The organism is Bacillus sp. I-2 (assembly GCF_001974945.1).
Taxonomy (GTDB): Bacteria; Bacillota; Bacilli; order Bacillales; family Bacillaceae; genus Bacillus; species Bacillus safensis.
This window is the reverse complement of sequence record NZ_LZRW01000011.1, coordinates 173,015-230,685: the sequence shown is the minus strand read 5'-3', so window position 1 is coordinate 230,685 and position 57,671 is coordinate 173,015. Positions and strand designations below refer to the sequence as shown.

64 protein-coding genes (2 of these 64 running past the window's edge) are annotated in these 57,671 nt (G+C 41.8%); 1 reads left to right on the top strand and 63 read right to left on the bottom strand.

Translation table 11 applies throughout. The features are described 5' to 3' along the window. The 58 genes from flhF to BAE31_RS04370 all read right to left on the bottom strand — a co-directional run. Positions 1-664, bottom strand: the 5' portion of a protein-coding gene (gene flhF / locus BAE31_RS04655; protein ID WP_076839572.1) for a flagellar biosynthesis GTPase FlhF. The gene continues 455 nt to the left of window position 1, outside the view; only the first 664 of its 1,119 coding nucleotides appear in the window; the start codon lies at positions 662-664; its stop codon lies off the left edge, out of view. After that, the gene (flhA, locus tag BAE31_RS04650; protein ID WP_041109003.1) at positions 664-2,697 is read right to left on the bottom strand and encodes a flagellar biosynthesis protein FlhA; all 2,034 of its coding nucleotides are present in this window, start codon (positions 2,695-2,697) and stop codon (positions 664-666) included. Before flhA ends, flhF begins: the two co-directional genes overlap by 1 nt. A 29-nt stretch (positions 2,698-2,726) precedes the next feature. After that, a complete protein-coding gene (gene flhB / locus BAE31_RS04645) occupies positions 2,727-3,815 on the bottom strand; it encodes a flagellar biosynthesis protein FlhB (RefSeq protein WP_034623630.1) in 1,089 nt (362 codons plus the stop codon). Next, positions 3,812-4,591 carry a flagellar biosynthetic protein FliR gene (gene fliR, locus BAE31_RS04640; protein WP_024426982.1) on the bottom strand — a complete coding sequence of 260 codons (780 nt, stop codon included), beginning with the start codon at positions 4,589-4,591 and terminating at the stop codon, positions 3,812-3,814. The genes flhB and fliR overlap by 4 nt, the downstream gene beginning before the upstream one ends. Positions 4,592-4,597: 6 nt before the next feature. Then, complete coding sequence (gene fliQ / locus BAE31_RS04635) at positions 4,598-4,867, bottom strand: flagellar biosynthesis protein FliQ (protein WP_003211206.1); 270 nt, start codon at positions 4,865-4,867, stop codon at positions 4,598-4,600. A 16-nt stretch (positions 4,868-4,883) separates the two neighbouring features. Beyond that, positions 4,884-5,549 carry a flagellar type III secretion system pore protein FliP gene (gene fliP / locus BAE31_RS04630; protein WP_008354479.1) on the bottom strand — a complete coding sequence of 222 codons (666 nt, stop codon included), beginning with the start codon at positions 5,547-5,549 and terminating at the stop codon, positions 4,884-4,886. Next, positions 5,542-6,201 carry a flagella biosynthesis regulatory protein FliZ gene (fliZ, locus tag BAE31_RS04625; protein WP_025092584.1) on the bottom strand — a complete coding sequence of 220 codons (660 nt, stop codon included), beginning with the start codon at positions 6,199-6,201 and terminating at the stop codon, positions 5,542-5,544. Before fliZ ends, fliP begins: the two co-directional genes overlap by 8 nt. An 18-nt stretch (positions 6,202-6,219) precedes the next feature. Continuing rightward, on the bottom strand, positions 6,220-6,582 hold the full coding sequence (locus BAE31_RS04620; RefSeq protein ID WP_007499584.1) for a response regulator: 363 nt from the start codon (positions 6,580-6,582) through the stop codon (positions 6,220-6,222). Positions 6,583-6,609: 27 nt separating this feature from the next. Then, the gene (gene fliY, locus BAE31_RS04615; protein ID WP_024424166.1) at positions 6,610-7,731 is read right to left on the bottom strand and encodes a flagellar motor switch phosphatase FliY; all 1,122 of its coding nucleotides are present in this window, start codon (positions 7,729-7,731) and stop codon (positions 6,610-6,612) included. After that, a complete protein-coding gene (fliM, locus tag BAE31_RS04610; protein WP_024424167.1) occupies positions 7,721-8,719 on the bottom strand; it encodes a flagellar motor switch protein FliM in 999 nt (332 codons plus the stop codon). The genes fliY and fliM overlap by 11 nt, the downstream gene beginning before the upstream one ends. Positions 8,720-8,751: 32 nt before the next feature. Beyond that, positions 8,752-9,180, bottom strand: a complete 429-nt coding sequence (gene fliL / locus BAE31_RS04605; RefSeq protein WP_024424168.1) for a flagellar basal body-associated protein FliL — start codon at positions 9,178-9,180, stop codon at positions 8,752-8,754. After that, a complete protein-coding gene (gene swrD / locus BAE31_RS04600) occupies positions 9,177-9,392 on the bottom strand; it encodes a swarming motility protein SwrD (RefSeq protein ID WP_008344794.1) in 216 nt (71 codons plus the stop codon). Before swrD ends, fliL begins: the two co-directional genes overlap by 4 nt. A gap of 37 nt (positions 9,393-9,429) precedes the next feature. Beyond that, positions 9,430-10,224, bottom strand: coding sequence for a flagellar basal body rod protein FlgG (gene flgG, locus BAE31_RS04595; RefSeq protein WP_034281786.1), 795 nt, complete (start codon positions 10,222-10,224; stop codon positions 9,430-9,432). A 17-nt stretch (positions 10,225-10,241) separates the two neighbouring features. Further along, positions 10,242-10,688, bottom strand: a complete 447-nt coding sequence (gene flgD, locus BAE31_RS04590) for a flagellar hook assembly protein FlgD (RefSeq protein WP_041108996.1) — start codon at positions 10,686-10,688, stop codon at positions 10,242-10,244. After that, complete coding sequence (locus BAE31_RS04585) at positions 10,688-12,013, bottom strand: flagellar hook-length control protein FliK (protein WP_076839570.1); 1,326 nt, start codon at positions 12,011-12,013, stop codon at positions 10,688-10,690. Before BAE31_RS04585 ends, flgD begins: the two co-directional genes overlap by 1 nt. Further along, a complete protein-coding gene (locus tag BAE31_RS04580; protein WP_076839568.1) occupies positions 12,014-12,730 on the bottom strand; it encodes a MotE family protein in 717 nt (238 codons plus the stop codon). A 12-nt stretch (positions 12,731-12,742) separates the two neighbouring features. After that, positions 12,743-13,186: a flagellar export protein FliJ gene (fliJ, locus tag BAE31_RS04575; protein WP_024424173.1), complete on the bottom strand. Its 444-nt coding sequence runs from the start codon at positions 13,184-13,186 to the stop codon at positions 12,743-12,745. Between the two features lie 8 nt (positions 13,187-13,194). After that, positions 13,195-14,511 (bottom strand): flagellar protein export ATPase FliI, encoded by a 1,317-nt coding sequence (fliI, locus tag BAE31_RS04570; protein ID WP_041117382.1) that lies wholly within the window; start codon positions 14,509-14,511, stop codon positions 13,195-13,197. Continuing rightward, positions 14,508-15,272 carry a flagellar assembly protein FliH gene (gene fliH / locus BAE31_RS04565; protein ID WP_076839566.1) on the bottom strand — a complete coding sequence of 255 codons (765 nt, stop codon included), beginning with the start codon at positions 15,270-15,272 and terminating at the stop codon, positions 14,508-14,510. Before fliH ends, fliI begins: the two co-directional genes overlap by 4 nt. After that, complete coding sequence (gene fliG / locus BAE31_RS04560; RefSeq protein ID WP_024424176.1) at positions 15,265-16,281, bottom strand: flagellar motor switch protein FliG; 1,017 nt, start codon at positions 16,279-16,281, stop codon at positions 15,265-15,267. Before fliG ends, fliH begins: the two co-directional genes overlap by 8 nt. Positions 16,282-16,292: 11 nt before the next feature. After that, on the bottom strand, positions 16,293-17,885 hold the full coding sequence (gene fliF, locus BAE31_RS04555; RefSeq protein WP_024424177.1) for a flagellar basal-body MS-ring/collar protein FliF: 1,593 nt from the start codon (positions 17,883-17,885) through the stop codon (positions 16,293-16,295). A gap of 49 nt (positions 17,886-17,934) precedes the next feature. Further along, positions 17,935-18,252, bottom strand: a complete 318-nt coding sequence (gene fliE, locus BAE31_RS04550) for a flagellar hook-basal body complex protein FliE (protein WP_076839565.1) — start codon at positions 18,250-18,252, stop codon at positions 17,935-17,937. 11 nt (positions 18,253-18,263) lie between these two features. Further along, the gene (flgC, locus tag BAE31_RS04545) at positions 18,264-18,716 is read right to left on the bottom strand and encodes a flagellar basal body rod protein FlgC (RefSeq protein ID WP_024424179.1); all 453 of its coding nucleotides are present in this window, start codon (positions 18,714-18,716) and stop codon (positions 18,264-18,266) included. Then, entirely contained in the window at positions 18,716-19,105 is a 390-nt protein-coding gene (flgB, locus tag BAE31_RS04540) for a flagellar basal body rod protein FlgB (protein WP_041108983.1), read from the bottom strand. Before flgB ends, flgC begins: the two co-directional genes overlap by 1 nt. Positions 19,106-19,393: 288 nt before the next feature. Further along, positions 19,394-20,173 carry a GTP-sensing pleiotropic transcriptional regulator CodY gene (gene codY, locus BAE31_RS04535; protein ID WP_041108981.1) on the bottom strand — a complete coding sequence of 260 codons (780 nt, stop codon included), beginning with the start codon at positions 20,171-20,173 and terminating at the stop codon, positions 19,394-19,396. A 34-nt stretch (positions 20,174-20,207) separates the two neighbouring features. Further along, positions 20,208-21,608: an HslU--HslV peptidase ATPase subunit gene (hslU, locus tag BAE31_RS04530; RefSeq protein WP_041108980.1), complete on the bottom strand. Its 1,401-nt coding sequence runs from the start codon at positions 21,606-21,608 to the stop codon at positions 20,208-20,210. 16 nt (positions 21,609-21,624) lie between these two features. After that, positions 21,625-22,170, bottom strand: a complete 546-nt coding sequence (gene hslV, locus BAE31_RS04525; RefSeq protein ID WP_024424181.1) for an ATP-dependent protease subunit HslV — start codon at positions 22,168-22,170, stop codon at positions 21,625-21,627. Positions 22,171-22,184: 14 nt separating this feature from the next. Then, positions 22,185-23,102, bottom strand: a complete 918-nt coding sequence (gene xerC, locus BAE31_RS04520; RefSeq protein WP_041108978.1) for a tyrosine recombinase XerC — start codon at positions 23,100-23,102, stop codon at positions 22,185-22,187. Between the two features lie 62 nt (positions 23,103-23,164). Further along, positions 23,165-24,469: an FADH(2)-oxidizing methylenetetrahydrofolate--tRNA-(uracil(54)-C(5))-methyltransferase TrmFO gene (gene trmFO, locus BAE31_RS04515; protein WP_041108976.1), complete on the bottom strand. Its 1,305-nt coding sequence runs from the start codon at positions 24,467-24,469 to the stop codon at positions 23,165-23,167. 70 nt (positions 24,470-24,539) lie between these two features. Next, positions 24,540-26,615 (bottom strand): type I DNA topoisomerase, encoded by a 2,076-nt coding sequence (topA, locus tag BAE31_RS04510; RefSeq protein WP_041108973.1) that lies wholly within the window; start codon positions 26,613-26,615, stop codon positions 24,540-24,542. Between the two features lie 192 nt (positions 26,616-26,807). Continuing rightward, positions 26,808-27,710, bottom strand: coding sequence for a DNA-processing protein DprA (dprA, locus tag BAE31_RS04505; RefSeq protein ID WP_076839563.1), 903 nt, complete (start codon positions 27,708-27,710; stop codon positions 26,808-26,810). A 63-nt stretch (positions 27,711-27,773) separates the two neighbouring features. After that, positions 27,774-28,676, bottom strand: coding sequence for a succinate--CoA ligase subunit alpha (gene sucD / locus BAE31_RS04500; protein WP_007499624.1), 903 nt, complete (start codon positions 28,674-28,676; stop codon positions 27,774-27,776). Positions 28,677-28,698: 22 nt separating this feature from the next. Beyond that, positions 28,699-29,859 (bottom strand): ADP-forming succinate--CoA ligase subunit beta, encoded by a 1,161-nt coding sequence (sucC, locus tag BAE31_RS04495; protein ID WP_024426972.1) that lies wholly within the window; start codon positions 29,857-29,859, stop codon positions 28,699-28,701. A 176-nt stretch (positions 29,860-30,035) separates the two neighbouring features. Further along, positions 30,036-30,311 carry a FlhB-like flagellar biosynthesis protein gene (locus tag BAE31_RS04490; protein ID WP_003211418.1) on the bottom strand — a complete coding sequence of 92 codons (276 nt, stop codon included), beginning with the start codon at positions 30,309-30,311 and terminating at the stop codon, positions 30,036-30,038. Beyond that, positions 30,308-32,044, bottom strand: coding sequence for a glycosyltransferase (locus BAE31_RS04485; RefSeq protein WP_076839561.1), 1,737 nt, complete (start codon positions 32,042-32,044; stop codon positions 30,308-30,310). The genes BAE31_RS04490 and BAE31_RS04485 overlap by 4 nt, the downstream gene beginning before the upstream one ends. A gap of 26 nt (positions 32,045-32,070) precedes the next feature. Beyond that, positions 32,071-32,835, bottom strand: a complete 765-nt coding sequence (locus BAE31_RS04480) for a ribonuclease HII (RefSeq protein WP_076839560.1) — start codon at positions 32,833-32,835, stop codon at positions 32,071-32,073. Positions 32,836-32,911: 76 nt separating this feature from the next. After that, positions 32,912-33,760 carry a ribosome biogenesis GTPase YlqF gene (gene ylqF, locus BAE31_RS04475; RefSeq protein ID WP_076839558.1) on the bottom strand — a complete coding sequence of 283 codons (849 nt, stop codon included), beginning with the start codon at positions 33,758-33,760 and terminating at the stop codon, positions 32,912-32,914. Positions 33,761-33,849: 89 nt separating this feature from the next. Then, the gene (gene rplS, locus BAE31_RS04470; protein ID WP_008354510.1) at positions 33,850-34,197 is read right to left on the bottom strand and encodes a 50S ribosomal protein L19; all 348 of its coding nucleotides are present in this window, start codon (positions 34,195-34,197) and stop codon (positions 33,850-33,852) included. Positions 34,198-34,334: 137 nt separating this feature from the next. Continuing rightward, entirely contained in the window at positions 34,335-35,069 is a 735-nt protein-coding gene (gene trmD, locus BAE31_RS04465; protein ID WP_041108965.1) for a tRNA (guanosine(37)-N1)-methyltransferase TrmD, read from the bottom strand. Continuing rightward, a complete protein-coding gene (gene rimM, locus BAE31_RS04460) occupies positions 35,066-35,590 on the bottom strand; it encodes a ribosome maturation factor RimM (RefSeq protein WP_024424190.1) in 525 nt (174 codons plus the stop codon). Before rimM ends, trmD begins: the two co-directional genes overlap by 4 nt. 8 nt (positions 35,591-35,598) lie before the next feature. Beyond that, positions 35,599-35,985 (bottom strand): YlqD family protein, encoded by a 387-nt coding sequence (locus BAE31_RS04455; RefSeq protein ID WP_024424191.1) that lies wholly within the window; start codon positions 35,983-35,985, stop codon positions 35,599-35,601. A 103-nt stretch (positions 35,986-36,088) separates the two neighbouring features. Continuing rightward, complete coding sequence (locus tag BAE31_RS04450) at positions 36,089-36,334, bottom strand: KH domain-containing protein (protein WP_041108963.1); 246 nt, start codon at positions 36,332-36,334, stop codon at positions 36,089-36,091. Continuing rightward, the gene (gene rpsP / locus BAE31_RS04445) at positions 36,334-36,606 is read right to left on the bottom strand and encodes a 30S ribosomal protein S16 (protein WP_008344841.1); all 273 of its coding nucleotides are present in this window, start codon (positions 36,604-36,606) and stop codon (positions 36,334-36,336) included. The genes BAE31_RS04450 and rpsP overlap by 1 nt, the downstream gene beginning before the upstream one ends. 105 nt (positions 36,607-36,711) lie before the next feature. Further along, positions 36,712-38,052 carry a signal recognition particle protein gene (ffh, locus tag BAE31_RS04440; protein WP_024424193.1) on the bottom strand — a complete coding sequence of 447 codons (1,341 nt, stop codon included), beginning with the start codon at positions 38,050-38,052 and terminating at the stop codon, positions 36,712-36,714. Between the two features lie 13 nt (positions 38,053-38,065). Continuing rightward, on the bottom strand, positions 38,066-38,398 hold the full coding sequence (locus BAE31_RS04435; RefSeq protein WP_012009935.1) for a putative DNA-binding protein: 333 nt from the start codon (positions 38,396-38,398) through the stop codon (positions 38,066-38,068). Positions 38,399-38,541: 143 nt separating this feature from the next. Continuing rightward, entirely contained in the window at positions 38,542-39,528 is a 987-nt protein-coding gene (ftsY, locus tag BAE31_RS04430) for a signal recognition particle-docking protein FtsY (protein ID WP_024424194.1), read from the bottom strand. 20 nt (positions 39,529-39,548) lie between these two features. Next, positions 39,549-43,109: a chromosome segregation protein SMC gene (gene smc / locus BAE31_RS04425; RefSeq protein ID WP_076839557.1), complete on the bottom strand. Its 3,561-nt coding sequence runs from the start codon at positions 43,107-43,109 to the stop codon at positions 39,549-39,551. 105 nt (positions 43,110-43,214) lie between these two features. Continuing rightward, on the bottom strand, positions 43,215-43,958 hold the full coding sequence (gene rnc / locus BAE31_RS04420) for a ribonuclease III (RefSeq protein ID WP_008344850.1): 744 nt from the start codon (positions 43,956-43,958) through the stop codon (positions 43,215-43,217). A 181-nt stretch (positions 43,959-44,139) separates the two neighbouring features. After that, positions 44,140-44,373, bottom strand: a complete 234-nt coding sequence (gene acpP, locus BAE31_RS04415; protein WP_003212028.1) for an acyl carrier protein — start codon at positions 44,371-44,373, stop codon at positions 44,140-44,142. Between the two features lie 81 nt (positions 44,374-44,454). Further along, entirely contained in the window at positions 44,455-45,198 is a 744-nt protein-coding gene (gene fabG / locus BAE31_RS04410) for a 3-oxoacyl-[acyl-carrier-protein] reductase (protein WP_024424196.1), read from the bottom strand. Continuing rightward, positions 45,198-46,142 carry an ACP S-malonyltransferase gene (fabD, locus tag BAE31_RS04405; RefSeq protein ID WP_041108959.1) on the bottom strand — a complete coding sequence of 315 codons (945 nt, stop codon included), beginning with the start codon at positions 46,140-46,142 and terminating at the stop codon, positions 45,198-45,200. Before fabD ends, fabG begins: the two co-directional genes overlap by 1 nt. Positions 46,143-46,157: 15 nt before the next feature. Next, positions 46,158-47,156 carry a phosphate acyltransferase PlsX gene (gene plsX / locus BAE31_RS04400; RefSeq protein ID WP_034281756.1) on the bottom strand — a complete coding sequence of 333 codons (999 nt, stop codon included), beginning with the start codon at positions 47,154-47,156 and terminating at the stop codon, positions 46,158-46,160. A gap of 15 nt (positions 47,157-47,171) precedes the next feature. Then, on the bottom strand, positions 47,172-47,738 hold the full coding sequence (gene fapR, locus BAE31_RS04395; protein WP_024424199.1) for a transcription factor FapR: 567 nt from the start codon (positions 47,736-47,738) through the stop codon (positions 47,172-47,174). Between the two features lie 112 nt (positions 47,739-47,850). Further along, positions 47,851-49,899 carry an ATP-dependent DNA helicase RecG gene (gene recG / locus BAE31_RS04390; protein ID WP_076839555.1) on the bottom strand — a complete coding sequence of 683 codons (2,049 nt, stop codon included), beginning with the start codon at positions 49,897-49,899 and terminating at the stop codon, positions 47,851-47,853. After that, positions 49,877-50,779, bottom strand: a complete 903-nt coding sequence (gene sdaAA / locus BAE31_RS04385; protein ID WP_024424200.1) for an L-serine ammonia-lyase, iron-sulfur-dependent, subunit alpha — start codon at positions 50,777-50,779, stop codon at positions 49,877-49,879. The genes recG and sdaAA overlap by 23 nt, the downstream gene beginning before the upstream one ends. Before the next feature lie 20 nt (positions 50,780-50,799). Continuing rightward, entirely contained in the window at positions 50,800-51,462 is a 663-nt protein-coding gene (gene sdaAB, locus BAE31_RS04380) for an L-serine ammonia-lyase, iron-sulfur-dependent subunit beta (RefSeq protein WP_024424201.1), read from the bottom strand. Positions 51,463-51,610: 148 nt separating this feature from the next. Further along, positions 51,611-53,284 (bottom strand): DAK2 domain-containing protein, encoded by a 1,674-nt coding sequence (locus tag BAE31_RS04375; RefSeq protein WP_076839554.1) that lies wholly within the window; start codon positions 53,282-53,284, stop codon positions 51,611-51,613. A 15-nt stretch (positions 53,285-53,299) separates the two neighbouring features. Then, positions 53,300-53,662 (bottom strand): Asp23/Gls24 family envelope stress response protein, encoded by a 363-nt coding sequence (locus BAE31_RS04370; protein WP_008344871.1) that lies wholly within the window; start codon positions 53,660-53,662, stop codon positions 53,300-53,302. Positions 53,663-53,933: 271 nt separating this feature from the next. Between BAE31_RS04370 and rpmB the strand changes: the two genes are divergently transcribed. Then, entirely contained in the window at positions 53,934-54,122 is a 189-nt protein-coding gene (gene rpmB, locus BAE31_RS04365; RefSeq protein ID WP_003212514.1) for a 50S ribosomal protein L28, read from the top strand. Positions 54,123-54,191: 69 nt separating this feature from the next. On the opposite strand, the gene spoVM is transcribed toward rpmB, so the two are convergent. The 5 genes from spoVM to pknB form a co-directional block, all read right to left on the bottom strand. Continuing rightward, positions 54,192-54,272 carry a stage V sporulation protein SpoVM gene (spoVM, locus tag BAE31_RS04360; RefSeq protein WP_008354550.1) on the bottom strand — a complete coding sequence of 27 codons (81 nt, stop codon included), beginning with the start codon at positions 54,270-54,272 and terminating at the stop codon, positions 54,192-54,194. Positions 54,273-54,343: 71 nt separating this feature from the next. Beyond that, positions 54,344-54,988, bottom strand: coding sequence for a thiamine diphosphokinase (locus BAE31_RS04355; protein WP_076839552.1), 645 nt, complete (start codon positions 54,986-54,988; stop codon positions 54,344-54,346). A 60-nt stretch (positions 54,989-55,048) separates the two neighbouring features. After that, on the bottom strand, positions 55,049-55,699 hold the full coding sequence (gene rpe, locus BAE31_RS04350; protein WP_076839551.1) for a ribulose-phosphate 3-epimerase: 651 nt from the start codon (positions 55,697-55,699) through the stop codon (positions 55,049-55,051). A 3-nt stretch (positions 55,700-55,702) separates the two neighbouring features. Beyond that, on the bottom strand, positions 55,703-56,599 hold the full coding sequence (gene rsgA, locus BAE31_RS04345) for a ribosome small subunit-dependent GTPase A (protein ID WP_076839549.1): 897 nt from the start codon (positions 56,597-56,599) through the stop codon (positions 55,703-55,705). A 12-nt stretch (positions 56,600-56,611) separates the two neighbouring features. Continuing rightward, positions 56,612-57,671, bottom strand: the 3' portion of a protein-coding gene (gene pknB, locus BAE31_RS04340; RefSeq protein ID WP_076839548.1) for a Stk1 family PASTA domain-containing Ser/Thr kinase. It continues 896 nt past the right edge of the window; 1,060 of the gene's 1,956 nt are visible here — the last part of the coding sequence; its start codon lies beyond the right edge, outside the window — the gene reads right to left on this strand; it ends in the stop codon at positions 56,612-56,614.

Here is a 57,671-nt window from a genome sequence, read left to right as displayed (position 1 = left end):
TCCGGTACGTATCGGTTGTAATAAAAGCGATTTTCTTTTGCTGTTGAATGGCCGTTTTAGCAGCCAGCTTTGCAATCGTTGTCGTTTTACCAGCTCCGGTAGAACCGAACAGTACAATGTATTTTGAAGAAATCATCGGCTCATCAGAGGTTTTAGCTGGCAGCATATCTGTCAGCAGTTGTTCAAGTTCTTTTTTTATGTGATCTTCTTTAACCACGCCCTTTGTTAAAAGACCCTTCAGGCATTCGTCTCGAATGGCATCATCAAGCCCTTGATCCTTTAGCTTTTGATCGATTGATATGAGAGGATCAGGCAAAATACCCGCATGCCGTTCATTCCTCACATATTCTAAAGGCTGAGTATGAGAAGGCGCTGGTTTCGCCGCCTTGGGAGCAAATGAAGGCTCTTCGGGCAGCTGTTGAACTTGTTCCTTTTTTGGTAATACTGGAAGAGGCGGCGCAGGGTTTAACCCTTTACCAGCTCTTTCTTCGAAATCTTGATCCAGCACTGCAATCACTTCGACCATTTGCTGTTTCTTCAAACCGAACAGTTTGCGTTTGACAACGGTTTTAGAATTTAAAATAACGGCATCTTTCCCAAGCTGCTGCCTGATTTGAATCGTTGCCTCCTGCATAGAATTTGCTGTGATTTTTTTCATTTTCATTAGATATCCACCACTCCGATGCTCTGTACTTCCACATTCGCTTCTAGTTCGTTATAAGATAGTACCGGTAAATCTGGGAAATATCTTTCTAACAACTGCTTAACGTACATTCTTATAGGAGGTGAGCATAATAGAACCGGCGTTTCCTGACGAAGCGAAAGCTGTTCAATTTCTCTCGCCACTGATTGAATCACACTTTCAGAGGATTCTGGATCTAACGATAAGTAGTTTCCATGCTCTGTCTGCTGAACGCTGTCTGCAATCACCTTTTCTACTCGGCCTGAGCATGTCACGACTTTGAGTGATTCATTTTCTCTTGCATACTGTGCGGTAATCTGTCTTGCGAGCGCCTGTCTCACATACTCTGTTAATAAATCAGTATCAGTCGTTAATTTTCCGTAGTCTGCAAGCGTCTCAAAAATGGTGACAAGGTTTCGGATAGAGACCTTTTCTTTCAGCAGCTTCGCCAGTACTTTTTGAATATCACCGACTGCCAGCGGATTTGGCGTTACCTCATCCACTAAGACAGGATAACTTTCTTTCAGATGATCGATTAATTGCTTCGTTTCTTGGCGTCCGAGCAGCTCGTGTGTGTTTTGTCTAATCTTCTCTGTGATGTGAGTAGACACAACAGAAGCTGGGTCCACAACCGTATAGCCTAGCATCTCAGCCTGATCTTTTTCTGCTTCTGATATCCATTTAGCCGGCAGACCAAAGGATGGTTCGATTGTTTCAATTCCTTCAATCGGATCATCATCAGGCGTTGGGGACATCGCTAAGTAATGATCGAGCAGCAGCTCACCTTTTGCTACTTCGTTCCCTTTAATTTTCAACCGGTATTCATTTGGGTTCAGTGCAATATTGTCCCTGATCCGGACGACTGGAATGACAAGACCAAGTTCGAGGGCAAGCTGCCTTCGGATCATCACAATTCGGTCTAACAGGTCACCGCCCTGATTTGCATCAGCGAGCGGGATCAGGCCGTAGCCAAATTCAAATTCAATGGCATCCATTTGCAGGAGATGAATAACGCTTTCTGGACTTTTCATCTCTTCTACCTCTGCTTGTTCCTCTAGTACCTCTTCGATTTCTTCTTGGTCTTGTTTGTTTTTCGACATCATGTATGCGCCAAGGGCAAGTAAACCTGCGATCGGCCCTGTCAAAAGGATGCCGATTGGAGTAAAGAGCCCAAGAAGGAAGATCGTGCCTGCTGTCACATAAAGCATGGCTGGGAATGCAAAGAGCTGCCCTGTAATATCTGATCCAAGGTTTCCGTTAGAAGCAGCTCTCGTCACGACAATCCCTGTTGCCGTTGAGATGAGGAGTGCCGGAATTTGCGAAACGATTCCGTCCCCTACCGTTAATAGGGTAAAGTGGGAAGCCGATTCTTGAATCGACATTCCTTGCTGAAGCATTCCGATAATGATTCCAAATATAATATTGATGATGACGATGATAATACCTGCGATGGCGTCCCCTTTAACGAACTTACTGGCACCATCCATCGCTCCATAAAAGTCTGCTTCTCTCGCTACTTTTTCACGGCGGTTTCTTGCTTCACTTTCGGTCAGCATTCCTGCATTTAAATCTGCGTCAATACTCATTTGTTTACCTGGCATCGCATCGAGTGTAAATCTTGCCGCAACCTCTGATACACGCTCTGCCCCTTTTGTGATAACAATAAACTGAATGATGATCAGGATAAGGAAAACAACAAGACCAACGAGGACATTTCCTCCAACAACAAATGAACCGAACGTTTCGACAACCTTTCCAGCATCTCCTGTTGAAAGAATAGAACGTGTTGTAGAGATGTTTAGCCCTAAACGAAACAGCGTTAAGAGCAAAAGCAATGATGGAAAAATTGAAAATTGCAGTGGTTCTTGCATGTTCATTGTGGTGAGAAGCACGATAAGCGCAAGAGAAATATTAATAATGATTAAAATACTTAATAAAATGGGCGGAAACGGTATGACCAGCATCGCCACAATTAAAATAACACTGAATAAAACAGATAAATCTCTTGCTGACATGCCTGTTCTCTCCTTTTAAAACCAAAAATTCATAAAATCTTTTGTTTCGTTTTATAGACGTAAGCTAAAATTTCTGCGATGGCCTTAAAGTATTCTTCCGGCACCGCTTGGTCGATGTCAACCTGATCATAGAGCGCGCGGGCAAGCGGGCGGTTCTCTACAGTCATGACATCATGTTCTTTCGCAATCGTTCTAATTTTCAAAGCCAAAATATCCGTACCCTTTGCCACAACATAGGGCGCGTCCATTTTTTCTTCATCATACTTTAAAGCAATGGCATAGTGGGTTGGGTTTGTAATGATGACGTCCGCTTTTGGGACTTCCTGCATCATCCGTCTCATGGCCATTTCCCGCTGACGCTGTTTAATCTTTGATTTGATGAGCGGGTCACCCTCTGATTTTTTATACTCATCTTTGATGTCTTGTTTGGACATCCGCAAGTTTTTTTCATAATCAAATTTCTGATACATATAATCAAGCCCTGCCAAAATCAAAAGAGCACCAGCAGCATACAGCCCCATAATTAAGGTCATATTTGCAACGAAATGAAGGGTTTCCTCTGCTGTTAATAAAGGAAGCCGCAGAATTTCGTCAAAGTGCATCCAAAGAGCAATAAATGTCGCAAAGCCAACAAAGCCAATTTTCAAAATGGATTTTAATAGCTCTACGAGGGCTCGAATACTGTATATCCGTTTAAACCCTTTGATTGGGTCAAGCTTTTCTAATTTCGGTTTGATCACTTCTGCTGAAAAGAGAAAGCCGACTTGTAAATAGTTACTGATAATCCCCGCCAGCATGCCAACACCAAGGATTGGCATGAGGAGGAGCCCTGTTTCCTGAAGCAATTCCAAGAATAATTGATGAATATTAGATGTGCTAACTTTCATTAGCATGGTTGTTGAATAAAAACGTTCTATGAGCGCGATAATCCGCTCTTTCATAAAAGGCCCAATAAAAAAGAATGATAAAAAGATTAATAGAAATGAGATGGCTGTATTGACGTCGGTACTTTTGGCAACCTGTCCTTTTTTACGTGAATCCCGCCTTTTTTTCGGCGTTGCTTTTTCTGTTTTTTCACCTGCGAAAAATTGCAAGTCTAGTCTAAGCCTTGTCATCATGACGAACCACCGACCAATGCTAAGAAATTCCTCATGGTGAGTACAATCGTTTCAAATGTATTTTGGACAACACCGAAGATGACGCCCATACAGATGATGATCATAATAAAACTCACACCCATTTTAATAGGAAGTCCAACCACAAATACGTTCATTTGCGGAACTGTACGTGCCACAATCCCCAGCGCCAAATCGACTAAAAACAGACTAGCCACGACAGGTGCCGAGATTTGAAAGGCGATGATAAACATTTGGTTGAAGCTCTTTGCGATAAAGTAAGCAAAGGATTCACTGCCGAAATTCAGCGCGTATTGATCAACTGCAATGTATTGAAAGCTGTAATAGATTCCATCAAGCAGCAAGTGATGTGCGTTTGTTGCCAGCATCAACAGCAATGTGACCGTATAAAAAAACTGTCCCATCAGCGGTGTCTGCGCCCCTGTTTGTGGGTCAATAATATTGGCAATCGCAAAACCCATTTGAAAATCAATGAATGAGCCGGCAATCTGAACAGCGGACACCATGATGTATGCAATCAGCCCAAGCAGAAGTCCGACCATTGCTTCTTTCACCGCAAGCATCATATAAAGACCGTCTATGTCGAGTGCTGGCGGTTCTTTTATGGTGCTAAAACTAATGACAGCTAAAAACAGTGAGAATCCAACTCTGTGTACAGCAGGGATCGTTCTATGCGCTAAAAGCGGTACTGTCACAAAAAAAGCGGTGATCCGAATAAAAACTAAAAGAAAAGCAGGGAATAATTCTATGATTGACATCGCTTGTTAACCTGCAAATCGATCTAAATTCGAGAACAGCTCTGTCGTAAAGGACACGATTGTTGAAAGCATCCATGGACCAAACACAACAAGCCCAATGAGTACAGCAACAATCTTAGGAATAAACGCAAGCGTCTGTTCTTGAATTTGGGTTGTCGCCTGAAACACACTGACAATCAGTCCCACAATAAGTGCGAGCGCTAGAAGCGGTCCACTCACAAGCAATACTACATACACTGATCTTTCAGCCATCGTAATGACAAATTCTGAACTCATGTTTTAAGCACCTACTCTAAAAGCTTTGCAGCAAAGATTTAACTATCAAATACCATCCATCGACTAAAACAAATAACAATATTTTGAAAGGGAGCGATATCATAACCGGCGGAAGCATCATCATCCCCATTGACATCAGAACACTTGCGACCACCATGTCAATAATTAAAAATGGAATAAAGATCATAAAACCAATTTGAAATGCCGTCTTTAATTCTGAAATGGCAAAAGCGGGAACCATCGCCGTTAATGGAATATCTTTAATCGATTCAGGTGTATCCATTTTTGCGTAGCTAAGAAATAAAGCCAAATCTTTCTGTCTTGTATGTTTACTCATAAACTCTTTAATAGGCACTTCGGCTTTTTCATACGCCTGATTTAACGTGATGTCATCATTTAAAAGCGGCGTCAGCGCCTCTTTATTAATCTGTGAGAACGTGGGCGCCATGATAAAAAATGTGAGAAACAAAGCAAGTCCAACAAGCACTTGGTTTGGCGGCATTGAGTTGGTTGCAAGTGATGTTCTGACGAATGAAAGAACAATCACAATCCGTGTAAAACAAGTCATTAAAATGAGAATGCCCGGTGCAACCGAAAATACAGTTAAAAGTAATAGAAGACGGACAGATGTGCTGATATTTCCTGCACCGCTGGAATTAAATAAATCGATAAACTCATTCATTTTGTTTCGGGCCTTTCTTTCTGACTTCTGATTGGGTCTTTTTCAATTCGGCTAGCTGAGCCTTTAAATTGGCTGAAAAAGAAGAAGTGGTCGGCTGATCATGTTTCTTTACCTGCGATGTGAATTTTTGAACCATTTTTGGCAAATCGGTTTTGCTTTCCATCGCTTCTTCATATTGTTTCACGATTGCTTCACATTCTTGTTCATCATCAATCTCTTTTAGCAGCTGGATTGAGTCTGCTACGCCGACAACTAATACTCTTTTGCCCACTTTGATCAGCTGGACTGAACGGTTTTGTCCGACTGTCGTTCCGCCAATATTTTCAACATATCGAAATGGTTTGAGTAAGCGGTTTTGCTTACCAACAAATCTCACCAATCCATAAATAAGCAGGATGACAAAAAGTAAGGCACCAATCATTTTGACAAAATCCATAATGGAGACAGAAGAAGAGGGAACTTCTTCTGCCGGATTCGTTTGATTGTCAGTGGTTTTCTTCTCTGTATCCTTTTTGCTTTCTTTCTCACCTTTGAGCCAGTCATTCACTGTGCCATTCTCAGGATCTTTCGTTTCGGCAAACAGTGAGGCAGGCTGCATCGTCAAGAAAAGCATAAAACTGATCATTGCTATACATATCAAACGTTTTTTCAACAAATCTTACACCCTTTTTTAGCCTAACGTTTTATTAATTGCTTCAAGTACGCGGTCTGCCTGGAATGGCTTCACGATAAAGTCTTTTGCACCTGCTTGGATCGCGTCAATAACCATTGACTGCTGTCCCATAGCAGAACACATGATGATTTTTGCAGAAGCATCGATTTGTTTAATTTCTTTTAGTGCAGTGATTCCGTCCATTTCTGGCATTGTGATATCCATTGTGACAAGATCAGGAGATGTTTCTTTGTATTTTTCAACTGCTTGTGCGCCGTTTTCTGCTTCTCCTACTACATCAAATCCGTTTTTTACAAGAATATCCTTGATCATCATTCTCATGAATGCTGCATCATCTACGATTAATACCTTAGTAGCCATTTACTTATTCTCTCCCTATATGTTTGTTTATTTTAAATTAGAAAGTCTTTCTGACTGACTTAAAATATCAGTCACACGAACACCAAAGTTCTCATCAATGACAACGACTTCCCCTTTGGCGACGATTCGTTTGTTAACTAGAATGTCTACTGGCTCACCAGCAAGTTTGTCCAGTTCAATGATACTTCCAGCTGAAAGCTCAAGAACTTCTTTCACACTGCGCTGAGTTCTTCCAAGTTCCACCGTAATGGAAAGCGGAATGTCCATCAGCATATCAAGGTTTCCAAGCTGGCTTGTTGTATGCTGAGGCTCACTGAACGATTCAAATTCAACTGGCGCCACATTTACAGGTGCTGCCGGTTTTGGCTTCGCCTGTCTTTTCGGCGGTGCTGCTTGCTGCGCTGGGGCAGACTGCGTTTGCGGAGCTGCCGGCTGAGGTTCAGGTGCACTCACTTCTTCTTGAACCGGCTCTTCTTCTTGCGCAGGATCTGTTAATTCTGCAATTAAATCCTTCGCAAATGTAATAGGATAAAGCTGCATAATATTTGAATCGATGAGTTCACCTATTTTTAATCTGAAGGATACTTTGACAAGCATTTCTTCAGCTGGAATGCGGTCTGTCCCTTCTCCTTCTTTCACATCAAGTAATTCGACACGCGGCGGAGAAATATCAATCTTTTTATTAAAGACAGTCGACATGGATGTCGCAGCAGAACCCATCATTTGGTTCATTGCTTCTTGTACTGCACTTAAGTGAATCTCACTTAAAGAAGGGTCAGCATTTGTCCCGTCTCCGCCCATCATTAAGTCCGCAATAACTGCTGCATCTGTTTGCTGGACGACAAGCAGGTTACTTGCGCTGAAACCTTCCGTATAATTCACTTCAATAGCGACATACGGATGAGGAAATTCCTCATTCAGCATACTTTTTTGAATCACTGTAACAGTTGGAGTTGTAATCTCCACTTTTTGATTTAATAGGGTTGAAAGTGCTGTTGCAGAGCTGCCAAATGAAATATTTCCGATTTCTCCAATGGCATCTTGCTCCATTGCAGAAAGGATTGTATCAGGCTCTATATCGTCATTGCTGCCTCCTTTAAGGAGCGCATCGATTTCGTCTTGTGATAATTTACTTCCGTTATTCTCCATCTTCTTCACCTCTTATGTCGTGATCTAGAATTTGAATCGCCTGTTTCCGATTCACGCGGCCGGCCTGTCCCAAGAATTTCGGTTTATTTCCGACCATAACAGTAAGAGGCGCATTTACTGGTTTGTCCAAGGCAATACAATCACCAATTTCCAAATTCAAAAACTCTTCCACCGTCATTTCCGATTGTCCCAGCTCTGCGACTACCGGTATTTTTGCCTTCATAATCCGTTTTTCAATGGCCTTTGTTTCTTGCTGTTTTGGTTCATTTCGTTCAGACTGCATCCAGTAGTGTACAGACAGCTTCGGAATAATAGGCTCTAATACAACGTGAGGAATACATAGGTTAATAACCCCGCTTACCTCGCCAATCTGTGTATTAAGAGAAATGACGACAACTGTTTCGTTTGGTGACACCATTTGAACAAACTGGGGATTTACCTCGAAATCTGCCATTTCAGGCTCGATGTCGGTTATGGACTGCCACGCTTCTCTGTAATTTTCCAAAGCTCCCTCAAACATGTTTGAGATAATCTTTGTTTCAATTTCTGTAAGTGATTCTGTCTTATTATGACTAATGCCAATCCCGCCCATCAGCCTGTCCATCATCGCATAGCCGATTGTTGGGTTTACTTCAAGCATGATTCTTCCTTCAAGCGGGCTGACATAAAATAAGTTTAATAATGTCATATTAGGAATCGAACGAATAAATTCTTCGTATGGTACTTGGTCAACCGAGCTGACAGTAATTTGAATATATGATCTTAGCTGCGCTGAAAAATGCGTGGTGAGCAGTCTAGCGAAGTTATCGTGAATCCTTGTTAAACTTCGAATCTGGTCTTTTGAAAAGCGCAGTGCACGTTTAAAGTCATACACCTTCACTTTTTTCGTCGTTTCCTCTTTTTTCAGCTCTTCTGCATCCATTTCGCCTGTTGAGATGGCGGATAATAATGCGTCGATCTCATTCTGGGAAAGCACTTCTCCTGACATTTCTTCACCTCCATCGCGTTAATTAATCGCCTCTATTGCAGATTAAAGGAGGTTATATATACTTCTTTCACCTTGCCATCTTGCAAATAGTTATTCACTTTGTTTTTGACTTGTGTTTTAAAATGTTCTCTGCCTTTTTTGCCATCAAGTTCATCTGCATTCGTGTCTGATAAAATGTCGATTACAGCATCTTTTACCTGGAAACTTCTTTTCTCAAGCTCTGATTTTGCTTTTTCAGAGTCCGTTTCAATATTCAGGACAAGTTTGACAGCATTTCCTTCAGATTTTAAATTGGTGATAATCTCAGGAATTTCAACAGAAGCTTTTACAACTTCATCTGCTGTTGGCTCTTTTTCGGCTTTTGCTTCGTCTGACCCATTCAGCAGAAAAAAGATGCCTGCTCCAATTCCGACGATGGCAATAATCATGATTAGCATTACTACGACTAATTTCTTCTTCATTCAAACTCCTCTATTCCTTGATTCAATGAAATGACTTGGATTTTTCTGTAGAAAGAAATGATTTTCTCTTGAAGCTGCTCTTCATCTTCTTTCACAACGAATTTCTTTCCATTGGCCAAAGTAATGGTCGTGTCTGGAAAACTTTCGATTTGCTCGATATGGAGAGCGTTCAGCATAAATCCTTTGCCATTTAATCTTGTCACTTCAATCATATTAAGCAGAGAAGCGAGCATCCGCTCCCCCTACCTCCTATCGTTTCAGATTCACAAGCTCTTGCAGAATTTCATCAGATGTTGTGATCGTCTTTGCATTCGATTGGAATCCACGCTGCGCGATAATCATTTCGGTAAACTCATCTGTTAAATCAACGTTTGACATTTCAAGTTTCCCTGTTTGAAGTTCACCTGTTCCTTGACTTCCAGGAGCGATGGCATTACTTGGCGCACCGGAACTGAGCGTTTGGCGGTATAGGTTATCCCCAACTTTATCTAATCCTCCTGCATTACTGAATGACACAAGTGATACTTGCCCAACAGTACGAGAAACGTTGTTCTCAACAACAGAAACGGTCCCATCTGGCCCAACACTGACACTTGACACATTGTCGCTTGGAATGTTGATTCTTTGCCCATCCATGCCAAGTAGATAGTTTCCATCAGGTGTTGCCAAATCCCCATTTGAATCAGGTTTGAAGTTCCCTGTTCTTGTAAATAGGATTTCACCTTGCTTTTGAATGCGGAAAAATCCATCTCCATTAATATAGAAATCAAATGGTTCGTCTGTATTTTGAGAAGAACCTGATTTCATGATTTTATCAATAGAAGATAAAGAGGACCCTAAACCAATTTGTTTTGAGTTGATTGAACCAGAGTTGTTCGTTGGTCCACCTGAGCTTGAAATTGTTTGGCTGACCATATCTTTAAACGTGATACGGCTTTTTTTGTATCCGTGTGTATTGACGTTGGCTACGTTGTTGGCTACCACATCTAATTTTGATTGGAAGTTTTTCATTCCGCTAATTCCTGAGTAAAGTGAGCGTAACATTTATTTTCCTCCTCGAATTACTTCGTTTTTTCTCCAACTGCTGTAACATCCCAAGGGCTGATTTTCGTTCCATCCTCTAAAACAAGTAAGTATTCATTGTCTATGTTTTTAACAGACTTCACAGTGCCCGATATCTCTTTATCATCCAATTTGCCCGATACTTCTTTACCAATCCAGCCTACATACGTCGTAAACGGATCTTGGTGTGCAACAAATGTAGACATAAGCTGATTCAGCTTGGTGATCGAATCGTTCATATTGGTTTGCTGTTCTAAAGATGAAAATGTCGCAAGCTGCGTGACAAACTCACGGTCATCAAGCGGGTTTGTCGGATCTTGGTTTTGAAGCTGCGTGAGCAAAATTTTCAAGAATTGATCTTTGCCAAGCGTATCTGTTTTCTTTTCTGCTTTTGAAGAAGTGTCTGCTAGTGCGGCTGTTCTATTCGTAGCATCAACTGTTGCCATTAGATCTCCTCCTCTTCTTCATCTGACCCAACAAGAGCATCCAGTACATCTTGGAATTCTGCTTCCTGTTCATCAGCCTGCTGGAAATTCTGTCCTTTTGACTGCTGCTGCTTGTTTTCTTCACTAAACTGTCCAAATAACGGCTGCTCATTTGATTGAAGCGGGATATGGAAACGGTCCACTTGAACCGACATATTCGGAAGCGCCTGCTTGAGCTGCGGCAGATGATGCTCTAACAGCTCTTTCGCTGCTTGCGTCGAGGCTGTAATTTTACTCGCATACATCCCGTTTTGCTTTGTTAGCTGAATGGTAATAAACCCAAGATTTTCAGGATTTAATCGAACGGTAAAGCGTCCGCTTGAATTGCCAAACGGCGTGAATTTCATTTGCTTCCACGTGTTTAGAATTTGCTGATCAACTGTTCCTGGCTTTTCATCAGTCGTTTGTGTCTGCTGAACAGGAGCCGCTGACTGCAGTTGGAAAAACTGCTTATGACCTGGCAAAAGTGTATGAGTCATTATTTTTTCAGAAGCTGGTGCAGCAGCGCTTTGTCCTTTAACGACTTCTTTTTTGATGAGCCACTCAAGAGATGCATTCCCTTTTGCCGGAGAAGCGAGAGTAGATTCTTGTTTTGGAGAGATTAGTTCCTTCAACTCTCCTAGTGAAATTTTCCACTCTTTGTCAGATCCTTTCGCATTCGCCATCATATGGTCGATTAACTGATTAAAGTGCTTTAGCTCACTTTGAGTCATCGAATTCAGCTTGGGTGCTGATCCCTGCGAGAAGAACTGCTCTTTTACTTGCTGAATGAGTTTTTCATCTACCCCGTTTTTCGAGAGAAAGTGTATGAAGTCTTGACCTTTCCCTTCAATATCCTGCACAAGTTTCGCATCAAAGCTTGGCGGCTGTTGATTGAGCAATTGATAGATGAAAAAGTGGACTTGTATGAGCTGTTCACTATGTTCAGAACCCGGCTTTTCAGCTTGATCACCGTAAATGGAAGATTCCATTTTTTGAAATAACTCTTCAAGTGATTTGAGATCGGATGATTCAAGCGTTTGACCTTGTAGTGTTTGAAGCGCACTTAGTAGGTCTGCGCTCATTCCTTCTTCAGGTGATTGCATCCATTTTTCAACAATTTGCATCGCATCATTGACAGAAAGAGAGGCAAGAGCGGCTGTCTCAGCATGAACAGGACCGCTTTGAGCGCCTGCCCCGCTAAGCAATTGTTTAAACAAACCGCGTGCAGATGCAGCGCCGTCTCCTTTTAGCCCTGAGAGACCTTGAGAAGATTGCTGTAAGGCTCCAATATCCAATAGCTTCACTTATTGTCCACCCCCATTTTCACTTTCTTCTTTTTTGGCAAGCTCTTTTGTAAACGTTGCTGCCTTCTGAGGTGTCAGTTTTGCTAATATGTCTGTCAGTTTATTTTTGCTCAGCTCTTCAAGGATTTTTAACGCCTCTTTATCACTTAATTCTGATAAAATTTTGGCGGATTTCCCTGGGTCCATGCTTTCATAAATGCTGGCGACCTTTCCTTTTGTCTGCTGATTAGAGGATGCCGCTGCATCAGAGGACGTTCCTGCAGAGTTATTACCTGACGTGTTATTTGATGAGCTGTTATTTGATGAGCTGTTATTCGATGAACTGTCATTGGCTGACGTATTCTTTTCATCATTTTCAGATGTTTTTTCAAGTGAGTTGATTTTTTGATTCAGTCTCTTAATCTCTTCATCACTTGTTTTCAAATCTTTTTGTGCAATTTCGAGTTCATTTTTTTGCTCTTTAATGGTCTTTTTCAGTTCTTTCAACTCTGCATCGCTTTGATCATTAGGTGAAGATGACGTTTTTGAGGTGTCATCTGAACCAACTAAACTGCTAATCACCGGAATGTTTTGGAGCGGTTTTTTTAGATCAAAACCTGCCATATAAAGGATCGTGCCAGTGACAATCACAAGCACAATCAATGGGATGATGACAATAAACAAGATCCATTGAAATTTCCCGCCACCTGATTCCTTCGTTTTTTCCTTCTTAGGCATTCATCTCGACTCCTAATGTCCTTGAAACATGAATTGGCTGATAGAGATATCATCCATTTCTTTCATTTCAATTGCCTTATGTTCAAGGGAGAACTTTTCAAATTGCTTTTCTTTCATTTTTTCAAACTTTTTAAACTCAATGTTTTTTTCAGTTAAATCAGATTGTTTTTCATTCATTTGATGGCGTTTCATGATCACAAGCTGCTGATAATGCTGGATGGTGTTATCTAAGTTGGTCACAAATTGCTGGTAATGACGCATTTCTTGAACACTCATTCCACTTCTCAGCTTTTCTTCTTTGCTTTTTTCCATTAGCTCTTTTTTACTCATATTTTCATAGAGTTTTTCAGCAACTTGCTCAAATGCCGAAACGGATTGTTGGTATGCTGCGAGTGACTTGTCTTTTTCACTTTCTTTCAGTTCTAAGAGCTTTTGAAATTTGTATTGATATCTCACTGTTTTTGTCAATCCTCTCTATTCATCAAACTGAGCAATAAACTCACACTGTCTTCAATAGATACAGCCTCTTCTACATCCTGCTTCAAAAATGAAATCAGATGAGGGTAAGCCTGCATGGCCTCATCAATATCTTTGGAGGAGCCTTTTTTATATGCTCCAATATTAATGAGGTCTTCAGCGTTTTGATAAGTGGATAAAAGCTGGCGGAACCGGTTAGCCGCCTCCTTGTGATCATGACTTGCGATATTACTCATGACACGGCTGATACTTTTCAGAATATTAACAGCGGGAAATTGTCCTTTGTTGGCTAAAGCACGATCAAGTACAATGTGCCCGTCAAGGATCCCCCTCACTGTATCAGCGATCGGCTCGTTCATATCGTCCCCATCAACAAGCACTGTGTAAAACGCTGTGATGGAACCAAGCTGATTTGTTCCAGTTCGTTCGAGCAATTTTGGCAGTATAGCGAACACTGAAGGTGTATATCCTTTTGTTGTTGGCGGCTCGCCAGTTGCGAGTCCTATTTCCCTTTGCGCCATAGCGACCCTTGTAACAGAATCCATCATGAACATGACATTTTTGCCTCTGTCCCTGAAATACTCCGCAATAGCTGTTGCTGTATACGCAGCTTTCAGTCTCGTCAGTGCAGGCTGGTCAGAAGTTGCAACGACAACAATGGATCGCTTCAGTCCTTCAGCACCTAAATCCTTTTCAATAAACTCACGAACTTCACGGCCACGCTCTCCAACAAGAGCAATCACATTCAGGTCTGCTTCTGTCTGCTTTGCAATCATCCCCATTAAGGTACTTTTTCCAACACCGCTTCCGGCAAAAATCCCGATCCTTTGACCAGTGCCAACTGTGAGCAGACTGTCGATGACTCTAACACCAACACCCATCTTTTCTCGAATAGGCGGCCTGTCCATTGGATTTGGAGGTGACTGATCTGTCGAAACAGGTGCAAGTCCCTTTGGGAGCATACTGCCATCAAGCGGATGACCGAAGGCATCAACGACTTCACCAATTAATCCAGTCCCTACTTTGACCTTCAGCGACTCACCGGTCGCTTCTACAAGACTTCCTGGTGAAATATTGGATGCTTCTACATAAGGCATGAGCAGAATGTTTTCATCTCTAAATCCTACGACCTCTGCTTTTATCGGATGGTGCTTGCTCCCTTTTTTATGAATGAGACACACATCACCGATCGAACTCTCCGGCCCCTTAGATTCAATCATCAGCCCAACCACTCGATTGACTTTACCAAATCGTTTATAAGGATCGGCGGTTTCAATCGTTTCTTTTAGTACATCCATTTTCATTTGTGATCACCTGAATCAATGACTTCTAATAATTTTTCTTTCAACTGATTCATTTGGGTATCAACACTCGCTTCCACTTTTCCAAAACTTGTTTCTACGTAACAAGTTCCTTTTGGCGCTTTTTCATCCGAGTAAATGGCAAGGTGTGTATCCTTTTGAAGGATTCTAATCAATTCGTCTTTATATTCCATCACATGCTCGTAATGTTCAGGGTCAACATAGATGGAAATATCATCATATTCTTTCACTTCTGCAATGACCTGCTTCACAAGAGCCAAAAATTGATCTTTTGTGCCCTCGGCTGCATACCAAACGCGTTTGGCGAGTTCAAAAGCGAGTTCCACAATTTGCTCAGCAGAGCTTTCAATTTTTTCTTCGTAGTCCTGTCTTGCAAGACTAACGATGTCATTTGCTTGATCAAGAATAGCTTGGTACTGCATATTCGCATCTGCTTGGCCCTTTTGGAAGCCGTCTTGATAACCTGCCTGTTTCGCTTCTTCAATGAGCTGCATTCTTTCTTCTTCAAAATCAGTTCTGCGCTGATTGATTTCAGCCATTGTTTTTTCCAGCTCACTGTTTGCTTGTTCTAATATGCGGCTCGCTTGATCTTCTGCATCACTGAGTACTAGCTGCGATGCTTCGGTTTCATTGACAAGCACTTCTTCGTGATGTTCTCTTTTAAACTCTACTTGCTGTAACGGAATCGTTTGCCGTCCTTGTTCAGGAATAACAGATGTTTCATGTTTGATTATCCTAGACAATGATATCGTCTCCTCCGCCTCGAGCTATGACGATTTCTCCAGCTTCCTCAAGTCGTCTTACGATGCTGACAATACGGGTTTGTGCTTCCTCGACATCTCTAAGCCGGACAGGCCCCATAAACTCCATTTCTTCTTTGAATGTTTCGACCATCCGCTGTGACATGTTGCGGAAGACAATTTCTTTGACCTCTTCGCTTGCCACTTTGAGTGCGAGCAATAAGTCATCATTTTCAACATCTCTGATAACGCGCTGAATCGCTCTGCTGTCAAGAGTGACAATATCTTCAAAGACAAACATACGTTTCTTAATTTCATCCGCAAGCTCTGGATCTTGAATTTCAAGTGTGTCTAAAATGGTCTTCTCAGTAGCACGGTCTACACCATTTAGCACTTCTACAACCGCTTCGACTCCGCCCGTTTGCGTATAGTCCTGCGTAAAGGTTGAAGAAAGCTTTTGTTCAAGAATACGTTCCACCTCATTGATGATCTCTGGAGATGTGCGGTCCATTAAGGCAATACGTCTCGCAACCTCAGTTTGTACTTCCTCACCTAACTCAGATAAAATTTGCCCAGCCTGCACTGGATCCAGGTAGGAAAGGATAAGTGCAATCGTTTGTGGATGCTCATGCTGGATAAAGTTTAAAATTTGTTCTGGCTCAGCCTTTCGAGCAAAATCAAATGGTTTCACTTGAAGAGAGGATGTTAGCCTGTTTAAGATGCTGTCCGCTTTATCCTCACCAAGCGCTTTTTCAAGCACTTGTCTTGCGTACATAAGACCGCCCTGCGATATGTAGTCCTGCGCGATGGCAATGCTGTGAAACTCTTCGATGACTTCATCTTTTTTAGCAGTATCTACACTTCGTACATTGGAAATTTCTAATGTTAATTTTTCTATTTCGTCTTCAGACAGATGTTTGTATACAGATGCTGACACGTCTAGCCCTAAGGAAATCATTAGGATTGCTGCTTTTTGTCTGCCTGTTAGTCGATTTGGATCTTTTCTCGACATGTGTATTCCTCCTAATCCTCGGACAGCCAGCTGCGTAGCAATTTAGCAAAGTCTTCTGGTTTTTCTTTTGCCATTTTTTCAAGCTGATTTTTTCTCACCATTTCTTCTGTTTCTGGTTCAGTGTCGATATCAGGAACATCGATTGGTGTACGTTCATCAAACTCAAACTCTTCTTCCTCATCTCTTCTACGCTTGCGCACAAGAAGAATGATAAGAGCGATAATTGCAAGTAGGAGCACACCGCCTACAATATAAACCCAGATTGGAATATTGTTTGAAGGGTTATCTGCCGCAGTTTGCTGTTTACCGTCTAATTTTGATACAGATAAAACGATTTTGTTATCTAAGTCTGCTTGAGTGAGCGCTTGACCATTTGTGTATTCTTTATCAATCGATGTGCTAATGATCGTTGAAAGAATCTTTTTGATATCATCTTGTCTTTCAGCCGTTAAAGAGTTTACATCGTTTGCAGTTGGTGGTTCAACCAATGCTTGAATGCCAACATCTCTAATTTTATAAGGGCTTTCTTTGATATCTTTATGAATGCGGTTGACTTCATAATTGATGCGATCTTCGCTCTTTTCGTAATCTCCGCTTCCATTCGCTCCATCGGCACCTTGATAATTTGTGACATCATCGTCACCTGTTCCAGCAGTGCCTCCAGCTGCTGCGCCATTACCTGAATAAGTTTCAGCAATCTTTTCAGCGCTGACAGCAATTCCCTGCATGTTTTCTTTATCAACAGGTTCTACAAGGTCTTCTTTTCTTTTTTCTTCAGTAAAATCAATGTCTGTTGTGACCGATACAGCCACTTTATCTTGACCCATCATTGTTCCGAGCAGCTGCTGAATTTTTCTTTGAAGGTTCTTTTCGATTTCCTCTTTTTTCTGCTGCTGTGCATCCATTCCACTTGCATAGGAATCGGAGCTGGTGTTTAAGTCGTAGTAGTTGGAATCTTGGTCCATAATGACAATGTTTTCTGTTTTTAAATTCGGCACACTTTTTGAAATAAGATGATAAAGGCCTTTTACTTGCTGCGGTGTGAGCGTGTAGCCAGGCTCAACTTGCAGCACAATGGATGCTGATGCATTACTTTGCTCTTCTCCAACAAAAACGGAATCTTTTGGCAGGTTAATCATAACTTTTGAATCTTTAATCCCATCAATCGTGTTGATCAGATTGGATAGTTCTGTCTGAGTTGCGTCTACTTTCAGAACATCAAATTCATTATCTGTTAAACCGAAGCCTGAATTGTTTGCAAAGAAGGAATAATCAATGTTGCCTGTCTTAGGGAGCCCTTCGGATGCGAGTGTTACTTTTAAAGAATCTGCTTGCTTTTCTGGAACGAGAATCGTTGTTCCATTGTTTGCAAGTTCCGATTTAACGTTTTTGCCATCTAGTTCCTGTTTGATTTGTCCAGCTTCTGCCTCAGACAAGTCTCTAAAGAGCGGAACCATTTTTTCAGAAGAAGCAAAGATGCTAACAACCGTAATAATGATTGCTAGGGCAGCAACGCCGCCAATCATGAGTATTTTTTGTAATTTTGATCGATTTCGCCAAAACTCAACTGTTTTTGTTCTTAATTGCATTAAAGTACGATTCATCTTAACCCCCGGTCATTCCATTCAGTCTTTTTTTGTCCACCAGCACCTCCTACATCTGCATTCTCATAATCTCTTGGTACGCTTCGACTGCTTTATTTCGAAACTCTGTTGCAGCTGTGAGTGTAACACTCGCTTTTTGTGAAGCAATCATGACTTCATCGAGATTGACATCTTTTCCTTGTGCAAGCGCATTTGTATACTGGTCTGATTTCAGCTGTGATTGATTTAATGCCTCAATGGAATTCTTCAGCACATCAGAGAAATTCGTTTGACTTTTAGGTGCAGCCGCCTGAACGGGCGATGCATTCGTCAATTCACTTGCTTGCTGAGCAGTTTGAAGCTGGAAAGGAGATATTGCATTAACCAATTGTTTTCACCTTACTTTCCTATTTCTAAAGCTTTCATCAGCATGCTTTTGTTCGCATTTAGAGCAGTCACGTTTGCTTCATATGATCTTGAGCTGCTGATGAGGTCGACCATTTCTTTTAATGGATCGACATTTGGTGTTTGAACATATCCATTTTCATTGGCATCGGGATTTGTAGGATCATATTGAAGGTTGAATGGAGTTTCGTCTTCAGTAATCTTTGTTACTTTGACGCCGTTTCCTAATTTGCCGCTCGAATTCATACTTGAGTTCAATATAGATGAAAACGATTCACCTGACGGCTGTAATGTGACAAGCTTACGTCTATAAGGCTCCCAGTTGCCATCAACCTGTTTAGCTCTTGTTGTATCCATATTTGCAAGGTTTGAGGATACAACGTCCATTCTGAGCCTCTGTGCCGTTAATGCTGAGGCCGAAGCGTTCACTCCTGAAAAGATTGACATCACTTACCTCCTGTCAAAACTGTTTTAAGAGAATTGAATTTCCCGCTCATTCTTTCCACCAGCGCATTATACTGAATTTGGTTTTTAGCGAGTTCACTCATCTCTTGATCAATATCGACATTATTTCCGTTTTCTTGATAAGAAGTACGGTTGCTCGAAACAACTGAATAATTAGACCCTTTTTTTGAAAAATCAATGTGTCCTTGGTATGTTTTTTTAGCATCTAATTTGATTGACGCATCATTTAGCATGTCATGGAATGCGACGTTTTTCGACTTGTAGTTCGGTGTGTCTATATTTGCGATATTATTGCTTATGACTTTTTGCTTAACATTCGCTCTGCCCAAGGCATTCTCAAGGTTGCTTATCGTTCCAGAAAATATATCCAAAACCATATACCTCCAATCATATGTATTTCATTCCATTTAATCATGTCGAGATTTGTAAAACCATATGTTCATTGTAAGAAATAATAGGATTAAAGTCTATGATGTATATGTAAAAAAAACTCGTAATATATATCTATTTTACGAATAGGTATAAAGACCTAGATTCAAAGCACTACAGATTTGTAAGGGGTTTCTTGGAAAAAAGAGTGACATTTTTCGGACAAATCCTCATTTTTTCACATAAAAAAACCCTTTTCAGCCTTTATTTCGGCCAAAAAGGGTTTTGGATTAATGAGATTTTAAATTTTCGAGTTCAATTAAAAATTTGTTGTTTAACACTTTGATGTACGTTCCCTTCATTCCAAGAGAACGAGATTCAATCACGCCTGCACTTTCTAACTTACGTAAGGCGTTTACGATCACTGAGCGCGTGATCCCTACACGGTCTGCAATTTTACTTGCAACGAGAAGACCTTCGTTTCCATCCAGCTCTTCAAAAATGTGCTCAATCGCTTCAAGCTCACTGTATGAAAGAGAGCTAATCGCCATTTGGACAACCGCTTTACTTCTTGCTTCTTCTTCGATTTCCTCTGCTTTCTCGCGAAGAATCTCCATTCCAACAACTGTAGCCCCGTATTCAGCAAGAATTAAATCATCATCTTTGAATGTATCTTGCAAGCGGGACAGGATTAACGTACCTAAACGATCTCCTCCACCGATAATTGGAACAATTGTTGTTAAACCTGATTGGAATAAGTCACGGTTTTCAATCGGGAAAGCTGTATATTCACTGTTAATATCAAGGTTTGAAGACGTTTCAGGGACATTGAATAGACTCTTTGTATATTCTTCAGGGAACTGACGATCTTCAAGCATTTTTTTCATACGTGCATTTTCGATCTGTTGATTAATGGAGTAGCCAAGAAGCTTTCCCCTTCTGCTTAATACGAAAATGTTTGAATCAATGACATCTCTCAGTGTTTCTGCCATTTCTTTAAAATTAACTGGTTTCCCCGCTGCATCTTGCAGCATTGAGTTAATAATCCTTGTTTTTTGTAGTAACGCCATAATAATGATCCTCCTAGATTACTTTATTCATTTGTTAAAGTATAAATTGACTTAAATCTTTGTTATTTGCAATCTTTCCTAGCTTCTCTTCAACATACTGAGGGGTAATGGTCACTGTCTCCATCGTAATATCAGGCGCCTCAAATGAAAGCTCTTCAAGCAGCTTCTCAAGTATGGTATGAAGCCTTCTTGCACCGATGTTATCTGTCTCCTGATTGACATGATAAGCCACTTCGGCAATCTTATGAATAGCATCGTCAGAAAATTCAAGAGATATACCTTCTGTTTCAAGTAAAGCTTTATATTGCTTTAATAATGCATTATCTGGTTCCGTTAAGATTTTCACAAAGTCTTCTATACTTAATTTATCTAATTCTACACGGATTGGGAAGCGCCCCTGAAGCTCTGGAATCAAATCTGATGGCTTTGCCATATGAAATGCACCTGCTGCAACAAACAGCACATGATCAGTTTTAACGGCACCATATTTCGTCATCACAGTTGAACCTTCTACAATCGGTAAAATATCACGCTGAACCCCTTCACGAGAAACATCTGCAGATGATGCACCACCACTTTTGGCGATTTTGTCGATTTCATCGATAAAAATAATTCCTTGCTGCTCTGCTTTGTAGACCGCTTCCTGACTGACTTCATCCATATCAATCAGTTTTGAAGCTTCCTCAGCCGTTAACGCCTTTCTTGCTTCTCTGACAGTCAGCTTTCTGCGTTTTTTCTTTTTAGGCATGAGATTGCCGAGCGCATCCTGCATGTTCATACCCATTTGCTCCATACCCGAGCCTTGAAGCATATCAAACATAGAAGGCTGCTGTTCTTCTACTTCAATCGTAACGTAATGATCTTCAAGTTCTCCCATCGCCAGCTGATGAGCGATTCGCTTTCTTGTCGATTCGAGTTCCACTTCTTCATTTGAATGATCTCGATCACGGTCATCTTCATCAGAGGCGCCAAACAGCATCTCAAACGGATTTTTCACAGACTGGCTTTTTTTCTTGCCAGGAACAAGTAAATGAACAAGACGTTTATTTGCTTGTTTTTCTGCTTCCTCTTGAACATCTTTCATCTTTTCTTCTTTGACGAGTCTAATCGCTGTTTCAACTAAATCTCTCACCATGGACTCTACGTCACGGCCGACATAACCCACTTCAGTAAATTTCGTCGCTTCTACTTTAATAAAAGGCGCACCAGAAATTCGAGCAATTCTGCGGGCAATTTCTGTTTTCCCCACACCTGTTGGACCGATCATTAAAATGTTTTTAGGAACGACTTCATCCTTTAGCTTATCATGCAAAAGACTTCTTCTGTAACGGTTTCTTAAAGCCACCGCCACTGCTTTTTTCGCATCAAGCTGACCAATAATGTATTGATCAAGCTTTTCAACTATCTCTCTTGGGGTGAACGGCTTTTTCTCCATACGTCTCATGTCCTTTCTATTCAAGCTCTTCTAAAGTGATTTGATCGTTCGTGTAGACACAGATTTCTCCGGCCGTTTCAAGAGCGGCCTTTGCAATTTCTCTCGCTGAGAGATGATCACCTGCATGGGTTTTGAGTGCTCTCCCTGCGCTAAGCGCATAGTTGCCGCCTGAGCCAATGGCCAAAATCCCATCATCTGGTTCGATGACCTCTCCTGTTCCAGACACGAGCAGGATGCTTTCTTTGTTCATGACGATGAGCATGGCCTCAAGCTGCCTTAGCATCTTGTCACTTCGCCATTCCTTCGCTAGTTCTACGGCTGCCCGCTTTAAATTACCACCATACTCTTCAAGCTTTGTTTCAAACTTTTCAAAGAGTGTAAAAGCATCGGCTACTGAACCTGCAAAACCTGCAAGCACCTTGCCTCCGAAAAGACGGCGCACTTTTTTTGCTGTGTGTTTCATCACGACAGCCTGCCCGAAAGTGACTTGACCGTCGCCAGCCATTGCACTTTTTCCTTTATGCTGAACGGCAAAGATGGTTGTTGCATGAAATGATGACATGAAAAAACCTCCTTTTAGGATCGTTTAAAAGCCCTTGGGTGATGAGACATGTACGTATTTCTTAAAGAATCTTTTGATACATGCGTGTACACCTGTGTAGATGATAAATTTGAATGACCGAGAAGTTCTTGAACACTTCTCAAATCCGCTCCCTCGTTTAAGAGATGCGTGGCAAAGGTGTGCCTCAACATGTGAGGATGGATATGTAATGTACCTGACGCCTTTTTCATTAATTCAGTGAGAATGAATCGAACACCTCGGTCTGTAAGAGGCGTCCCGCGCTGATTCAAAAACACATGTGCATCAGCGCGGTCTTTCCCCTTAGCTTTCAGCTTCTGCCTTCCATCCTCTAAATAAGTAATGAGCGCTTCATGAGCATATGACCCGAAAGGAACATACCGCTGCTTGCTGCCTTTCCCATGAACAAGCACTGTATCCATTGATAAATCAAGATCAGATTCTTTTAATGAACATAACTCACTGACCCTCATACCTGTTGCATAAAGAAGTTCTAAAATGGCTTGATTTCTTTGCCCAAGCGGTGTGCTGACATCAGAAACTGTAAAAAGCTCTTTTAGTTCCTCTTCATACAAAAATGAAGGAATCCGCTTATCCTGCTTTGGTAAGCTAACGAGTAAAAAAGGATTTTCTTTCACAAGCTGTTCTCTTAATAAAAATTTATAAAAGCTGCGAAGCGCAGAGACTTTCTTACTAATCGTTCTTCTTGTCAGGCCTTTTTCATAAGCTTCTGTTAAATAAATTCTCGTATCTTGATAGGATACCTCTTCAAAACCGTCTATTCCTTGAATGTTCATAAATCTGACAAACTCTTCAATGGCTTCTGTATATCCTGAGATCGTTAAAGCTGAATAGTTTTTTTCAATTTGCAGATATTCAATGAATAAGTGGACAAGACGCTGTTTATTCGTCATTTTTACACCTCTTTAAGGCTTTTAAATGGTATCACATATCTTGCTTTCCGTGCAATGTTTTACTACAGAGATTTCGAAATAGTTTGAATAGTTTCGATTGCGCGCTTAGCGTACTCTGCATAGCGTTCTTGTTTGTTTTTAATTCGAACTCCTAGATCTTTCAGCAAACCAAAATTCGCATTCATCGGCTGGAAGCTTTTCTTGTTTGTCGAAGTGATGTAGTGAGCCATACTGCCAATCGCCGTTTCCTCAGGAAGTGTCACAAGCTCTTCTCCCTTGACAAAACGAGCAGCGTTAATACCAGCCACTAGTCCCGACGCTGCGGACTCGACATACCCTTCAACGCCTGTCATTTGTCCGGCAAAGAATAGATCATCTCTATTTTTAAACTGATAAGTCGGTCTTAAAAGGCTTGGGGAGTTAATAAATGTATTACGGTGCATCACGCCGTAACGAACAATCTCTGCTTCTTCAAGGCCTGGAATCAAACGGAATACTTCCTTTTGATCGCCCCACTTCAGATGTGTCTGGAAGCCAACGATGTTATATAAAGTACCTGCAGCATCATCCTGTCTTAATTGAACAACAGCGTAAGGTCTTTTTCCTGTTTTCGGATCTTCCAGTCCTACTGGCTTCATCGGACCAAACAGCATCGTTTTCTTTCCTCTTTTCGCCATGACTTCAATTGGCATACAGCCTTCAAAGAAGATTTCTTTTTCAAATTCTTTTAATGGCACAGTGTCAGCAGAAATGAGCGCCTCATAAAAACGATCGAATTCTTCTTCTGTCATTGGACAGTTTAAATAAGCAGCTTCTCCTTTGTCATAGCGAGATTTCAAGTACACCTTATCCATATCAATGCTGTCTTTCTCTAGAATAGGTGCTGCTGCATCGTAGAAATAGAGATATTCTTCTCCTGTTAACGATTTTAATTCTTTGGAAAGTGCTTCAGATGTCAGCGGGCCAGTCGCGATAATTGTCGGACCTTCTGGAATGCTCTGCACCTCTTCTTGAAAGACAGTAACATTCGGATGATTTTTCACGCGGTCTGTCACGTTTGCTGCAAATTCATGACGGTCTACTGCAAGCGCGCCGCCAGCAGGAACTGAGCTTTCATCTGCTGCTGCGATAATAGCTGAATCTAAATGACGCATTTCTTCCTTTAATACACCTACTGCATTTGTCAAAGCATTCGCACGCAGTGAGTTGCTGCATACAAGCTCCGCAAATTTATCTGTGTGGTGAGCCGGCGTTTGTTTCACAGGTCTCATTTCATATAAATTGACTTTAATGCCTCGTTTAGCGATTTGCCATGCAGCTTCACTTCCAGCTAAACCGGCTCCGATCACATTTACAAATTGACTCATTGTACAACTCTCCTATTTCGTAAGGTCTGTTTGATGACATAAAAAAGCAGGTGAACAAGGCTGCTCACCGCTATTTTTGTTGTTCCTCTTTATAATCACAGTTGACACATTGAACTTGAACGCCTTTTTTCAGCTTTTTCTCTACAAGCATATTTTCGCATTTTGGACACTTTCTTTCAATTGGTTTGTCCCAAGAGACGAATTCACACTCTGGAAAACGATCACAGCCATAAAAAATGCGGCGTTTTTTCGATTTTCGTTCAACAATGTTTCCTTCATGACATGACGGGCATTTGACACCGATATCTTTGACAATTGGTTTTGTGTTACGGCAGTCAGGAAAGTTAGAGCACGCCATGAACTTGCCGTATCTACCCATTTTGTACACCATCGGATGTCCGCACTCTTCACAATCAACACCTGCGTATTCCGGCTCAATCTCAACTTCTTGCATCTCTGCTTCAGCTTTTTCTACCCGTTTTGCAAAGTCTTGATAGAAGCTGTCGATAATACGAACCCATTCGATCGTACCTTCTTCAACACTATCAAGTTCCTTTTCCATTTTCGCTGTAAATTCAACGTTAATGATTTCAGGGAAGAATTCAATGATTAAGTTGAGTACAATCTCTCCAAGCTCTGTCGGAGTAAATCGTTTATTATCAAGTGCGACATAGCCGCGCTTTTGAATTGTATCTAATGTTGGTGCATACGTAGATGGACGGCCTATACCAAGCTCTTCAAGTGTTTTGACCAATCTTGCCTCAGTGTAACGCGGAGGCGGCTGTGTGAAGTGCTGTTCAGGTTCGATATCTTTTGAAAGAACTGTGTCCCCTTCTTTCAGATCAGGAAGCATTTTGTCCTTTTCCTCTAGCTGGTCGTCCTTTCCTTCCACATAAACCTTCATAAACCCAGGAAATTTCACTTTACTTCCATTCGCACGGAAAGTAAGACCGTTATGATCAAGATCCACACTCATTGTATCAAGAACAGCCGGCGCCATTTGGCTTGCCACGAATCGTTCCCAAATCAATTTGTACAAACGAAGCTGATCACGGCTTAGCACGTGCTTGACATCTGCCGGTTTTCTTAACGTAGAAGTCGGGCGGATGGCTTCGTGAGCATCTTGTGCATTTTCATTCTTTTTGGCCGGGCGTTTTGTTGTATTTAAGAAATTCTTGCCGTACGTCTGATCAATGAAAGCAGATACTTCTTCAATCGCCGTATTGGAAATACGTGTTGAGTCCGTTCTCATATATGTAATGAGACCGACTGTTCCTTCTTTACCAAGATCAATTCCTTCATATAATTGCTGTGCAATCATCATTGTTTTTTTCGCACGGAAGTTTAATTTTCTTGCAGCTTCCTGCTGTAAAGTAGAAGTCGTAAACGGAACGGCTGGATTACGTTTTCGCTCTTTTTTCGTTACTTTCTCTACAGAGAATTTGCTTCCCTTTAATTTCGAAAGGATTTCTTTTACATCTTCTTTTGTTTTCAATGGATGTTTTTTGCCATTGAGGCCAAAGAAACTCGCTTCGAAGCTTTCTTTTCCTTTAAGGAATGTACCGTCAATTGTCCAGTATTCTTCTGGTTTAAATTCATTAATTTCATTCTCGCGATCAATAATCAGGCGGAGTGCAACTGATTGAACACGTCCGGCACTTAAGCCCTTCTTCACTTTCTTCCATAAAATCGGACTGATTTTATACCCAACGAGACGATCTAAGATCCGTCTTGCCTGCTGCGCATCAACTAAGTCCATATTGATCATACGTGGATGCTTAAAGGAATCTTTAATCGCATCCTTTGTAATCTCGTTAAAAACAACGCGGCAGTCAGAAGAGAGGTCAAGGTCAAGGCTGTGTGCTAAATGCCAAGCAATCGCTTCTCCCTCTCTATCGGGGTCAGCTGCGAGATAGACTTTCTTTGCTTTTTTCGCTGCTGTTTTTAATTCTTTCAAAACTGGGCCTTTCCCGCGAATCGTAATATATCTCGGTTCGAAGTCATGCTCAGTGTCAACACCGAGCTGACTTTTCGGTAAATCCCTTACGTGCCCCATTGAAGCTTTTACTTTATACTTTTTTCCTAAATAACGCTCAATCGTTTTCGCCTTTGCTGGCGACTCAACGATGACTAAATAATCAGCCATACTCAAAATCCCCCTTAAGAGGTGTTCTCTCTTTATACATTTCACAATTCATATTTATGTTAATTGCACCTATCTAACAGGCAATCATTAAAAATTCTTTATGATGAACATCATTATAAACACGAAAAACAAAGTGTAAACTTAAATCCTCACTATTATTAAATATTCCGATGTCTTTTGTCAAACGATATTTTATGAGAGTTCAGTATATTGAACGCTGTGGAAGGAGAATTCCTCTAAAATATCCTTTGTGGAATGAACAAGCTTTGCCCCCTGCTGAATGAGTCTTGCCGGACCTGTGGAATTAGAATCAAAGATGGATCCGGCAACTGCAAATACTTCTTTGCCTTGCTCAAGCGCTTGATAGGCTGTAATAAGAGAACCGCTCTTTTCTTTGCACTGAATCACGATGGTCCCTTTCGTCAATGCACTAATTAAACGATTTCTCATTGGAAAATGCCACTTTTCTGGTTTGACATAAGGTGGATGCTCTGACAAAAGCAAATGATGTTCGCCCATGTATTGAGCCATTTGTGCATGTTCTTTTGGGTATAAATGCTGAAAGCCGCCTGCTATAATGACGATTGTTTTCCCTTTTTTCCTGATGCACTCTTTATGTGCCAGTCCATCGATTCCTTTAGCTAAACCACTGACAATCATCCACTCTTCCTTGACAAGCTCACCAACAATTTTCTTCACACATGCTTCTCCATAAGATGATGGAATTCTTGTGCCGACTACACCTAAACTTTTTTCTTCATTTAAATATGATACGTTTCCTTTTAGGAATAACACAGGGGGAGGATCATAAATATTTTTTAGTGTGCTGGGATATAAGGGTGATGTGATGGGAATCATGTGAATGTTTTGCGTTAAATAGGCTTGAACGATGTGTTGAAAAATGGGGAATTCATTTTCTTCAGCTTGTTTTAAGCGGGTAAAGTCGATCGTTTGTAATGCTCGATCCTGTTTAAAATGATGTGTTTCTTCATTTATATATAGTTCAGGATCGACTTTCCACCATTTTGTTAATAATGAGGGTGAGATGAGGCCTTTTAAGCGGTGAAAAATCATTCTTTCGGACACGTTGTACATACCATTCCTCCAGTTTAAGATAGAAAGAAGAAGACTTGTCAAAGAACAAGTCTTCTTGTGTCATTAATGCGTTTTACAAGCTTCGAAGAGATTCTTCTCTTTTAATACTTTAATCAATGTTTCTCCCATGACAGATGGTGTTTCTGCCACTTCAATTCCACATTCCCGCATTGTTTTTACTTTTTCATCAGCTGTGCCTTTACCACCAGAAATAATAGCACCAGCATGTCCCATACGTTTTCCTGGAGGCGCCGTTTTACCGCCAATAAAGCCAACGACTGGTTTTGTCATATTTGCTTTTACCCATTCAGCTGCTTCTTCTTCAGCCGTACCGCCGATTTCACCGATCATAATCACAGCATGTGTTTCAGGGTCTTCATTGAATGCTTTTAAAACATCAATAAAGTTTGTCCCATTTACCGGGTCCCCCCCGATTCCTACAGCTGTCGATTGACCAACGCCAGCTTCTGAAAGCTGATGTACCGCTTCATATGTAAGCGTTCCAGAACGAGAAACAACACCCACATGACCTTTTTTATGAATGTAGCCAGGCATGATACCAATTTTACATTCTTCAGGTGTGATGACACCTGGGCAGTTTGGTCCAACTAGTCTTGTCTTTTTCCCTTCCATATACCGTTTCACTTTGACCATGTCAAGCACTGGAATATGTTCAGTGATACAAATGACGAGATCGACTTCTGCGTCAACAGCCTCTAAAATGGCATCTGCCGCAAATGGTGCTGGTACATAGATAACAGAAGCGTTCGCTCCAGTTGTCTGCACTGCTTCAGATACAGTATTAAATACAGGAACTCCTTCTACTTCAGTTCCACCTTTTCCAGGCGTGACACCGCCAACGATATTTGTTCCGTACTCAATCATTTGTTTTGTATGGAACAATGCGGTTGAACCGGTAATCCCCTGAACAATTACTCTCGTATTTTTATTAATAAATACACTCATTTAGGTTCCCTGCCTTTCTGCTCTACTTGACTAAAGATACAATCTTTTCTGCCCCGTCAGCCATAGACTCAGCAGAAGTGATATTTAAGCCTGAATCACTCAGGATTTTCTTCCCTAATTCAACGTTTGTTCCTTCAAGACGTACAACAAGTGGTAATGTTAAGCCGACTTGTTTCGTCGCTTCAACAACACCTTCTGCAATCACATCACATTTCATGATGCCGCCAAAAATGTTCACGAAAATCCCTTTGACATTTTGATCAGATAAAATGATTTTAAATGCTTCCGTTACTTTTTCAGCTGTTGCACCGCCGCCAACATCCAGGAAGTTTGCAGGGTCCCCGCCGTAATGCTTGATGATATCCATTGTAGACATCGCAAGACCTGCTCCATTGACCATACAGCCAATATTTCCATCTAAAGAAATGTAGCTTAGGTCATATTTAGATGCTTCAATTTCTTTTGGATCCTCTTCATCAAGGTCACGGTATTCTAATATATCTTTTTGTCTATATAAGGCATTGCTATCAAAGTTTAATTTTGCATCAAGTGCCATGACTTTTCCATCGCCTGTTACAACAAGTGGATTAATCTCAGCAATTGAACAATCTTTTTCAATAAACGCATTGTAAAGGCTTGTCATAAACTTAACAGCTTGGCCAACTAATTTTGTTGGAATATTAATTTTAAATGCCACTTCTCTCGCCTGATAGCCTTGCAGGCCAATCGCTGGATCGATGACCACTTTGACGATTTTTTCTGGCGTTTTTTCTGCTACTTCTTCAATTTCAGTACCGCCTTCTTCAGATGCCATCAATACAATTCTTGATGTCGCTCTGTCCAAAACTAGTCCAACATAGTATTCCTTTTGAATATCGCAGCCTTCTTCAATAAGTAAGCGTTTTATTTCGCGCCCTTCAGGCCCTGTTTGATGTGTGACAAGTGTCTTGCCGAGCAATTCCTCTGCAAACCCTTTCACTTCATCTTTCGTTTTTGCAATTTTTACCCCGCCTGCTTTACCACGGCCGCCTGCATGAATCTGTGCTTTTACGACATATACAGAGCTCCCTAGCTCTTCTGATGCTTTCACTGCTTCATCAGGTGTAAATGCTACTTTACCATTTGGAACTGAAACCCCATATTTTCTTAAGATTTCTTTTCCTTGGTACTCATGGATATTCATTTCCCATCCTCCCAACATATGTAGAAACAAAAATTATAAAATAGACTGCGCTTTCATTTTAAAGAATAAAAAAGAGAATGTCTAGGGTTCTATGTAAAATCGTAAAATCCTTCTAAACATTCAAACTTTTATTTTATTAAAAATATAAATTTTTCAGCCAAATCACTTTTTTTACCTTATTTTTTCATTTTTTGATCTAACCTGTAGATAAACGAAAAAATTTCTGCTACAGTATCGTATAATGCTTCAGGGATCTCCTCATCTAGTGTTAAGTGGCGCATGAGTTCGACTAAATTACGGTCTTCCTGGATAGGGACTCCCGACTTTTTTGCTTCTTCAATAATATGATCTGCCACATAGCCGCTGCCTGTTGCAACGACTTTTGGCGCCTTTTGTTTTTCTTCATCGTAATGCAGAGCGACCGCTCTTCTAAGCGGTTTTGAATCCTTCATACTCGTAAGTCCAGCCCTTTCTCGCTGATTTTATGAAAGTGTTCATCTATAAATTGAGACGGATCTACTGGCTCTTGTCTCTTTTTTGCTGTAATTCCCGTCAAACTGTATCCTAGAGCATTTAAATTCTCCCGAACAGCCGGAATCATCGGATTAATGGTTCCTTGCAGTTCATGAGCTGTCTCGACAGTAATTGACATGACCTTTTGCTGAATCGTACAGTCTATTAAAGTTTCTTCAAGGTTTTCCATGTTCAAGTAAAACATGAGGCGGCATTGAGAAATATCAATAGAGCCATCTTTTTTCTTATGTCCCTTTAGAATAAAGGTTAAATCTTGAACACTATGTTTTGAGAAAAGAGGATAGGAAACCATCATTTGACTGACGGTTTGGTTCTCCTGCTGCACAAATAACTGCCCATTTAATCTATGAAACAATTGATCCACTTCTTTTTTAATGGGCTCTGGTAAATCCGAATGTCTCACATCATTTAAGGTAAGCTTTAATTGGTGCAGCTCCTGACTTTTGACATCCTGGCTGCCTTTTTCAAGCAGTTTCAGCATACCAATTTCATCACGCACACCTATTGCCTTTTTCATCGTCATAAGTAAATCGAGCACATCGGTTTTATTGCTTAATGTTGGTTCAGTCTGCTGCACCACCTGAGCCAAAGCTTTCGCCTCTCTTTTTGACAGGAAGGGAAACTCTTTTTGCAGTACAGCTGCTTTTGCGTCAGGCTGAGAGCCTGCCTGCTGGAGTCCTTGAAGCAATGCTGTAAGCTGTTTTAAGTTAGGCTCTTGCTGCCCGTCTGCACCTTGTTTCATCAAGCTTGCCAGTATCCGCTCAATTTGCTGAAGCGGGATTTGCAGCCCTTTTGGACTTGTTGACTGCTGCACGTTTGTCTGAAGAGCTTGGGACGGCTGACGCTCTTGAACGATTGGCGCATGGCTATTTTCTTTTTGCTGAGACGGATTGAGCTGAGTCGTTACTGGTAAACTGCCGCCTTGCTTCGCCTCTCCTTCTCTCGCTGCTAGAAGGACCGACAAGAGCTTTTCTGCATGGACGGCTGTCTCTGCATCTACAACTGACCGAACGGCTTGTATAAGGGTCTGTGTGGCATCTGTGTGCTTCGGAAGCTGTGTTAATTGATTTAATAGCGCTGTTATATCCTGATGAAGGGCAGAGGGTGATTTTACAGCTAAAATAGATTGAAGCACCCCTTGCTGGATCGGTAAATCTTTCTTTAAAGCAAAGAGGAGTGCCTGGAGCCCTTTCTTCACATCAGCTCCTTGAAGCTGTTCGATCCACTTCACTGCCGTTTTTAACTCTCCTTCATTGATGACGGACTTTTCCTTTAAAAAAGCTGTAGCCGTCAGCATGTTTTCAAGCCCATTTTTAAGTGAAAGACCTTCTAATAGTTTGGCTGCTGCATCCTTTAATGTCTTAGGATCTTGATCAAATTGCTGAACGGGTCTTAGTTTATTGAGGCTGCCTCCACCCTCTTGTTCAAATTGGAACCAATAAAATGCGTCTGCTTTAAGCTGGGCCGCCAGCTGTGCTTTTATTTTCGTTGAACCTATTTGAACAAGGGCTGTATCATCTCCAAGCATTTTTAGTACTTTACCGAGAATCAGCCGATGAACATTTTCCTTCCCTTCGGTGTTTAATGGAACCGATTCGGCCGTATTCAGCCGGCTATTCAGTGCTGTATGTATGTCCTCAACTCTTGTCATCACAGGCAGCCTCCTTAGATTAAAATTTATGATATAACAGATTTCACTGGCGCAAACGATAATCGGTGGATGGGGGTAGCACCATGTGTTTGAATCGCAGCCAGGTGCTCTCTCGTTCCGTACCCTTTATGTTTTTCAAATTGATACTCAGGATACTTACGCCCGTACTCTTCCATCATCTGATCCCTTGTCACCTTCGCAATACATGCACCTGCTGCAATGGATGCACTTTTTGCATCTCCTTTGATGATATTCTCTTGGTGAGTAGAAAGCGGGAGTGTCATGGCATCTATGAGTAGATAATCTGGTGTATGAGTTAACTGCTCCACAGCTCTTACCATTGCCAGTCTTGATGCTTCATAAATATTGATTTCATCAATCGTCGCCGCATCAACAATGCCGATTCCGATATCAAGTGCTTCTTTTTGAATTAAATCATAATAAGCCAATCTTTTTTGCTCAGATAATTGCTTTGAGTCGTTTAAACCGAGCAGGACTGTCTCTTCCTTTAATATAACGGCTGCTGCCACAACTGGGCCGGCAAGCGGTCCTCTTCCTGCTTCATCTATTCCAGCAATACATTTGTATCCCTGCGCCTTTGCTTTGTTTTCAAATTGCAGCATGTCATCCCAAGCTGCGCGCAGTGCTTGCTGCTTTTCTCTCTCTTTGTGCCACTTTTCTATCAGTTTTTGGACACTTTTTCTCGTATCATCTTTCACAAGCTCGCGAATGTAGGACTCGTCGCCTGCATGCTTTTCTATAAGTTCTTTTATTTGTTTCACCGTGTACATAGGCTTTTTCGCAGCCTCCTTCTTTATATCGGCAGTTTTTCGCAAAAAATAAAGACCCGCATGAGCTGCGTGTCTTTTAGCTTTCAGGCTTCTCAAAAGTGAGGGGACCAAATTTTTCTGTTCGAATATCCCGAATAATGATTTCGGTGGTTTTGTCATAGTTTATGAATCCCCCGCTCATTAGACAGCCGCGCTTAGTGCCAATTGCATTAAACAGCTCAACCGTATCTTCAGGTATCTCCGCTAGGTCATAGCGTTTTTTTAATCGCTCTGGGTAGTTCTCTTCTAGAAAACGAAGTGCATACACAGCGACATCCTGTAAGTTGATGATCGAATCTTTGATCGCTCCAGTCACAGCAAGCCTGAGTCCTACTTGCTCATCTTCAAACTTCGGCCAGAGGATTCCAGGGGTATCGAGCAGTTCTAGTTCTTTCCCTACCTTTACCCATTGCTGTGATGTCGTAATACCAGGCCGGTCTCCTGTTTTGGCAATGTTCTTTTTTGCTAAACGATTGATTAAGGTCGATTTTCCGACGTTGGGAATCCCGATAATCAGTGCTCGAATTGCACGTGGTTTGACGCCTTTTGCTTTCATGCGGTCGAATTTTTCTTTTAAAATTTCTTTTGAAGTCGTGATGATCTGATTTAAGCCTTGTCCATCGACAGAGTTAATAGCAAGTGACCGAACGCCTTGTTGCTCAAAATGCGCCTGCCACTCCTTTGTCATACGAGGATCTGCTTTATCTGCTTTGTTTAAGAGCATGATTTTGGGTTTGTTTTGAAGGATTTCTTCGATCATTGGGTTTCTAGAGGACATCGGAATTCTTGCATCGGTTAATTCAAATACGATGTCGATGAGCTTTAATTTTTCTGTGACTTCACGTCTTGCTTTTGCCATATGGCCTGGAAACCATTGAATCGTCATATGTGCACCTTCTTTCTTCTACCGTTATCTTTATACATTGTACAAAAAAAGAGCCTGTTACAGGTAACAAGCTCTTTCCTTTGATATCATTATCGTCTGATTTCTTTGATACGAGCCGCTTTACCGCGAAGTTCACGTAGGTAGTAAAGTTTCGCACGACGTACCTTACCGTGACGTACAACTTCGATCTTAGCGATTTTTGGTGTGTGTACAGGGAATGTACGCTCAACGCCTACACCGTAAGAGATCTTACGAACTGTGAAAGTTTCGCTGATTCCACCACCACGACGCTTAATTACAACACCTTCAAAGATCTGGATACGCTCACGAGTACCCTCGACAACTTTAACGTGTACACGTAAAGTGTCACCAGGACGGAACGCAGGAAGATCAGTGCGTAATTGTTCTTTTGTGATTTCTTCAATCAAATGTTGCATCGTTTTCAACTCCTTCCAACAGATGCTCATGTCCTCTTTCTTCATTGCAGCGGAACATCGTTTTCAAACTTGGATCAGCAAGCCGTCCAAGTCACAAGTAGTATCATACCATACCTCTATGCCGTGTGCAATACAATCTAGTCATTATGAAGCTGCCAAAGCCATCTTTTTTCTTCATCCGTTAATGTTTTGCAAGAATCGATCAAATCTGGTCTTCTTGTATAGGTTCGCTTCAAGGATTCTTTGCGCCGCCACTCTTCAATTTTGGCATGATTTCCAGAGAGAAGCACATCCGGCACTTTTAGTCCTTTATACTCCGCAGGCCTTGTATAGTGCGGGTGCTCAAGCAGACCTGTACTGAATGAATCTTCGATGTGAGACGCTTCTTTTCCAAGCACATGAGGCAAAAGCCTGACCACACTGTCTGCAATCATCATCGCTGGCAGCTCTCCGCCTGTGAGGACAAAATCTCCGATTGAGATCTCATCTGTGACAAGATGCTCCCTGATGCGCTCATCGTAGCCTTCATAGTGGCCGCAAATGAACATAAGATGCTCTTCTTTTGCAAGTTCTTCTGCTTTCTTTTGTGTATATCTTTCCCCTTGAGGACAGACAAGAATGATTCGGGGCTTCGTGCTTGCTTTCTTCGTTAAATCTTCTACCGCATCAAATACGGGCTGCGCTTTCAGTACCATACCAGCACCGCCGCCATACGGATAGTCATCCACTGTTTTATGCTTATGATCCGAATACTCTCTAAAATTGACGACTTGAAATGAGACAGCTTCTTTCTCCTGTGCTTTTTTTAGGATCGATGAGTGAAGCACACCTTCGAACATTTCAGGAAAAAGGGTTAAGAAATCGATTTTCATTCGTCAATAAGTCCTTCCATCACTTCAATGTGTACGGTTTTGGATGAGATATCGATCTTTTTGACGACAGATGGTATATATGGAATGAGGGCATCTTTTTTGCCTTTTCTTCCAACCACCCACACATCATTTGCCCCTGGCGTAAGGATTTCTTTGATTTGGCCGATCAGCTTGTCCTCTTCATCGTATACTTCACAGCCAATGATTTGGTGGAAATAAAATTCTCCTTCGTCTAATGACCCAAGATGTTCTTTTTCTACCTTTAAGATTGATTCTTTCAAATGCTCTGCTTCATTTAATGAGTTGATTTCTTCAAATGTGAGCAGATCAAACTGTTTGTGCTGCCGATGTGATGCGACAGTCACTTTCAGCGGCTCGCTTTGACCTTGCTTAAAAATATAGAGGACGCTTCCCTTTTTGTAGCGCTCTTCTGGGAAATCCGTCTTTGACACGACGCGTACTTCTCCGCGCACTCCGTGTGTATTGACGATCTTTCCAACATTCAACCATTCTAGCTCCATGTTCTCAATCACCCCTGACGTATTTCCACAATGGTGCCGTCTTTCACGACGATGACATTATCTTGCATCTTGTCATCCCATTTATCACCTATTTTTACTTCAACCAATGCATCCACTTCTGTTTCTTTCATTTCACTTCCAAGCGGCAAAATATGCAGCTGCTCTACTTGAAAATCAATTTGCCGGATCTTCTCTTGCCTTTTATCGATCGCTTTTTGAAATTGAGGGATGGCTTCTTGCTGATGTGGTTCTTTTTCATGTTTTTTTAGTTGAAAATATAGTTGATTGCATTCACGTTCTAGTCTTTCTTTTTTCTCCAAAAAAGTCGTTAACAGTTTGTCCTTACTGCTTTCAGTTAATACTTGCATCACGGTGACATGTTGAATGATCTGCATCTTCCTTTTTGTCCCCCTATCCGAAGGCATTTGTCCTCTACAGTATAACGAAAAATAGATTTAAACGTGTAAAAAAAGGGGAGGTCCTAAGCCCTCTCCCTTTTTAGTCAGCAATCTCAAGTTGAACTTTCTTAGAAGACTCTGCACTTGCTGCAAAAATGACTGTTCGTATCGCTTTTGCTGTACGTCCCTGCTTTCCGATCACTTTTCCGGTATCTTCAGCATTGACAGACAGTGTGTAAATCAGCTGCTCATCTTTTTCTAATGAAGATACGTGAATATCTTCAGGGAAATCAACAAGTGGCTCGACGATGGACACAATCAATTCTTCCAAGGACAGCTCATTCATTATTTGCTGTTTTTCGCATTATGAAATTTTTCAAGAATTCCTTGGCTTGAGAAAAGGTTGCGAACTGTATCAGATGGTTTCGCACCATTTTGAAGCCATTTAAGCGCTAATTCTTCGTTGATTTTCACCTCAGCTGGTGATACCACTGGGTTGTAAGTTCCAACTGTTTCGATGAAACGACCGTCACGTGGTGAACGAGAATCTGCTACAACAATACGATAGAAAGGAGATTTTTTTGCTCCCATACGTTTTAAACGAATTTTTACTGCCATTTTACTAGCACCTCCGAAAATATTTCAACAAGATAGTATATTAACAATGATAAAAGGGTTTGTAAAGTGTTTTTTCTTAACAACGGTTTTATCATGTATAACCAATTACATAAATGGTAATTTAAAGCCCTTTTTCTTTCCTTTGGACATGTTGGTCATTTGCTTCATCATCTTTTTCATTTCATCAAATTGCTTTAAAAGGCGATTGACTTCCTGTACAGATGTTCCGCTTCCTTTTGCAATCCGTTTTCTACGGCTTGCATTGATGACCTCTGGCTGTTCTTTTTCCTTGGTCGTCATTGATTTAATGATCGCTTCAATATGATTGAGCTGCTTTTCGTCTACTTGGACGTTTTTGAGCCCTTTCATTTTACCGGCTCCCGGCATCATTTGGATCAGTTCATCAAGTGGACCCATATTCCGAACTTGGCCAAGCTGCTCGAGGAAATCATCGAGCGTGAAGCTCATTGTCCGCATTTTTTGCTCAAGCTCTTTCGCTTTATCTTGGTCGACGTTTGCCTGTGCTTTTTCAATCAGCGTGAGCACATCTCCCATGCCAAGAATTCTTGATGCCATCCGCTCCGGATGGAATGGTTCAATCGCATCAAGCTTTTCTCCTAGCGCAGCGAATTTAATCGGCGTGTTGGTGACAGCTCGAATAGAAAGTGCTGCACCGCCTCTTGTATCACCGTCTAGTTTTGTTAGAACGACACCCGTTAAACCAAGCTGTTCATTAAAGCTTTTCGCGACATTGACAGCATCTTGACCTGTCATAGAGTCAACAACTAGGAAAATTTCTTCTGGATTTGCTACTTCTTTTACTTTCTGAAGTTCATCCATTAATTCTTCATCGATATGAAGACGTCCTGCTGTATCTAAAATGACATAATCATGGTGTTCTTCTTTCGCTTTTTCAATTGCCTGTTTGGCAATTTCGACAGGGCTGACTTGATCACCTAATGAAAACACCGGCATATCAAGCTGTTTCCCAAGCGTTTGAAGCTGCTGGATCGCTGCTGGTCTGTAAATATCAGCAGCTACCATCATCGGCTTGCGATTATGTTTTTTGCGAAGTAAATTGGCAAGCTTCCCAGTGGTGGTTGTTTTACCTGCCCCTTGAAGACCAACCATCATAATGACGGTTGGAGATTTTTTCGCTACAGCGATCTTACTCTCTTCTCCGCCCATTAATTCAGTGAGTTCTTCTTTTACAACTTTAATAACCTGTTGTCCAGGGGTAAGGCTTTTCATGACCTCTTGCCCAACTGCCCGCTCACTTACTTTTTTCACAAAGTCTTTGACTACTTTAAAATTGACGTCAGCTTCAAGAAGGGCAAGGCGTACCTCGCGCATCATTTCTTTTACATCTTGCTCTGACACTTTTCCTTTGCCGCGGATTTTTGAAATCGTCTGCTGCAGTCGGTCGGCTAATCCTTCAAATGCCATACTGTGCCGCCTCCTAATCTAATTTCTCAAGCGATTCAATTAAAGCTTCTGCTTCTTCTGTTTGCGCAGAATCAGCTACAAGCTCTCTCATTTTTTTGAGAAGTTCTTTACGCTCTTTAAATTTCTTAAACAAGAGCAGCTTTTCTTCATATTGTTCAAGCATCGCTTCAGTCCGTTTAATATTATCATAAACAGCCTGCCTTGATACTTCATATTCATCCGCAATTTCACCGAGGGAAAAATCGTCTAGGTAGTAAAGCGACATGTAGCTCTTTTGCTTTGCGGTCAACAACGATTGATAGAAGTCAAACAAGTAGTTCATTCTCGTTGTTTTTTCAAGCGTCATGGGCTCTCTCCCCTTTGTTAAGTTCATTCCCTTTACATCAACTAAGTTTACACGGTTCTCTTCTGTGTGTCAAGTTTTTATCTTGTCACTTCATGAAGCGGCGTATAAATAAAAATGCCAGCAGTTTCGCCGGCATTTTTGTATTAGTCTTGTTGATCAATCACGTCTGAGAATAATCCATACACATACGATTCTGCATCAAACTCTTGCAGATCGTCCACCTTTTCACCTAAACCGACAAGCTTCACGGGAATGTTCAGCTCATTTCGAATTGCAAGAACGATCCCGCCTTTTGCAGTACCGTCAAGCTTTGTTAAAGCAATCCCTGTCACATTTGTCGCTTTCGAAAATTCCTTGGCTTGTGCCATGGCGTTTTGACCCGTTGTCGCATCAAGAGCAAGCAATACTTCATGAGGTGCATCTGGAACCTCGCGCTCAATGACTCTCTTGACTTTCTCCAGCTCTTTCATCAAGTTCACTTTGTTTTGAAGTCTTCCTGCTGTATCGCAGATGAGGACATCCGCATTTTTCGCTTTTGCTGATTGAACGGCATCATAGATCACCGCTGCTGGATCAGAGCCTGCCGTTTGTTTGACGACAGGAACACCTGAACGCTCTCCCCACACTTCAAGCTGCTCGATGGCACCGGCACGGAACGTATCACCTGCTGCTAAAATGACGGATTTCCCTTCATTTTTCAGCTTATTTGCAAGCTTGCCGATAGTCGTTGTTTTTCCAACACCGTTGACGCCTACAAATAAAATGATATTCAAACGCCCGTCTTCAATGTTCAGCGCAGAGATTTGTTCCTCTCCGCTATTGTAGATATCAACCAGTTTTTCAGAAATGACCGCTTGTACTTCACTTGGGTCTTGAATGTTTCTTAATTTCACTTCTTTTTTCAGCTCATCAATCAGTTCCATCACAGTTGTGAAACCGACATCAGCGCCGATCAGAACCTCTTCCAGCTCTTCAAAAAAGTCTTCGTCGACTTTGCGGTAGCGAGAAATCAGTTCATTCACTTTTCCTTGGAAGGAGTTTCTCGTTTTTTCGAGTCCGTCTTTAAACTTTTCTGATACTGAATCGGTTTGCTGCGTAAATTTTTCTTTTAATTTCTTAAAAAAGCTCATTGGTTCAAAACCTCCTTTAATTACTGGACAAGCTCTTTCGTTTCTTCTAGTTTGACAGATACAAGCTTAGAAACACCTGATTCCTGCATGGTCACGCCGTAGAGCACATCGGCTTCTTCCATTGTTCCCTTGCGGTGCGTAATGACAATGAACTGTGTTTCCTGGCTGTATTTCTTTAAATATTGCGCAAAACGGAAAACATTTGCTTCATCAAGTGCCGCTTCTACCTCATCTAACACGCAGAATGGAACAGGTCTCACTTTTAAAATAGAGAATAGTAAGGCGATCGCTGTTAAGGCTCTCTCTCCGCCTGAAAGAAGGCTTAAGTTTTGCAGTTTTTTCCCTGGCGGCTGCGCGACAATATCAACGCCAGAGTTGAGTAAATCATTTGGATCTGTCAGCTTAAGATCTGCTCTTCCGCCGCCAAATAATGCTTGGAAAACAGATTCAAAGTGACCGCGGATTTGAGAGAATGTCTCAGAGAAACGCTTTGTCATCTCTTGATCCATTTCTTCGATGACTTGGAATAATGTATTTTTCGCTTCTGTCAGATCATTTCGCTGTTCTGTTAAGAAAAGATAGCGTTCATTCACACGTTCATACTCGTCAATGCTGCCTAAGTTTACTGTTCCAAGCTCTTCAATGGCTAGTTTGATCAGCTTCACTCGTTTTCTTGCTTCATCTGGCGATAACGTCAACTGATACATCTCTTTTGCTCCTTCAAATGAAAGAGCATATTCATCGTTCAAATAAGCGATCAGGTTATCGAGCTCGACTTCCATACGGCCAAGCTTAATCTCTTCATCTTTTAAGCTTGTGGTGAGCTGCTTATACAAACGTTTTTGTTCTTTAAGCTCACGTTCAGCGAATTCTAATGTTTCAGAAAGAGCGAGACGCTGCTTACGACGCTCTGAAATGAGGGCGGTTGTTTTGTTTTTGTTTTCCAGCTTCTCTTTCGCTGCTTCTTCCAGTTGTTCGGCTCCGCTTGAACTAGATGACATTTCACTTGTTAAGAGTGACAGATCTTCTTTTGTTTCCATCAGCGTCTGTTCAGCTTCTTCTAATTCAGCCATTAAGCTCGAAAGCTTTTCTTGTTCATTCGCTAAGGACTGCTCTTTTTTGGCAAGCGAGATTTTCAGGTCTGTTAATTCAGCTGAAATGGTTTCTTTCGTTGAGCTTTGCGTCTGCTTACGCTTTGTTAATGTATTGATCTCTTGATCTAAAGCCGTCAGTTTCTCACCTATAGAGGCTTCAAGAGCGACCTGCTTTTTATCCTTATCCGCGAGTTCAGTAGAACGCTGCTGCAATTCTTCTTTTTCTTGATCATAGAGTTCAAGATGAGCATTGATATTTTTTTCTGCAACTTGCAGTTCGTATAGCTTCCCTTTGAGATCTTGCTGCTTTTCACGAAGTGTTTCGCCGCGCTGACGCAGTTCGTTTAATTGGCTTTCGTTAACTCTGATCAATTGCTTCGTTTCTTTTGTTTCTTTTTCAAGGATCGTTGTTTTCTCTTCCATTTCAACGAGCTGCTTTGTTAACGTTTCGATCTCCCGGTTTCTTGAAAGAAGAGAGTTGTTCTTTTTCTTTACGCCACCACCAGTCATTGAACCGCCGGGGTTTACGACATCTCCATCAAGGGTCACGATGCGGTAACGATGTCCAAGCATTTTCGCCAGTTCATTGGCGCCTTTTAAGTCTCTAACGATCAGCACAGTTCCAAGCAAATTCTGAATCACCTTTTGATACTTTTCATCGAAGGAAACGAGGTGACTCGCTACGCCGATAAATGCAGCATGCTGCTCTGCTGTTTGAACATCTCTGAGCTGAATGATTCTTTCTTTGATCACGTTCATTGGCAGGAAGGTTGCACGTCCAAATGAATGCTGCTTTAAGTATCCAATCGCTTGTCTCGCAGCTGCTTCATTTTCTGTAACGACGTGCTGCGTGGCTGCACCCAGTGCAATTTCAATCGCTGTCTCATACTGCTGATCCGTTTGAATCAGCTCTGCAATGGCACCATGAATACCGCCTAACCGTTCTTTTGCCTTTAAGACCTCTTTCACTCCTTGGAAAAAGCCTGAGAAGTCTTCTTGCATGGATTCAAGCATTTCTTTTTTGGATTTTGCCTGCTGTACGTATTGATAGGCTTGGTAAAGAGCCGTTTCTTTTTTCTCGTATTGACGTTTTATTTGCTCAAGCTTTTGTTCTGCCTCTCTAAAACGTTTGACTTGAGCCAGAATGTCTTCTTCCAGTGCTGAAAGCTGCTGCTCAGCTTCTGTTTTCTTTTCTTTGACAGACACTCGTTCTTCGATATGTTTTTGGTTATTTTGCGTCAGCCGCTCTAGCTGCATCGCTGCTTGGCGCTGCTGTTCTTCTAGTAATTTACGTTCATTACGGATGGAAGCCTGTTCATTGAGCAGATCAAAATAATCGCTTTTCAGCTGTTCAATTTGACCTTCCACATCTTCACTATGAAGCGACAGTTGATGCTGCTTTGTTTTCACTTCATCTTTTAGCTGGTGTACTTCTTTTTGCAGACTGTCACGCGTGATTTTCTGCTGCTCAATCTTTTCGGTTAACAGCGACTGCTTTTCAGTTAAGCGAACGAGCGTTTCTTCAAGCTGTCCTTGGTTTGCAGCGGCATTTTTTTTCCGCTCTTTTAGCACTTCTTTTTTTCCTTCAAGCTTTTCTAATTCCTCACTTGTGAAAAGAAGAACTTCTTGCAGGTCATTAATTGATTCGTCAAGCGCTTGAATGCGGTCTCTCGACTCTTCAATTTTGGCTTCTTTTGCTTGGATATCTGTAGACTGCTTCATTTCATCTTGTTTGAAGCGCTCGACTGCTTCACCAAGTGTTGTCCATTTTTCATGAAGTGCTTCGATGTCATGGACAGTTAGGGCAATTTCGACATTTTCAAGCTCTTCTTTTTTTTGCAAATAGTCTTTTGCAATGGATGCTTGCATTCTTAATGGTTCTACTTGATCTTCTAGTTCATGCAGAATATCTTCTACTCGGTTTAAGTTGTCCTGCGTTTCAAACAGTTTATTTTCGGCTTTTTTCTTTCTTGTTTTATATTTTAAAACGCCAGCCGCTTCTTCAAAAATACTTCTTCTCTCTTCTGCCTTGCTTGATAGAATTTCCTCTACCTTTCCTTGGCTGATGATTGAAAAAGCTTCCTTTCCAAGACCTGAATCCATGAAAAGATCAATAATATCCTTTAAGCGGACAGATTGATTGTTTATGAGAAATTCACTTTCGCCTGAACGATAAACCCTTCTTGTCACACTGACTTCATGAAAATCGATCGGTAAAAAGTGATCTTCGTTATCTAACGTTAAAGTCACCTCTGCTAGATTGACTCTTTTTCTTGAGTCACTTCCTGCAAAAATGATATCTTCCATTTTTCCTCCGCGGAGGCTTTTCGCTGATTGTTCTCCAAGTACCCAGCGGATGGCATCGGTAATATTACTTTTGCCGCTTCCGTTTGGTCCAACAACAGCTGTGACCCCTTTAACAAAGTCCACGGTCACTCGCTGTGCAAATGATTTGAATCCTATCACGTCTAAACGTTTGAGGAACATGAGAGTGATCCTCCTTATGTATTTAAAGTACTATCATCTTACCATATGAAGTGAAAAAAGATGATGGAAAACAGAGTGAAATCCCCCTGAATAACGAGGGGGATTTTATTGGTTCATATGATGTTTCTGCAATTTAGCAAGTGCTTCCTGTGCAGCGTGCTGTTCTGCTTCTTTTTTAGAGCGTCCATTTCCAATTCCGAGCACTTCACCTCGAAGGGATACATTTGCTTCAAATTCCCGGTTATGTGCAGGCCCTTTTTCATGCAGGATCCGGTATTCAAGCACACCTTTTCCATCGCGCTGCACAAATTCTTGCAGCTGGCTTTTAAAGTCCATGACGTGCGAGAACGCTCCATCATTAATTTTCGGATAGACGTACGCTTCTAGGAATCGTTCAACCGGCTCAAGCCCTTGATCTAAATAAAGTGCACCGATAAACGCCTCGAATACGTCCGCTAAGAGTGCTGGGCGTTTTCTGCCGCCTGTCATTTCTTCGCCTTTTCCTAAAAGAACAAGGTCTCCGAAGGACAGCTCATGTGCCAGTGATACAAGTGACGGTTCACATACGATCGCCGCTCTTAGTTTCGTTAAATCTCCCTCGCTCATCGCTGGATATTTTGCAAATAAGAATTGAGAGATGGTCAATTCTAAAACAGCATCTCCTAAAAATTCAAGTCTTTCATTATCCTCGTATGGCTTTTTCCGGTGTTCATTCACATAAGAGGAATGTGTAAATGCTTGATATAGAAGCTTTTCATTTTTAAAGTGTACAGAAATGCGCTGCTGGAATTCTCTAAATTGCTCTAGTTTTTTGCTCTGTTTCTGTTTGTCTTTATATTGTTTTGGCATAGCAACCTCCAGGTAGGCGTAATCGCCTTTAAGGATACTGATTATATGGAGTCTCTCTTTCTACATGCAGGGAAACATTGCTCCCAGCATCTGAAAAAGGCTGACAATTGATCAGCTGAATGTGTTGAAACTAACATAAATTTTCAAAGTCCCGTCGAAAGTAGACGGGACTTTGTTACGCTTATTGCTGGCTATTTATGTAGTTCACAGCGTCACCGACTGTTGCAATTTTTTCAGCATCTTCGTCAGAAATTTCCATATCGAACTCATCTTCAAGTTCCATAACTAGCTCAACTACATCAAGGGAATCAGCGCCTAAATCTTCTTTAAATGAAGCTTCCATTTTCACGTCAGCCTCATCAACGCCAAGGCGGTCTACAATAATTTTTGATACACGCTCTAATACGTCTGCCATTGCCTTTCACCTCCCCTCAAAGTATTATAGTTGAATTGTTTTTAAAAAACTAGAGAAAACCTAATGAAATTTTGATATTTCTTAGGACATGACCATTCCGCCATCTACTTGGATGGTTTGGCCTGTAATATAACCTGCTCCTTCTGAAGCTAAAAAGACAACGACGTTGCTAATATCTTCAGGTGCACCAAAGCGTGCGAGCGGGATTTGCTTGAGCATTTCCGTCTGTACATTTTCATCAAGCTTGTCTGTCATATCTGTTGAAATAAAGCCTGGTGCTACTGCATTAACTGTAATGTGACGAGTTGCCAACTCTTTTGCTGTTGTTTTCGTTAATCCGATCACACCAGCTTTTGCTGCAACATAGTTTGCTTGTCCAGGGTTTCCACACACACCAACGACTGAAGCCAAATTGATGATTCTTCCGCTTCTTTGCTTCATCATTTGACGTGTCACGGCTTTTGTACAGTTAAAGACACCTTTTAAGTTTATGTTAATGACATCATCCCATTCATTCTCTTTCATTCTCATGAGCAGGTTGTCCTTTGTGATCCCTGCATTATTCACAAGAATGTCAATTGAACCAAAGGTATCAATTGCTTGTTTCATCATGGCTTGTACTTCTTCAGCATTTGAGACATCAGCTTTCACAGCAAATGCCTGCTGACCGAGTGCTTTGATTTCATCTACGACTTCATTTGCTTTTGCTTCGTTTCCAGAATAGTTCACGACAACATTTGCACCACTTTTCGCTAAATCAATCGCGATGGAACGACCAATCCCGCGTGATGCTCCTGTTACAACGGCTGTTTTATTTGTAAGCATCAAGAATCCCCCTTGAGTGTTTGAATGGCTGCTTCAATTGTTTCTTGATCTGAAACGGAAATCGTCGTCAGACGGCGATTCACTTTTTTCACAAGACCTGAAAGCACTTTGCCAGGACCAATTTCAATAAATGTTGTGACGCCTAAATCAATAAGACGTTCCACACTTTCTTCAAAACGAACTGGAGAATACAGTTGTTCAATGAGCTTTGTCTCAATCTCATCACGAGAAGTCACGATGTCTGCTGTTACGTTAGAGATGACCGGAGTTTTGGCATCCGCAATATCCAGCTTAGACAAAACATCTGTAAATTTTTCAGCGGCTGGTTTCATTAATGCAGAATGGAAAGGTCCGCTCACTTCAAGGGCAATTGCACGTTTTGCGCCTTTTTCTTTCGCTTTCTCTGAAGCAAGTTCTACCCCTTTTGCTGTACCAGAGATCACGATTTGACCAGGACAGTTTAAGTTAGCGAGCTCTACAAGGTTACCGCTCTCTGTCACTTCTTTTGTCACTTCTTCAAGTGCCGCTTTGTCTAAGCCAAGAATCGCTGCCATGGCGCCTTCTCCTGCTGGAACAGCTTCATTCATTAATTCTCCGCGCTTTCTGACTGCATAAACAGCATCTTTAAACGAAAGTGCGCCTGCTGCAACGAGGGCAGTGTATTCACCAAGACTGTGTCCTGCTGCATAATCTGCTTTAATTCCGCTCTCTTCAAATTTCTTTAAGATGGCGATACTTGTCGTTAAAAGAGCTGGCTGCGCGTTAAAGGTGAGCGTCAGTTCTTCTGCATCCCCTTCAAAAATCATAGAAGATAAATCAAACCCGAGGGTATTGTCTGCTTCTTCAAATACAGCTTTAGATACTGCTTCTTGGTCAAATAAATCTTTTCCCATGCCAATTTTTTGAGAGCCTTGGCCAGGGAATAAAAATGCAATTTTAGTCATGCTGCTTTACCTCCATTAAGACTCATTCGTCGTTTCTTTTTGGACTTCTTGATGAATGATGGCTGAAACGTCTTTTTCTACGATATCACGGGCCTGACGAATTGCATGGAAAATGGCATTTTCATCAGAGGAGCCGTGCGCTTTAATAACAGGTGCCTTTAAACCAAATAATGCGGCACCGCCATATTCGGAGTAATCCATTTTAGATTTCATCTGCATCAATTTCGGCTTCATCATGCCTGCTGCTATTTTTGCTGTGAAGCTGGATGTTAAGGTTTCTTTCAGCATTTTAAAGACAGAAAGGGCTGTGCCCTCAATCGTTTTAAGCGCAATATTTCCAGTGAAACCATCTGTGACAACAACGTCAGCAACACCTTCTAATAAGTCACGGGACTCTACATTTCCTACGAAATTCAAGTCGGAAGCTTTTAATAATTCAAAGGTTTTTTTCGTTAAATCGTTGCCTTTTTTATCTTCTGTTCCTACATTTAACAGTCCAACACGCGGATTGCTCTTTGGGAAAACACGCTCTGCGTAGATTGATCCCATCATGGCATATTGCACGAGATGTTCTGGTTTAGCATCAACGTTGGCACCAACATCTAGTAATAAGAAGCCGCTGCCATCCAGTGTTGGCAAAGTTGGGGCAAGGGCCGGTCTGTCAATACCGTCAATTCTGCCTACGATAAACAGCCCAGCTGTCATGAGGGCGCCAGTATTTCCTGCTGAGATGCAGGCATCTGCTCGTCCTTCGGAGACTTCCTGCGCCATTTTCACCATAGATGAATCCTTTTTACGTCTGACTGCACGCACTGGTTCATCCGTCGGTTCAATGACTTCTTTTGCATCTAAAATCGTGATGCGGTCGTTGTTTGTTATGTATGGTTTGATTTTGTTTTCATCGCCGACAAGTGTAATCTCGATATCTGAAAATGCTGTTAAGCTTTTTTGCACACCGTCAATAATGGCTTTAGGGGCATGATCTCCCCCCATTGCATCGACTGCAATTCTCATATTACGTGCCACCTTTTACTTTTGTTTTGAGCGATACATGACGAAGTCACCTGAGAAGACAACTTCCTCACCAACATAGCTGTTTACTTCAACTACGGTTCTTCCTTTTTCTTTATCATGTGAGGCTACTTTGGCTTTAGAGACGACTCTTTCGCCTTGTTTCACCTGCCTTGTAAACCTGATATTCGCTTTTGCTGTCAAAGCCAGTTCATCGTCAATGACGGCAACTGCCAGCGAATTTGCCTGGGCGAAGAGATGATGTCCCCTGGCAATTTGGTTTCGGCTGAATACATGCTCTTTTCTCACTTCTAAAATGGAAATGGCTTGGTCATCAAGTTCTACATCAATCATTTCTCCAATCACTTCATCCAGTGGAAGTGACTTTACTTCATCCTCTAATGTCTTTTCGGCCACATGCTTAATTCTTTCGCGTAATTCAGGGATCGACAGCTCTAAACGATCAAGACGAACCGTTTGTATGCTGACACCGAATTTACTTGCCAATTCTTCATCAGTAATGAATGGAGTCGAGCTGATCGTTTGCTGGAGAAGCTTTTGACGTTCTTTTTTATTTAGTTTCATATGCAGACACCATCCGTACATTTATGACTAGGTACTAATAGTAGTATATAATCTCATAGATGATAAATCAATCCTTGTTTCAAAAAGACAAGAAAATTCCTCCAGCGTTTGATCAGCTTAATTTATCTCCTCCCAGCACACCGCTGTCTATCAGCGTTTGCCGGAGTTCTTTGTATTCGGGATCAGTCCAAAAGGCGTCTGATTGGACAAGGTCTGCTGCATCTTTTCTAGCCGTTTCCAGCGCTCTATAGTCGTGAACCATATCTGCTACCTTAAATTCTGGCATCCCGCTTTGTTTTTTACCGAAGAAATCGCCGGGTCCTCTTAGTTCTAAGTCCTTTTCAGACAGCTCAAAGCCATCGGTTGTTTCGGACATGATCCGCATCCGCTCTTTCCCCGTTTCCGACTTCGGATCAGCCATTAAAATACAAAATGATTGATGCTCTCCTCGTCCGACCCGGCCTCTTAGCTGATGAAGCTGAGACAGTCCGAAGCGGTCTGCATCATAAATGACCATGATGGTTGCATTCGGTACGTTGACCCCGACTTCAACGACTGTGGTTGAAACGAGAATTTGTACTTCATTTGCGGTAAAGGCTCTCATGACCTGATCTTTTTCATCACTTGCCAGCTTCCCATGCATTAAGCCGATTGACCACTTGCCGCGGTATGCCTCAGTGAGCATGCTATGGACATCAAGCGCATTTTGCACATCCAGCTTGTCTGATTCTTCAATGAGCGGACAAATAATATATGCCTGTCTGCCTTTTCTCAGCTCTTTATCCACAAAAGCAAGAATTCTCTCAAGCATGTCATGCTTCACCCAATACGTTTCGATTTGTTTTCTGCCAGCTGGCAATTCATCAATGACAGAGACGTCCATTTCTCCAAAGACAGTGATCGCAAGTGTTCGCGGAATAGGTGTGGCCGTCATAAACAAGACATCTGGGTCCTGTCCTTTACTTCGCAGTTTTTTCCGCTGCTCGACGCCAAACCGGTGCTGTTCATCTGTGATGACAAGACCGAGCTGCTGAAATTCGACTTCGTCTTGAATGAGTGCGTGCGTGCCGACTAATATGTCAATCTCACCTACTTTTAAACGTTCAAGCAATTCTCTGCGCAGCTTTCCTTTCACAGAGCTTGTCAAAAGGGCGATATTCAGTCCCCATTTTTCAAACAGCTGGTAAAGTGAATCGGCATGCTGCTCTGCCAAAATTTCTGTTGGGACCATTAATGCACCTTGAAAACCTGATAAATGAGCGGCATAAAGCGCAATGGCTGCAACAGCTGTTTTCCCTGAACCTACATCTCCTTGAAGCAGCCGGTTCATTCGATATGGAGACGCCATGTCCGACATGATTTCATCAAGCACTCTTGATTGTGCCTTCGTCAGCGGAAATGGCAGGCTGTCAACAAACTCAAAAACAGCCTCTTTGGAAAACGGATGCTGGATACCTGATGTTCTCTCTCGTTCTTTCTTTCTAATCGCCTGCATCTTCAGCTGAAAGATAAGAAATTCTTCGTACACAAAACGGCGTCTTGCTTGCTTGAGCGAGTCTCTTGTTTCTGGAAGATGAATGGTTTTTAATGCTTCCTGATAGGACATGAGTTTATAGGCAGAGACAAGCTGCGTTGGCAATGGATCTTCAGCTTTATCTGCATAAAGTGACAAGGCCTGCTTTACAAAGCGCCTCATCATTTTCACGGTCACATTTTCTTTTACTGAATAAACGGGCTCTATACTGCCATCTTGCTCGTGCGTCCCTTTTTTAAATTCCTGCACCATGATAGATTGACGGTTTTTATCCCATTTTCCTGTGACGGAAACTGTATCACCTAACACAAGGCTTCGTTTTAAATATGGGCGATTAAAACAAATGGCTGTAATGAGAAAACGCCCGACAAGCAGCCTGAATGTCAGCCTGCTTCGTTTTTTGCCATAGTAGGTGAGAACGGGCTCACTATGTACTTTCCCTTCAACTGTGACACGTTCGTCATGCTTGACTTCTTCTAAGTTACGAAGCTCATAGTCGTCATATCGATAAGGAAAGTAGCCGAGTAAATCGGCTACTGTGTAGATTCCAAGTTCATTGAGTGTTTTTTCGGTTTCCTCTCCAATCCCCTTCAGGACAGAGACACTATCTTGCAGTTTCTGTATCACGAGATGAGGTCACACCTCCGAAAATCTTCTTTTCAAGCTCTCTTGCTGTCGGTGTCGCAGCGAGACCGCCTTGTGCAGTTTCGCGAAGAGCTGTTGGCATCGTTTGACCGATTTTGTACATCGCATCAATGACTTCATCACAAGGAATGCGGCTTGTGATGCCAGCAAGAGCCATGTCTGCTGCGATCATGGCGTTAGATGCACCCATTGCGTTTCGTTTCACGCAAGGTACCTCGACAAGTCCCGCTACTGGATCGCAAACAAGTCCAAGCATATTTTTCAGTGTAATCGCCATCGCTTCTGCAGATTGCTGCGGTGTACCGCCTGCCATCTCGACAATAGCTGCTGCCGCCATCCCTGATGCAGAACCTACCTCTGCCTGACAGCCGCCTGCTGCACCGGAGATGCTGGCGTTATTCGCCACAACAAAACCAAATGCGCCAGAAGTAAATAGGAATCTGACCATTTGTTCCTTTGTTGGCTTTAATGTTTCTTTTACTGCAAATAACGTACCTGGTACAACACCTGCTGAGCCTGCTGTAGGCGTGGCACAAATGGTTCCCATTGCGGCATTGACTTCATTTGTTGCAACTGCTTTACTGACAGCATCTAATATCGTATGACCAGACAGTGTTTTGCCTGATGCGATATAGGCTTGAAGTTTGACAGCATCTCCGCCTGTTAAGCCTGATAATGATTTCACACCCTTCAGCCCGTTTTCAACGGCCTGCTCCATCACTTCTAGGTTGCGGTACATCTGGGAGAAAATTTCTTCACGTGATTTCCCTGTCACTTCCATTTCTTGCACAATCATAATTTCTGAAATGGAGGTATTCCGTTCTTCTGTTAGCTGCACGAGTTCTTTGACGTTTTTAAACATCATTCATAACCTCCTTGTTGTTACTCTGCAATTTGTGTGACTTGAATAATGTTTGGCAGCGTTTCAAGCTCTGATAGGACAGCTGGGTCAATATTTTGATCCACTTCAATCGTCATCAGTGCCTCTTGCCCGACATCTTTACGCGCCACTTCCATATGACCGATGTTGATGGCGAATTTCGCTAAGACATTGGCAACTGCCGCAATCGTCCCGTAGCGATCGTTATGAACCACAAGAATGGCAGGATGATTCCCTGAAAGCCTGAGCTCAAAGCCATTTAATTCTGTGATTTCTATTTTACCTCCGCCGATGGAAATCCCGATTAGTTCAAGGCTTCCGTTCGCATCTGAAATCTCTACTTTTGCTGTATTCGGATGTGCCGGCACTGCTTCTTCTTCTTTAAATTCAATATCGATCTCTTTGCTTTTTGCAATATCGATCGCTGTTTTGATTCGTTCATCAAATGTATCAAAGTCAAGAACACCGCCGATAATGGCGACATCTGTACCGTGTCCTTTATACGTATCTTTAAAGGAACCATAAAATGAAACGACAATTCGTTTCGGTTCTCTTCCAAATAAGCTGCGAGCTACTCTTCCGATACGAGCCGCACCCGCTGTGTGCGAACTTGATGGACCAATCATGACGGGCCCAATAATATCAAACACACTTCTAAATTTCATAGGTCTTCCCCTCTCATAACCACTCGCGTATGGTTTGGTTCTTTCTTTAGACTAATGGATTCATTCATTTCCCGCAACTCATTTCACCGTTGAATCGCTAGTAAAAAATTGCAAAAGAAGAAGAAGGGCTTTATTTGCCCTTCTTTCGTTATTCAACCGCCAAAATATATGAATAAAGCGGCTGTTTTCCATCGTGGACTTCAACTTCTACATCTTCAAATGTTTCTTCAATAAAGGCTTGTAACGCATCCATCTCATCAGATGATGCATCTTCCCCTTTAATGATGGTGACAATCTCATCATCTTCTGTCACCATTTTGGTGAGAAGTTCTTTTGCTGCATCTAATTGATTTTTCGCTGTTAAGGTGATTTTCCCGTTGAACAGACCCATATAGTCACCTTTCGCAATATCGATTCCATCAATTTGAGTATCTCTTACTGCAAAGGTAATTTGCCCGCTTTTCACATGGTCAATCGCTTCTAGCATCGCTCTTTCGTTGTCTTCATTTGAAGCTGCTTCATTGAGAGAAAGAAGTGCCGACATTCCTTGAGGAACGGTCTTCGTCGGAATGACAACGACCTCACGACTTGAGACAGTTGCCGCCTGTTTAGCTGCCATGACAATATTAGAATTATTAGGTAAGATAAAGACGGTTTCGGCATGTACGCTTTCTATTGCTGTGACAATGTCTTCTGTGCTCGGATTCATCGTCTGCCCGCCTTCAATGACGACGGAAGCTCCGATGCTTTTGAACAAGTCAGCAATTCCTTCTCCCATTGCGACACTGACGACGCCAAAGCGCTGTTTTTCAGCAGCAGGTGCTTTTGGTGCAGCAGGCGCGTGTTCTCTTTCTTCGTTCACGATTGAGCTATGCTGCTCTCTCATGTTTTCAATTTTCATATTAATTAAGCTGCCGTAGCGCTGTGCATAGGATAAGACATCTCCTGGCTGCTCTGCATGAATATGAACTTTCGCCAGTGTCTCGTCAGACACCACAAGAAGTGAATCTCCGAATTCACTTAAGTCTTCTCTGAAGGCATTCTCATCAAAGGACTGTTTGTCTTCTTCAAATTTCACCATAAATTCAGTACAGTAGCCAAATTCGATATCTTCTGTGTTCATATGGCTTTGCGCACTTTTATGATGCTCTGCACTAACGAGTTCTTTTAGCGTAGGTAAAGAAGCCGCTTTAGGAGGAAGCTCTTCTCCTCTTAATGAAGCAAGGAAACCTTCATATACGCATAGAAGTCCTTTACCTCCACTATCGACAACACCCACTTCTTTTAAGACAGGAAGCAGATCTGGCGTTCGATCAAGTGATGCTCTTGCTTCCTCAATCGTTAACTCTAGAACGCGGTCAATTTGATCTTCTGTTGCTGAAACAGCAACCGCTTTCTTTGCTGCATCTTTTGCAACCGTTAAGATCGTTCCTTCAATCGGTTTCATCACGGCTTTATATGCTGTATCAACACCCGCCTGTAAGGCAAGAGCAAATTCTTTTGCATCAATCGTTTCTTTTTGTTCAATATGTTTACTGAAACCTCTAAAGAGCTGTGACAGGATCACACCAGAGTTTCCTCTTGCGCCCATCAATAACCCTTTTGACAGGGCCACGCCGACCTTCCCAATATGATCGGTATTTGTTTCTTCAACTGCTTTTGCCCCTGAAGTCATCGACAAATTCATATTTGTCCCCGTGTCTCCATCTGGCACTGGAAAAACATTTAACGCATCAACAATTTGTGCGTTTTGAGAAAGATGGTGAGCACCTGCAAGAATCATTTTTGCAAATGAGCGGCCATCAAGATTTCTAATAGACAATATATTTCCTCCTTACTACGGGTTCGTAACTTTTACTCCTTGTACATAAATGTTGACCGAGTCAACAGAAAGTCCAATTGTGTGATGAATCGTGTATTTGACTTTCGTTTGAACATTATGTGCGACTTCTGATATTTTTGTACCGTAGCTGACGATGATGTACATATCAATATGAATGCGGTCTTCTTTCTGACGCACAAGAACACCCCGGCTGAAGTTCTCTTTGCGGAGAATGTCCGTCAAGCCGTCCTTAATTTGGTTTTTGGACGCCATGCCAACAATACCATAGCAATCGATCGCAGCGCCTCCTGCCACCATTGCAATGACTTCATTTGATATATCAATTTGTCCGTATTTCGTTCTAAGTTCAATGGACACATTGGTTCCCCCTTTTTGAGAAATTGCCCTGAGTTATCACTATTTTACTATAAGACCCTTCTTTTTAAAAGAAATCATTCAATCCGACCCAATCCTACTTATACTATAGCCTTGATTTTTTATCAAGATGTCAAGGTATTTTTCTTGAAAGAGGAGTAAACAATCCTTGCAAACCCCTTGAAGCTGTGGTAAATTATTAAAGTATCTTGAGGCATCTCTAAGTACGTATATGAAGAATATGATGATGTTTTCGCAGTTAGGAGGGAAACAAATGGCACGTAAATGCGTTATTACAGGCAGAAAAACAAAAGCTGGGAACAACCGTTCTCACGCAATGAACTCTACAAAACGTACATGGGGCGCGAACCTTCAAAAAGTTCGTATTCTAGTGGACGGTAAGCCTAAAAGAGTATATGTATCAGCTCGAGCTTTGAAATCTGGTAAAGTTGAGCGTGTATAAGCAAGAGTAAACGCCTGCTACAATAAACTGTAGCAGGCGTTTTTATGTGGAAATAAAGGAGATTACTCATTAATCTTTTTTAAATGAACCAAGCATCGCACGGACAATGCCGCCAAGAAATCTAGGCAGTTTGATTGTATAAAATTTCATTTTGTCCCCCTCCTAAAAGTACCGCTTGCAGCACAATTGAGCTTAATCAGCCATCCACATTGATAGGTTGGTCAATCTTTGCTTCTTACCATTATTAATATGCCTTCATGAAAAGAAAAAGTACCATTTGAGTGGATGAGTTCGTTACTAATACATAGTGTGGAACCAGGCTCAATATGACAATTTTTCAGAGGATATTTGAAACCTTTTAATGTCAGCTTTTCAATCGATGTACCAAAGGGCAGGAACGATACATATTTTTTATCAGGGTCTTCTTTTATTTCGTATGTACCAGGTCCAAACATTTGAATGATATTTTGCTTATCTACAAGAGTGATGTTCTGCTTGTGCTGAATGCCTTGATATAGAAGGTGAATATTTCCTAGAAAATGATCAGCCCTTCCTCCTGTAATGCCGTAGATGTGAATATGCGCTGGGTGCTGGCGCATGGCCCAGTTCAGCGCAAGCTCTAAATCGGTTTCATCTTTTTCAGCCTGAAATACATTCAGGGCAGGCAATTTCTTTTTCAGCTCGCAAAGCTCTTCTTCTGTCACACTGTCAAAATCACCAAAAGCCTTGGCAGGCATGATGCCGTGCTCTAGTAAAAAGAGCGTCCCCCGGTCTACACCGACCCAGAGAATATCGTCCTGTAATGCCTCATGTTCAAGAGGCGGGATGTATTCAAAAGGACCGCCGGCTACGATATGTATGTGCATGATATACGCTCCTCTCCATGTAAAAAGAACCAAAGATCAGTGTGACTTTGGTTCCTTTTTTTACACTTCTCGAATGGACTTAATGGCTGCTGCGCGGTTGTCTTTACCGTATACCGCTGAGCCGGCCACAAGTAAGTTAGCGCCCGCCTCTTTACAGCTCTTTGCAGTCTCTACATTGACACCGCCGTCTATTTCTATGAGTAAGTCTGATAAGCCCTTTTGTTCGCTAAGGGTCTTCACTTCTTTTACCTTCGTGAGGACAGATGGAATAAACGCCTGTCCGCCAAAACCAGGATTCACCGTCATGAATAAAACAAGGTCTACGTCCTCTAATACATGCTCAATCTGAGAAACAGGTGTGTGCGGGTTCAAGACGACACCTGCTTTTACGCCTTGTTCTTTTATGTGCTGTATCGTGCGGTGCAAGTGCGGACAAGCCTCTACATGGACAGAAATAATGTCAGCACCTGCTTTTGCGAATGCAGGAATATACCGGTCTGGCTGCTCAATCATTAAGTGAACATCGAGCGGCAGCTTTGTATGCGGTCTGATTGCTTCCACAACATTCGGCCCAAATGTAATATTCGGTACAAAATGGCCGTCCATCACATCGATATGAATATAATCCGCTCCGCCTTGTTCCACATCACGGATATCTTTCTCCAAATTGGCGAAATCTGCTGATAAAATGGAAGGGGCAATATAAACCATGAGTTAGTACCTCGGCTTTCTGTCTTTGATTTCAGTTAAAAACTCTAAATAATGCTGATAACGATACTCTCTGATTTGCTCTTGTTCGACCGCACCTTTTACCGCACAGCCAGGCTCTTTCACGTGCAGACAGCCTCTAAACTTACAATCTGCACTCCGCTCTTTGATTTCTAAAAAGTAAAGGCCTAAATCTTCCGCTTCGATGCCGGTAAATTCGAGCGAACTAAAGCCAGGTGTATCTGCAATGAGCCCTTCTGCTGTACGAATGAGTTCGACATGTCTTGTCGTATGCTTTCCTCTTCCAAGATGGGAGGAAATATCATTGGTTTTCAGCGCCAAATCAGGACTCATCGCATTTAAAAGGGAGGACTTTCCTACACCAGACTGACCGGCAAATACAGTGATTTTATTGTGAAAATGCGGGGTCAGCTTTTCAATTCCGTCTCCCTCGATCGTGGATGTCAAATGAACATCATATCCAATTTGCCGATAGTCCTCTGCATAGCCTTGAATACTTTCAAGCTCTTCATCTGTTTTCAATAAGTCCACTTTTGTGATACAGATAATCGGCTTAATATCATTTGCTTCCACCAGCACTAGAAATCTGTCTAAAAGCGATGTGCTAAAGGTCGGTTCTGTCGCAGAGAAAACGAGCACCGCTTGATCGACGTTACTAATAGGCGGACGAACAAGTTCGTTTGTCCGCTCTTTTACTTCTAATAAGTAGCCTTCTTTATCGTTGTCCGCTTGATATACGACATAATCTCCAACAAGAGGTGTGATTTTGTTTTTCCGAAAAATGCCTCTCGCTCTGCACTGAATCACTTTTCCACTTTCTAAAGACTCATCGAGCACATAATAAAATCCGCTTAATGCTTTAATAATTTTGCCCTCAGGCATAAAGTCCCTCCTTTATTCATCGTCAGGGTATTCGATCGTTTTAGAGCTTACGACCTTATCATCAACTGTCACTTGATAGTATCCTTTTTGACCTGGTTCAATCTTAAATTTAATGGTCCGTTCAGTTGGTGCAGTGATGTTAAAGGTTTCATATGAATCAGAAATGCTATGCTCAGCATCGTCAATGGAAATCTGAACGGTCATCTCTTGCCCTTCAGTGACTGGTTCATACGGGATGGCAATCTTCTCAGTCACCGTTTTAGCCGGTTTTTTCTTCGGTCCAAGTGAGAAAGTGATCTTAACCGTATCACCTGGTTTCACAGCAGTACCTGCTCCTGGCTCCTGCTTCATGACCTCACCTTTTGGCACATCATCAGAATACGCTTCTTTTTCATCAAGCTTTAATCCGTTATCCTCTAAATAATTCGATGCAGCCTGTTTACTATATGTCGTTAAATCCCGCAATGTAATATCGGCAGGACCTATGCTGACCGTCAACGTCACTTCTTCATCTGCTGCCACAAGCTCAGTACTCGCTGAAGGTTTCTGTTCCATGACAATCCCAGATTCGGTGTCATTATCATTTACTTCCTCCACAACAACTTGCTTAAACCCTTTTTTCTCTAATAATTCTTTTGCTTTATCGACCTTTTCACCTGTTACATCAGGTAATTCGGTCTTTTCTTTTCCAGTACTTTGGTAAAGCTGAATCTCGGTTCCTTCTTTTACCTTTGTGCCGATTTTCGGGTCTGTTTTGACGACAAGCCCTTTTTCAATTTTTTCATCAGCGATCTCAATTGGTTCAGAGGCAACGGTAAAGCCGGCTTTCTTCAAGGTGTCCTCTGCTTTTTCAATCGTCATGCCAGATACATCAGAGACCTCAACATCTTTTGGAAAGAGCAGTCCGGGAAACACAGTGATGGCTAAAATGGTCGCAGCAGTTAGAATAAACAGGATGGATGCCACAACCCATGGCCATTTTTTTCGTTTCTTTTTCGGCTTTTGTTTCTCTTTTTTCTTCGGTTTTTGCACCGGATGGACAGCTGTTTTTTCATTGTCTTCATCGACTTGA

Coding starts and splice junctions, on each gene's coding strand:
- fliY (WP_024424166.1), bottom strand. CDS start 7,731: ATGGAGAATAACGGAAGTAAATTATCACAAGACGAAATCGATGCGCTC.
- flgD (WP_041108996.1), bottom strand. CDS start 10,688: ATGGCAACAGTTGATGCTACGAATAGAACAGCCGCACTAGCAGACACT.
- hslU (WP_041108980.1), bottom strand. CDS start 21,608: ATGGAGAAAAAGCCGTTCACCCCAAGAGAGATAGTTGAAAAGCTTGAT.
- smc (WP_076839557.1), bottom strand. CDS start 43,109: ATGTTCCTCAAACGTTTAGACGTGATAGGATTCAAATCATTTGCACAG.
- dprA (WP_076839563.1), bottom strand. CDS start 27,710: ATGTACAACGTGTCCGAAAGAATGATTTTTCACCGCTTAAAAGGCCTC.
- codY (WP_041108981.1), bottom strand. CDS start 20,173: ATGGCGTTACTACAAAAAACAAGGATTATTAACTCAATGCTGCAAGAT.
- acpP (WP_003212028.1), bottom strand. CDS start 44,373: ATGGCAGACGTATTAGAGCGTGTATCAAAAATTATTGTAGACCGCCTT.
- ffh (WP_024424193.1), bottom strand. CDS start 38,052: ATGGCATTTGAAGGATTAGCCGACCGACTGCAGCAGACGATTTCAAAA.
- BAE31_RS04450 (WP_041108963.1), bottom strand. CDS start 36,334: ATGAATGAGCTGTCCTTGGAAGAATTGATTGTGTCCATCGTCGAGCCA.
- rimM (WP_024424190.1), bottom strand. CDS start 35,590: ATGGAGCTAGAATGGTTGAATGTTGGAAAGATCGTCAATACACACGGA.
- plsX (WP_034281756.1), bottom strand. CDS start 47,156: ATGAGAATTGCAGTCGATGCAATGGGGGGAGATCATGCCCCTAAAGCC.
- BAE31_RS04490 (WP_003211418.1), bottom strand. CDS start 30,311: ATGAAGGATTCAAAACCGCTTAGAAGAGCGGTCGCTCTGCATTACGAT.
- BAE31_RS04485 (WP_076839561.1), bottom strand. CDS start 32,044: ATGACAAGAGTTGAGGACATACATACAGCACTGAATAGCCGGCTGAAT.
- ylqF (WP_076839558.1), bottom strand. CDS start 33,760: ATGACGATTCAATGGTTTCCAGGCCATATGGCAAAAGCAAGACGTGAA.
- sucC (WP_024426972.1), bottom strand. CDS start 29,859: ATGAATATCCATGAGTACCAAGGAAAAGAAATCTTAAGAAAATATGGG.
- fliM (WP_024424167.1), bottom strand. CDS start 8,719: ATGTCAGGAGAAGTGCTTTCCCAGAATGAGATCGACGCATTATTATCC.
- fliR (WP_024426982.1), bottom strand. CDS start 4,591: ATGTCAATCATAGAATTATTCCCTGCTTTTCTTTTAGTTTTTATTCGG.
- hslV (WP_024424181.1), bottom strand. CDS start 22,170: ATGTCATCATTTCATGCAACAACCATCTTTGCCGTTCAGCATAAAGGA.
- trmD (WP_041108965.1), bottom strand. CDS start 35,069: ATGAAAATCGATTTCTTAACCCTTTTTCCTGAAATGTTCGAAGGTGTG.
- fliP (WP_008354479.1), bottom strand. CDS start 5,549: ATGAATGAGTTTATCGATTTATTTAATTCCAGCGGTGCAGGAAATATC.
- fabG (WP_024424196.1), bottom strand. CDS start 45,198: ATGCTTACAAATAAAACAGCCGTTGTAACAGGAGCATCACGCGGGATT.
- rpsP (WP_008344841.1), bottom strand. CDS start 36,606: ATGGCAGTAAAAATTCGTTTAAAACGTATGGGAGCAAAAAAATCTCCT.
- flgC (WP_024424179.1), bottom strand. CDS start 18,716: ATGTCAATCTTTTCAGGAGTGAACGCTTCGGCCTCAGCATTAACGGCA.
- BAE31_RS04480 (WP_076839560.1), bottom strand. CDS start 32,835: ATGTACACGGTGAAACAAATAAAAGAACTTATAGAAAAGCATGCAGGC.
- spoVM (WP_008354550.1), bottom strand. CDS start 54,272: ATGAAATTTTATACAATCAAACTGCCTAGATTTCTTGGCGGCATTGTC.
- fabD (WP_041108959.1), bottom strand. CDS start 46,142: ATGACTAAAATTGCATTTTTATTCCCTGGCCAAGGCTCTCAAAAAATT.
- BAE31_RS04455 (WP_024424191.1), bottom strand. CDS start 35,985: ATGCAGATCATTCAACATGTCACCGTGATGCAAGTATTAACTGAAAGC.
- fliL (WP_024424168.1), bottom strand. CDS start 9,180: ATGAAGAAGAAATTAGTCGTAGTAATGCTAATCATGATTATTGCCATC.
- flhA (WP_041109003.1), bottom strand. CDS start 2,697: ATGTCAGCAAGAGATTTATCTGTTTTATTCAGTGTTATTTTAATTGTG.
- fliQ (WP_003211206.1), bottom strand. CDS start 4,867: ATGAGTTCAGAATTTGTCATTACGATGGCTGAAAGATCAGTGTATGTA.
- flhB (WP_034623630.1), bottom strand. CDS start 3,815: ATGATGACAAGGCTTAGACTAGACTTGCAATTTTTCGCAGGTGAAAAA.
- trmFO (WP_041108976.1), bottom strand. CDS start 24,469: ATGAGTCAATTTGTAAATGTGATCGGAGCCGGTTTAGCTGGAAGTGAA.
- fliG (WP_024424176.1), bottom strand. CDS start 16,281: ATGTCGAGAAAAGATCCAAATCGACTAACAGGCAGACAAAAAGCAGCA.
- BAE31_RS04355 (WP_076839552.1), bottom strand. CDS start 54,988: ATGCACATACATATCGTAGCCGGCGGTCCTTTTGAATACATCCCGCCT.
- BAE31_RS04620 (WP_007499584.1), bottom strand. CDS start 6,582: ATGGCTACTAAGGTATTAATCGTAGATGATGCAGCATTCATGAGAATG.
- swrD (WP_008344794.1), bottom strand. CDS start 9,392: ATGATTGAAGTGACAAGATTAAATGGCAAAGGATTTATGCTGAACGCT.
- rnc (WP_008344850.1), bottom strand. CDS start 43,958: ATGCCAAAACAATATAAAGACAAACAGAAACAGAGCAAAAAACTAGAG.
- flgG (WP_034281786.1), bottom strand. CDS start 10,224: ATGTTACGCTCACTTTACTCAGGAATTAGCGGAATGAAAAACTTCCAA.
- BAE31_RS04580 (WP_076839568.1), bottom strand. CDS start 12,730: ATGCCTAAGAAGGAAAAAACGAAGGAATCAGGTGGCGGGAAATTTCAA.
- sucD (WP_007499624.1), bottom strand. CDS start 28,676: ATGAGTGTATTTATTAATAAAAATACGAGAGTAATTGTTCAGGGGATT.
- fapR (WP_024424199.1), bottom strand. CDS start 47,738: ATGAAACTAAATAAAAAAGAACGTCAAAAGCTTCTCCAGCAAACGATC.
- topA (WP_041108973.1), bottom strand. CDS start 26,615: ATGGCTGATTATTTAGTCATCGTTGAGTCGCCAGCAAAGGCGAAAACG.
- sdaAB (WP_024424201.1), bottom strand. CDS start 51,462: ATGAAATTTAGAAGTGTGTTTGATATTATTGGGCCCGTCATGATTGGT.
- sdaAA (WP_024424200.1), bottom strand. CDS start 50,779: ATGTTTAAAAACGTCAAAGAACTCGTGCAGCTAACAGAAGAACGGAAT.
- ftsY (WP_024424194.1), bottom strand. CDS start 39,528: ATGAGCTTTTTTAAGAAATTAAAAGAAAAATTTACGCAGCAAACCGAT.
- BAE31_RS04435 (WP_012009935.1), bottom strand. CDS start 38,398: ATGACGCTTGAAAAAACAACGAGAATGAACTACTTGTTTGACTTCTAT.
- xerC (WP_041108978.1), bottom strand. CDS start 23,102: ATGACGAATAAACAGCGTCTTGTCCACTTATTCATTGAATATCTGCAA.
- rpe (WP_076839551.1), bottom strand. CDS start 55,699: ATGGTTTATATTGCCCCTTCCATTTTATCAGCAGATTTCGCCAATTTG.
- rsgA (WP_076839549.1), bottom strand. CDS start 56,599: ATGCCTGAGGGCAAAATTATTAAAGCATTAAGCGGATTTTATTATGTG.
- fliF (WP_024424177.1), bottom strand. CDS start 17,885: ATGAATCGTACTTTAATGCAATTAAGAACAAAAACAGTTGAGTTTTGG.
- fliI (WP_041117382.1), bottom strand. CDS start 14,511: ATGAAAATGGATGTACTAAAAGAAACGATTGAAACCGCCGATCCTTAT.
- rpmB (WP_003212514.1), top strand. CDS start 53,934: ATGGCACGTAAATGCGTTATTACAGGCAGAAAAACAAAAGCTGGGAAC.
- rplS (WP_008354510.1), bottom strand. CDS start 34,197: ATGCAACATTTGATTGAAGAAATCACAAAAGAACAATTACGCACTGAT.